Origin of the sequence: Cellulosimicrobium composti, assembly GCF_010287905.1 — a bacterium.
Lineage (GTDB): Bacteria > Actinomycetota > Actinomycetes > Actinomycetales > Cellulomonadaceae > Cellulosimicrobium > Cellulosimicrobium composti.
Genome location: NZ_JAAFAN010000007.1, coordinates 57,075 through 105,572 on the forward strand (window position 1 = coordinate 57,075; position 48,498 = coordinate 105,572).

Consider the following 48,498-nt stretch of genomic DNA (forward strand, 5'->3'; position numbering starts at 1 on the left):
CCGGCCGTGCGAGCGCTGTTCGCCGACCGGCTCGCGGCCCTCAGCGAGGCGGAGCGCCACGCGCTGCTCGTCGCCGCCGTCGCGGTCGTGGACCGCACCGAGCTGCTGCTGTCCGCGACGGGGCTCGCGATGGAGGAGGTCCTCGACGGGCCGCTCGCCGAGCACCTCGCGCTCGTGGGCGGGCGCTTCGCGTTCGTGGACCCGCGCATGCGCTCGCTCGTGCACGCCGACGCGCGGCTCGCGGAGCGGACCGCGGCGCACGTGGCCCTCGCCGCGGCGCACCGGCGCGCGGGGGAGGACGACGTCGCGGTGTGGCACTCCGCGCTCGCGACGCTCGCGGGCGACCCCGAGCTCGTCCCCGGCCTGCTGCGCATCGCGCGCCGGCACCTCGACCGCGGCGACGTCGTGTGGGCGCACGAGGTCGCGCGCGAGGCCGCGAGCCAGGCCGCGACCGAGCACCGGGCCGAGGCGTTCGCGATCGCGGGCGTCGCGGCCCTGCGCTCCGGCCACGTCCAGGACGCGGCGGACTGGCTGCGCAAGGCGTCGCGCAGCGGGGACGACGCGCTGCGCGCACGGACGCTCGGGCCGCTCGTCGCGGCGCTCACCCTCGCCGAGGGCCAGGTGCCCGACGACGTCCTGTCCCCGTACCTGCGCGGCGGACAGCCGGACGACCTCGAGCCGGATGCCGTCCGCGGCGTCGTCACGGGCGTGCTCTACGCCGCGCGCCTGCACGCGGAGCGGGGCGACGGCGTGAGCACGTCCCAGCTCCTCGACACCGCGGCGTTCCTCGCGTCGTGGTGCGACGACGACGAGACCGCCGCAGGCCTCGCGCTCGCGCGGTCGTGGGCCGCGGTGTTCGGGGTGGGGGACCGGGGCGTCGGCCCGGACGTCGACCTCGGGCCCGACCACGAGGCGTCGGTGCAGGTGACGCGCGCGCTGGCGCTCGCGGCGGACGACCGCCTGGAGGACGCGGCCCAGACGCTCGCGAGCGTGGTCGCGTCGCTCGCGCCCGTGCGCGACGGCGGCCGCTGGTTCGACGGCCCCGAGGAGACGCTCACCCCGCTCGCCGAGGCGCACGTGCGGCTCGCGCAGGTGCTCGTGCACCTCTGGCGCGGCACGCTGACGCGCGCCGCCGACGAGCTCGCCGAGGCCGCGTTCCGGCTCCCGCTCGGGCTGCCGTTCGCCGGGCTGGGCGTCGCGGCGGCGCGCCGGCTCGACATGATGACCCGCGGCGCCGTCGGACCTGTCGCGACAGCCCTGGAGGAGACGTGCGCGAGCCCCACGTCGCGACCCGTCCGCCTCGGGCTGCTCGTCGACCGGGCGATGGGCGCGGCGTTCGCGCACCACGTGACGCAAGCGGCGACCCTGCTCGAGCTCGCGGCGGAGCGGGAGCGCCCGGACAGCGCGCGCATGCTCCCGCTGCCGGGCCTCGACGACGTCGAGGCGTGGGTGGTCGCGGGCCGGCACGACGCGGCGCAGCGCGCCCTGTCGCGGCGGAGGGTCGACGCGAAGGAGCTCCCGCCGTCGCTGCGGTCCGCGACGCTCGTCCGGGCCGAGGTGTCGCTCGCCGCGCCCGAGGACCTGGCCACGCCGCTCGAGCGCGCGACGCGCGTCAACCGCACGACGGCGTCCCCGTACGAGCACGCGCGTACCGACCTGTGCGCCGCGCGGGCGCTCGTGCGCGCGGGCGAGCTGCAGCGCGCGCACGGGCTGTTCCTCTCCGCGATCGAGCTGTTCGACGACGCCGGGGCCGACGCGTGGACGACGATCGCGCGCGAGGAGCACGCGGAGGTCGTGCGCGGCCTCGGCGGGTCGGTGACCGACGTCGTCGCCGACCCTCTCGCGACGCCGGCCGGGCCGCTCGGCGCTGGGGCGGTGCCCTCGACGTGGGCCGCGCGGTCCGCGGCCCAGCACCCGGGTCTGCCGGGCGCGCTCGGGGGTGGCCGGCACGGCGTCGAGCCCGCCGTCGCGCCCCGGCCCGCGGCGCCGGACGCGTGCCGGCTCGCGGTGCGCGAGAGCGACGTCTCCGACGAGGCGCTCGCCGAGCTCCGCGGGCGCTGGGCCGACGAGCTCACCGAGCGCGAGCTCGACGTCGCGCTCCTCGTCGTCCAGGGCGCGTCGAACCGGGAGGCGGCGGACCAGCTCTACCTGTCGGTCCGCACGGTCGAGGTCCACCTCGGGCGCGTGTTCCGCAAGCTGGGCGTGCGGTCGCGGGTCGAGCTCACGGTGCTCGCCCACCGCGTCGGCCGGTGAGGGAGGACCGCACCGCCGCTCGGGTCGCCACGTAGCGACCGGGGTCAGCGCTCGCGGCTTCGACCGCTTTGTCATTCTTCGGGAGTGTTTGTCCTACGGGAGAACCCGTACGTCGCCGGTAAGTTCATACCGTGAACAATGTGGGAAGCGCGGATCACGCGGGCCCCTGCGGATCACTACCTTCGGGATGACCCGAGGGCGACGGCGACTCCGGACGGCGGCGTCGTGGCCCACAGCACGAGCAACGAGGCAGGACCCATGGACGTGTCCCTGTTCACCCGACGACCCCGCACGGGGCGCCGACGCACCCCGCGCGTCGCGGCCCTCGCGACCGCGACGGCTCTCGTCGCGACCCTCCTCGCGGGCGTCGCGCCGGCCCAGGCCGACGAGACCGCCCCGACGACCGTCTCCCACCCGGGGGACAGCGACGTCAACGGCTACCGCAACGTCGGCTACTTCACGCAGTGGGGCGTGTACGGCCGCGGGTTCCAGCTGAAGAAGCTGCAGGACTCCGGCGCCGCGCAGGACCTCACCCACATCAACTACTCGTTCGGCAACATCCACTACCAGGACCTCACCTGCTTCATCGCGAACAAGGCGCAGGGGACCGGGCCGAACGGCTCCGACGGCGCCGGCGACGCCTGGGCCGACTTCGGCATGGGCTACACCGCCGCGAACTCCGTCGCGGGCGTCGCGGACGCGTGGGACCAGCCCCTCGCCGGGTCGTTCAACCAGCTCAAGCAGCTCAAGGCGAAGAACCCGCACCTGCGGGCGCTGATCTCGATCGGCGGCTGGACCTGGTCCAAGAACTTCTCCCGGGCCGCCGCGACGGAGGCCTCGCGCGAGAAGTTCGTGCGGTCGTGCATCGACATCTACATCAAGGGCAACCTGCCCGTGATCGACGGCCGCGGCGGCCCCGGTGCGGCGGCCGGCGTGTTCGACGGCATCGACATCGACTGGGAGTGGCCCGGCACGAACAGCGGTGAGGTCGGCAACCACGTCGACGTCGAGAACGACGCGCGCAACTTCAAGCTGCTCCTCGAGGAGTTCCGCGAGCAGCTCGACGCGTACGGCGCGCAGACCGGCAAGCACTACCTCCTGTCCGCGTTCCTGCCCGCGAACCCCGAGGACATCGCCGCCGGCGGCTGGAACGACCCGGAGATCTTCGAGTACCTCGACTACGGCAACGTCCAGGGCTACGACCTCCACGGCGCGTGGGACCCGGCGCTCGCCGGCCACCAGGGCAACCTGTACGACGACCCGGCGGACCCGCGCGCGGCGCACCGGCAGTTCAGCGTGGACAAGGCCGTCCAGGAGTACCTCGGCGCCGGGATCGACCCGTCGCAGCTCGGCGTCGGCCTCGCGATGTACGGCCGCGGCTGGAAGGGCGTCGGCTCGTCCCAGCCCTGGTCCGCGGCGAACGGCGCCGCCCCCGGCACCTGGGAGGCGGGCAACGAGGACTACGACAAGCTCCGCACGCGCGGCCAGGACTACTACGACCCGGCGACGGTCTCGGCGTGGCGGTACGACGGCGACCAGTGGTGGAGCTACGACAACGCGCAGTCGGTGACGGCCAAGGCGCACTACGTCGACGAGCTCGGCCTCGGCGGCGGCATGTGGTGGGACCTCTCGGGCAACCACGACGGCTCGCTGCTCGGCACGTTCACCGACACCCTCCGCTCGCTCCCGACCGGCCCGGTCGACGGCACCGACGGCCCGTCCGACCCGACGGACCCGACGGACCCGACGGACCCGACCGACCCGACCGACCCCACGGACCCCACGGACCCGACCGACCCGGGTGAGTGCACCGCGGCCGCGTGGTCCGCGTCCGCCGTCTACACCGGCGGGGCGACCGTGTCCCACCAGGGCAAGGAGTACCGCGCCAAGTGGTGGACCCAGGGCGACGTCCCCACGGCCGGCGGCCCGTGGGAGCTCACCGGGGCGTGCAGCGGCGACCCGACGGACCCGACGGACCCGACCGACCCGACGGACCCGACCGACCCGACGGACCCGGGTGAGTGCACCGCGGCCGCGTGGTCCCCGACGGCCGTCTACACCGGCGGCGCGACGGTCTCCTACCAGGGCCAGACGTACCGCGCGAAGTGGTGGACGCAGAACAACGTCCCGGGCGCGGAGCAGTACGGCCCCTGGGAGTCGCTGGGCGCCTGCTGACGCCCACCCCCGACGGGGCCCCGGGGCCCCCCCCCCCCCCCCCCCCCCGGGGGGGGGGGCCCCCCCCCCGCCCCCCCCCGCCGAGCGGGGCTCGCCCCCGACGAGACGACGCGGTCCGCGTGCACCCGCCCCGTGCCCGCTCCTCCTGCGTCGCGGCGCACCGCCCGCGCCCGTCGCCGCGGCGGGCCCCGCTCCGCCGTGCTCGCCCGTGGTCGCACCGGGCGGGCACCCTCCGACGCGACGCCGACCGGCGTCGTCCGCAGCACCATCCCCAGCAGAACGAGGTACCCCATGCGGTTGTCCCTGACACCCCGGACGCGATCCCCGCGCGTCTCCGGAGCCCGACCCCAGGTCGTCGCGGCCGTGACGACGCTCGCCCTGCTCGCGACCGGCCTCGCCGGCGCGGCCGCCGCGCAGGCGGCGCCGCCCGTCGCCGCCGCAGCGACGACGGCGTGCGCGGACCCCTGGTCCCCGACGCCCGCGTACACGGGCGGCGCGACCGTCTCCTACGACGGGCAGAACTACCGGGCCAAGTGGTGGACGCAGAACAACGTCCCGGGCACGGAGCAGTACGGGCCCTGGGAGTCGCTCGGCGCGTGCGGCGACGGGCCGACCGACCCGACCGACCCCACGGACCCGACCGACCCGACGGACCCGACGGACCCGACGGACCCGACCGACCCGACCGACCCCACGGACCCCACGGACCCGACGGACCCCACGGACCCGACCGACCCGACCGACCCGACCGACCCGACGGCGAACCCGGACGAGAAGTGCCGGCCTGACGGCATGGTCCCGACCCCGGGCGTGCACACGCCGTACTGCGACGTCTACGACGAGAACGGTCGCGAGAAGCTCCCGAACGGCCTCGACCGCCGCGTGATCGGCTACTTCACGAGCTGGCGGACCGGGGCGAACGACCAGCCCCGCTACCTCGCGAGCGACATCCCGTGGGACAAGATCTCGCACATCAACTACGCGTTCGCGCACGTCGACGGGAACGACCGCGTCTCCGTCAACGCGAGCGCGCCGGGCAACGCCGCGACGGACATGACGTGGCCGGGCGTGCCGGGCGCGGAGATGGACCCGACGCTCGACTACACGGGCCACTTCAACCTGCTCGCGAAGTACAAGCAGGCCAACCCCGGGGTGAAGGTCCTCCCGGCGGTGGGCGGCTGGGCCGAGACGGGCGGCTACTTCGACGCGAACGGCGACCGCGTCGCCTCGGGCGGCTTCTACACGATGACGGAGTCGCAGGCCCGGATCGACACCTTCGCCGACTCCGTCGTGGACTTCGTGCGCGAGTACGGGTTCGACGGCATCGACATCGACTACGAGTACCCGACGTCGAACAACCAGGCCGGCAACCCCGACGACTTCCACATCTCCGACGCGCGCCGCGGCCAGCTCTTCGAGGGCTACGTGAACCTCATGCGGACGCTGCGCGAGAAGCTCGACGTCGCGGGCGCCGAGGACGGCGAGTACTACATGCTCACCACGGCGACGCCGTCGTCCGGGTGGCTGCTGCGCGGCATGGAGGTCTACCAGGTCACGCAGTACACCGACTACGTCAACATGATGACGTACGACCTGCACGGCGCCTGGAACGAGTACGTGGGCGGCAACGGCGCGCTGTTCGACGACGGCAAGGACCCCGAGCTCGCTGCGGGCGGCGTCTACGGCGCGTACAAGGGCATCGGGTACCTCAACGGCGACTGGGCGGCGCACTACTTCCGCGGCGCGATGCAGGCCGGCCGCATCAACCTGGGCGTGCCGTTCTACACGCGGGGCTTCCAGAACGTCCAGGGCGGCACGTACGGCATGGGCGGGACCGCGAAGGCGCCCGCCGGGTTCCCGTGCCCGCCCGGGACGAACAACAAGTGCGGGTACGGCGCCGACGGGATCGACAACCTCTGGTACGACTCCGACCCCCAGGGCAACGCGATCCCTGCGGGCGTGAACCCGATCTGGCACGTGCTCAACCTCGAGCAGGGCGTGACGGGCGACTACGTCTCGTCCTACGGCGTGACGGACACGCTGCAGGGCTCGTACGAGCGGCACTTCGACCCGGTGACGAAGAACGAGTGGTGGTGGAACGCGCAGACGCGGACGCTGCTCTCGGGCGACTCGACCGAGGCGATCGCCGCCAAGGCCGACTACGTCGCGGACACGGGCCTCGGCGGCCTGATGATCTGGGAGCTCGCGGGCGACTTCGGCTACGACCCGGCGAAGGGCCAGTACGAGATCGGCAGCACGCTCGTCGACCTCATGCACGAGACGCTCTCGACGACGACGCCCTACGGCGCGACGAAGGCGAACGCCGACCGCCCGATGCCGACGCAGGCGCTCGACCTCGACATCAAGTACACCGAGTTCGCGCTGGGTGACAACAACTACCCGATCGCCCCCAAGGTGGTCTTCACCAACAACGGCGCGCGGGACATCCCGGCCGGCGCGACGATCTCGTTCCAGTACGGCACGACCGACCCGGGCGAGATGAGCGACTGGAGCGGCTTCGGCACCACGGTGATCGCGAAGGGCCACACGGGCGACAACGTGGGGGGCCTCGACGGCGACTTCCACACCGTGCGGTTCACGGTCCCGACCGGCGGCATCCCCGCGGGCGGCTCGATCACGAACCAGCTCAAGTGGTCGATGCCCGTCGCGCAGTTCTCCAACGTGATCGTCACCGTCGACGGCGTGGACTACGCCACGACGTACGACCACCCGCGCGGGGCGACCGTCGTCGACCTGCCCGGCACGGGCGCCACCGGCGGCACCGGCGGCTCGGGCGGCACCGGAGGCACCGGAGGCACCGGTGGCGGCGAGTGCACGGCTCCCGCGTGGGCCGCGGGCGCGGTCTACACGGGCGGCGCCGTCGTGAGCCACGGCGGCCACGTGTGGACGGCCCGGTACTGGACGCAGGGCGACACCCCTGGTGCGTCCGCGTGGGGCCCGTGGGCCGACGGCGGCGCGTGCTGACGCGCGGCCGGCGCCCCTGACCCCTCGGTCACCGAGGCGGCCCGTGGGTACGGGGAACCCCGTACCCACGGGCCGTCATCGTGTGGTTCTCCCGCATCTCGACCAGCCCTCGCGCTCGCTAGCGTGAAGGGGCCGACGAGGACCTCCGCAGCCCTCCCCAGTGGGTTGCGGGGGACCTTCGACCGTGAAAGGCGGTCTCGTGCACGCACGACTCCGAACCCCCTCCTCCCGCACCCCCCGGCCCGCCGCCGCGCTCGTCGCGGCCGCGCTGTGCGCCGGCCTCCTCGCCGGGTGCACGAGCACCCCCGAGGGCGGCTCCGGCCCGGCCACCGCCGACGACCACGGCGCGCACGCCGGGCACGCCGACGACGGCAAGGTCCCCGTGGGGCCGCTCCAGCTCCCCGCGGCCGAGTACTGGTCCGTGCTCCAGCCCGCCGACGGCGTCACGCAGGTGCGAGCCGGCGGGTGCCCCGAGGACGTGGCGTGCCCCAGCTTCGAGATCCTCGCCGGGGCCGCGCTCGACGGCGTCGACCCGGCCGCGGCGCACCTCCCCGACGGTGCCACGTGCCCGGGCGCGGACGCGCTCGCGGCCCGCGCGGTGGGGGAGCCCGTCGAGTCGGACGTCGAGGTCGCGGGCGTCCCGGCGACGCTCGCGCGCTGGACGCTCTCGTGCGTCGACCCGGACGGCGCCGAGGTGCGCACCGTCGAGCAGCTCCAGTGGCACGTGCCGGACGCCCCGGGCGGCGCCGTCCTCGTCGTGGACCGCTGGGCCTTCGAGGGCCTCGGGTCGCGCCTCGCCGCGGGCGCCTGGGCGTCGGCCTGACCGATCTCCCGCACGCAGCACGAAGGCCTCGCACCCTCCGGGGTGCGAGGCCTTCGTCGTGCGCCCGGTGCCACCGGGCGGGTTGTCAGCTCTTGCGCGTGCGCCGCGTCAGCAGCACGATCGCCGCGCCGACGACCGCGAGGCCGGCGGCGATCGCCGCGTACAGCCCGACCGTCGCGCCCGTCGACGCGAGCGACGGGTTCTGGCCCCCCGCGACCGGGTTGTCGACCGGCGTCGTGCCGGGGAAGCAGTTGCTCGTGTCCTGCGGGTACGTCACCGGCACGGTGACCTCCGGGTTCACGGCGAACGTGACGTCCACCGTCCCCGTGGCCCAGCCGTGGGTCGCGGTGTTGATCCACATGTTGTTGACGAGCTCCCAGCCCTCGTCGGCCGGCAGGTCGACGAACCGCTCGGGGTAGGCCCCCGGCCACAGCACGCGCCCGGACAGCGGGAGGTCGGTCATGACCTCGTCCTCGCCGTCAGGGTTGTGCCACGTGAGCGTGGCGGTCGTGTTGGGCGTGCCGGTCACGGAGACGCCGTAGTCGAGGTAGGACACGCCCTCGACGCAGACGGGCGTGAGCACGTCGACCGTGATGGTCGGCTCGCCGCCCGGCGGGTTCGTCGCGCAGTCCGGGGACGACGGCGGGTAGGCCACGACGGTCTCGGCCGACGGGTTCACCTCGAACACCACGGTCACGCCCTCGCGGACCCAGTCGAACTCGTCGCCGACGACCCACTCGCCGTCCACGAGGCTCCAACCGGGCCAGTCGACCGGGTTGCCCTGGTCGTCGACCTCGGCGCCGGGCCACAGGACGCGGCCCGCGAGCGGGAGGCCGGACTGGACGACGTCGTCGCCGTCGGGGTTGACCCACGTGATCGAGAGGGGGTTCTCCTCGTCGTTCTCGTAGCCCTCCGGGAGCTCGAAGACGTAGTCCAGGTAGGGGACGTCGCCGTCGCACACCGGCGAGGCGACGGTGATCTCCGGGACGTAGGTCTCGGTCTCGTCGTCGGCGCTGGCGGAGGTGGCGACGACGGGGACGGTCAGGAGCGCGGCCGCGGCCGTGAGCGCTCCGACGAGCACCGCCCGTCCCGTGGTGCGATGACCCTTCGACGTACGCATGGCTTGTTCACCCGTCTCGGTTCTGGAGTGTGGAGTTCCGATCAGGAGGGAGACCGGAGTGCGGTCCGTGATGCACCGGGCGCAGGACGGGCCGGTGGCACGGGCCGAGCGACTGCCGCCAGAGTAGCGAGGATCACGGCCGAGTTGGACGGTCGTCCGGGTGAATTGCGCGCCACCGCGCCATCGTTATCGGGATGTGATATCGCGGTGCTCGAATACCGATGCCCCGGTCATCCGCACGCGGCCACCGGGACCACCTCGAGACCCGGCGCGGAGACCGTCGGGGTGGTCCACAGGTCGATCGTCCCGGCCGCCCCCGGCACCGCGGGCGCGGGCGACGTGGACGTCACGGTGAAGGCGACCTCGGTGGTCTGCCCGGGCCCGAGCGTGACGGGGAGCGACGCGGCGCGACGGCCGAAGACGTCCGCGACGAGCGCCCCCGTCGGCGCACCGCCGACGCGGACCGTGCCGACCTCGCCGCCGCGCGGCGGGTACAGCACCACGATCGTCCGCACGTCGCCCGGCTCGACGCCGGAGATCCCGCCGCCCGTGACGTACCACGGCAGGCTCGACGCGGCGTCGGCGGGCGCGGTCGAGGTGAGCGTCGCGCGGAACGAGTCGACGCGGCCGCCGTCGGTGCACACCGAGCCCGTGAGGCGGACGTCGGTGTCGAGGTAGTAGCTCATCTTGCCGCCGGTCGCGTCGTTGAGGAACACGCCGACCGACGACGCCGCGCGCTCGCCCGTGTCGAGGTCGCCCGCGAGCACGGTGCCCGCCAGGCGCTCCTGCTCCTGCTCGTGCGCGGACCACACGAGCACCCGGTGCTCCGAGGCGGCGCGCACGAGCGCGTCGCGCGCGACCGTCGGGTCGGCGCCGCCCGCGAGGAAGGTGCCGAGGACGCGCGCGGCGACCGCGGCGAAGAACGCGTCGGTCTCCGGGCCGGCCTCGAGCTGCGCGTAGGAGTCCGACAGCAGGACCTGGACCACGTTGCCCGCGTCGAGCGTCACGCTCCCGGAGCCGGCGGGGACGTCGAGCGGTCCGGTGGCCTCGAGGAGGTACGAGAGCGCGACGGGGTCGGTCGCGACCACGCCGTCGAGCGCCTCACCCTGCACGTCCTCCCACATCGCCGCGGTGAGACGCGCCGTCGTCGGGAAGTCCGGGGTGAGCGGGGTGTCCTGCACGTACCGGGCGACGCGGTCGCTGAAGAGCGCCTCGACCCCGGGATCGAGGGGGAGCACGTCCTCGGCGAACGGCGGCACGTCCCCCGTCGAGGCCTGCCGCTCCAGCGTGACGCGGCCGCCGTCCGTCGTGACCACGGCGAGCGCGCCGGGGATGCCGCCGCCCGCGCGGAGCTCGGCGCTGTTGAGGGCGACCACGAGGTACCGGCGCGGGCCCTCGGCACCGAGCATGGCGGGGCCGAGCGCCGTGATGCGGTCCGCCGTGCGGACCACGGGCCGCAGGTCGTCCGCGCGTGCGACGAGCGTCGCGTACGGCTCGGCGATCTCCGCGTGCAGGGCGTCCGGGTCGACGGCGGCCAGGCGGTCGTCGATGTCGTCGAACGCGTCCGCGGCGCGCGCCATCGCGGGCGCCGCCTCGACGAGCGGGCCGAGGTCCACGCCCTCGGACGTCACCGTGAGGCTGTCGCCCTCCACCGCGCCGAGCGCCTGCGTGAGCGACGGCAGGACGACGGCCGCGAGGTCGTCCACGGTCGCGGCCGCCGCGGAGAACGCCCGCACGTCCTGCCCGTAGACGGGCAGGTGCGCGGCGAGCGACCACAGCGGGCCGTCCGTGCTCGCCCGTGCCTGCGCGGTGAGGGGCTGGACCCGGGCGAGGGCGGCGTCCGCCGCCTCGGTGTCCCCCGCGCGCAGCGCGTCCTCCGCCGCGGGCACCTCGTCGAGCGCGCGCGTGAGGGCGTCGCGGGCGGCGAGCGCGTCCCGCGCGAGCAGCGCGACGCCGACGACGACGAGCACCGCGAGCCCGATCATCCCCCAGCCCAGCCACGACGCCCAGTGCCGACGCCGACGACGGCCCGTGTGGCGCGGCGGCAGGTCCGTCCTCTCCGTCGTCATGCCCACAGCGTAGGTGTCCGCAGGTGGCAGGATCAGTGCCGCCGCGGGTGACTTTCGGCCGCCGGACCCACCGTGCAAGGAATCCGGCCCCCGCGACACAGAGCGGTTGACAGCCCGCCCCGCCGACGAGGAGCCGCCGTGACGACCGACGAGGGCACCGACGCCGCCGTCCACGACGAGGCCTGGTTCGCCGCGCTCTTCGCCGCGCACGCGACGCCAGTGCACCGCTACTTCCGCCGCCGCCTGCCGAGCGCGGCCGGCGCCGTCGGCCCCGACGCCGAGGACCTCACCGCCGAGGTTCTCGCGACCGCGTGGCGCCGCCGCGACGACGTGCCCGACGGCGCCGAGCTCCCGTGGCTCTACCGCACCGCCGGGTTCGTGCTCGCCAACCACCGGCGCAAGGCCCGCGCCGTGCCCGTCGCCGAGCTGCCCGAGCAGCCGGACGACGGCGCCGACGTCGAGCACGTCGTCGTGCAGGACGACGAGGTGCGGCGCGCGCTCGCCGGGCTGTCGGACCGCGACCGGCGGATCCTGCTCCTGCACGCGTGGGAGGGACTCGGGGGAGACGACCTCGCCGCCGTGCTCGGCACGTCGCGCGGCGGCGCGGACGCCGCGCTGTCCCGCGCGCGGTCGCGCCTGCGCGCCGCATGGGCCGAGCAGGCCGCCGTCGCGCAAGAGCAGGGCGCCTGAGCACACAACAGGGGTAGACCGACCGGCCGCGCCCGCGGCGCGGCCCCTGCGGTACCTGGAGGGCGAGATGACCACCCACACCCCCGAGCAGCCCGACGACGCGGCCCTCGAGCGGCTGCGCGCCGCCGACCCCGCGGCGGGCCTCGACCCGGACACCGAGGCCCTGGAGGCCGCCGTCCGCACGCGCGTCCCCGAGGCGTTCGCCGGCGCGGACGGCACGACGGTGACCCCCGGCGCACCGGCGTCCCCGCCCGCCGGCCCCGGCGCACCCTCTGGCGCACCGGTCGACGAGCTCGCCGAGCGCCGCGCGCGCCGCCGTCGCCGCGCGCCGCTCCAGGTCGCCGCCGCCGTCGCGGGCGTGCTCGTCGTCGGTGCCGGTGGGTACGCGCTCGGCGCCGGCGCCGTCGGAGCCTCGCCCGCGGGGGACACGGCGGAGCTCACGGCGCTCGCACCCATCCAGCTCGGCACCGCGGACGCGCCCGCCGCGGCGGACGGCGCCGGGGCGGAGAGCTTCGCGGGGGACGCGCGGTCGGCGGCCGACGTCGCCTACCCCGGGTACTGGGGCGGCCGCACCGTGTTCCACCAGGACGGGCTCCCCACCGAGGGTGCGAGCGCGTCGGCCTGGGCCTACGACGCGGCCGGCGTGTTCTCGCCCGAGACGCTGCTCCGCGTCGCGGACGCCCTCGGCGTCGACGGCGAGGTGCGCGAGGACTACGGGTCGCTCTCCGCCGGGTCGGCCGACTGGACCGGGCCCACGGTCTCGCTCCAGCCCGACGGCCTCGCGAGCGTCAGCTTCAACGACCCGACCAAGGACCCGTGGGGCTGCGTCGTCGTGTCGCCCGCGCCGACGGACGGCGACGGCGGGGGCGAGAGCGTCGAGCCCGGCGTGTGCGAGGAGGCCGACCACGGCGCCCCGCCGAGCGGCGCGGACGCCGTCGAGCAGCTCCGCGACGTGCTCGCCACGCTCGGCCTCGACCCCGCCGGGTACGAGGTCGTCGCCGACGAGCAGGCCCCCGACGTCGAGGCTCCGCGCGCTACCACCGTCACCGCGCACGAGGTCGTCGACGGGCAGCGCACCGGCACGCAGTGGAGCGCGACCTTCTCCGGAGCCGGCCTCGCCTCGCTCTACGGGGCCCTCGCCCCGCGCGTCGAGATCGGCACCTACGACGTCGTGAGCCCCGCCGAGGCCGTCGAGCGGCTCGGCGACCCGCGGTTCGGCGGCGGGGGCATGATCGCGTGGGCGCGCGAGAGCACGCTCGAGCAGATGACCGTCGAGCCCGAGGAGCCCACCGTGCCGCCCACGGTCGGCGAGGGCGCGCGCTTCGCGTGGCCCGTCACGGACGTGACGATCACCGACGCGCGGCTCGGCCTCGCCGTCCAGTACCAGCCCGACGGCGCGGCGGTGCTGCTGCCCGCGTACGAGCTGTCGGACGCCGCGGGCAACGCGTGGTCCGTCGTCGCGGTCGTCGACGAGCAGCTCGACTTCGCGCCCGCGGGCTGAGCAGGCCGCTGCTCGGCGGGGTCCGCGGTCGGTCGCCTGCCGGCGGCGGTCCGGGACGACGACGCCGGGTCTTCCATCCGCCCGCTCGTCCCTCGCGGGCTCCCGCCAGACCCACCACGACCCGGCGTCGTCGTCCCTCCCCGCCGCCTCGTCGTCGCGTCGCCTGTGTCGGGGCGTGGGTGTCGGCGTCCTCGTGGTCGTCGTGCCTCCCCGCCGCCTCGTCGTCGCGTCGCCTGTGTCGGGGCGTGGGTGTCGGCGTCCTCGTGGTCGTCGTGCCTCCCCGCCGCCTCGTCGTCGCGTCGCCTGTGTCGGGGCGTGGGTGTCGGCGTCCTCGTGGTCGTCGTGCCTCCCCGCCGCCTCGTCGTCGCGTCGCCTGTGTCGGGGCGTGGGTGTCGGCGTCCCCCTGGTCGTCCGTGCCTACCCGCTGCCTGTCGTGGGGCCGCCTCGGCAGCGGCGCGAGCCACGTGCGGGTGCGGACGTAGGCTGATCCGGGCGTGTGCTGGTCTTTTGCAGTCTGCAAGCGTCCTGGGCCGCGAAAGTGGGCGTGCTTTTGATTGACCCTCGACAAAAGTGTGACTAGGGTCGCAGCAGACCGGGCGCCACCGGGTCGGAGAGCGTTCACATGCCCTCTCCCGGGTGCGCGGTCCGGCGGTGGCAGGGAGGCCATCGTCGTCGTATCGGCGGCGCCCCGGCGTCCGCCGTCGGAACGGGAGCAACGATGCACCACTTCGCCTCTGACGGCTCGTCAGACCGTCCGGCCCCCGACGCGCGCACGGGGCTCTGGCTCGTCGGCGCCCGCGGCTCGGTCGCGACCACCGCGACGCTCGGGCTCGCCGCCATCGCCGACGGGCGTGCGGCGCCGACGGGGTGCGTCACGGTGTCCGAGCCGTTCGCGTCCGCACCGCTCCCGGCGTTCGGCGACCTCGTCGTGGGGGGACACGACATCTCCGACGTCTCGATGGTCAAGCGCGCCGAGCTGCTCGTCGAGGCCGGGATGATCGCGCCGCGACTGCTCACCACCGCGCACGCCGCGCTCGAGCGCGCGGACGCCGAGGTGCGCCCGGGCTACACCGCGCACCCGGCCGAGGGGTCGCCGCGCGAGTCGCAGCAGGCGGCCGCGGAGCGGCTCGCGCAGGACATCGTGGACTTCCGCGAGCGTCACGGCCTCGCGCGCGTCGTCGTCGTGGACCTCGTCTCGACGGAGCCGCTGCCCGAGCCCGCGCCGGAGCTCTCCGACCTCGGCCTCCTGCGGGCGGCGCTCGCGGACCCGGACCGCGCCGTGCTCCCGCCGAGCTCCGTGACGGCGTACGCCGCGCTCCTCGCGGGCGCCCCGTTCGCCGAGTTCACGCCGTCCGCGAGCATGCACGTGCCGGCGCTCCTCGAGCTCGCCGCGGAGCGCGGCGTGCCCGTCGCGGGCCAGGACGGCAAGACGGGCCAGACGTGGCTGCGCACGATCCTGGCTCCCGCGTTCGCGGCCCGCGGCCTGCGCGTGCTGTCGTGGGCGGGCGCGAACCTGCTCGGCGGCGGCGACGGCGCGACCCTCGCCGACCCGGAGGCCGTGCAGAGCAAGCTCGCGTCGAAGTCGCGCGGGCTGCAGGACCTCACGGGCAGCGACGTCACGCCCCTGCACATCGACAACGTGCCGGACCTCGGCGACATCAAGGTCGCGTGGGACCACGTGCACGTCGAGGGCTTCCTCGGCTCGCGCCTCACGCTCCAGACGACGTGGTCGGCCTACGACTCGATGCTCGCCGCCCCGCTCGTGCTCGACCTGGCCCGTCTCCTCGCGCTCGCCGACGCCGCGGGCTGCGCGGGTCCCGTCGCGGAGCTCGGGTTCTTCTTCAAGGACCCGTGGGGGAGCGACGTGCACGACTTCGCCGCGCAGACCGTCGCCCTCGCCGACTGGGTCCGCGAGGCGAGCGCCCGCGTCGCGTCCGCCGCGACCGAGCGGCCATGACGGGCACGCTCCGCGACCACCTGGACCTCGTCCGCGCTCCCGCGGTCCTCTCGGTGGTCGGTGACACCCTTGCGGGCGCCGCCGCCGCCGGTCACCGGGTCACGCCGCGCCGTGCGCTGCTGCCGTTGGCGTCGGCGTGCCTCTACGCGGGCGGCATGGCGCTCAACGACTACGCGGACCGGGACCTCGACGCGGTGGAGCGGCCCGAGCGGCCGATCCCGTCGGGGCGCGTCACCGAGCAGCGCGCGCTCCAGGTCGCGGTCGGGCTCACGGCCGCCGGGGTGGGGCTCGCCGCGGCGGGCGGGGGCGCGCGCGCCCTCGCGGTGGCCGTGCCGCTCGCCGCGAGCGTGTGGACGTACGACACGGTCGCCAAGGAGCACGCGGCCGGCCCCGTCGTCATGGCGGCGTGCCGCGGGCTCGACGTGCTCATGGGAGCCGGCGTCGGCCGGCTGCGGGCCGCGCTGCCCGCGGCGGCGGGGCTCGCGGTGCACACCGCGGGCGTGACGCTCGTGTCGCGCGGCGAGGTGCACGGTACGACGTCGTCGCTCGCCACGGGCGTCGCCGCCGCGACCGCGGTGGGTGGCGCCGTCGTCGGCGCAGGAGCGCTGCGCCGCGGGCGCGCGAGCGCCGGAGGCGGCCCGGGCGTCGCGACGGCGGTCGCGGGCCTCGCCGCCGCGGCGGCGTACGTCGCGACGGCCCTGCCCCGGCAGGTCGACGCCGCGATCACGCCGTCCGCGGGCAACGCGTTCGCGGCCACGAAGGCCGGGATCCGGGCGATGGTCCCGCTGCAGGCGGCGTGGGCCGCGCGCGGCGGCAGCCTGGTGTCGGTCGCGGCGCTCGCGGGTGTCGAGGTCGCGGGGCGGCTGCTGCGCCGTGCCGGCCGCCGTCCGGGGCGGGCCGAGATGAGCGAGACGTGAGCGCGGGGGCCGGCGGCGCGATGCCGTTCACGCTCGGGTACGGCACCAACGGCTTCACGGACCACCCGCTCGACGTCGCGCTCGACGTGCTCGACCACGAGGGCTACGGCGCGGTCGCGCTCACGCTCGGCTTCCCCCACCTCGACCCGTTCGTCGAGGGGTGGGGCGAGCACGTGGACGCGCTGCGCGCACGCCTCGGGACGCTGCACGGCGGCGCCGGGATGCGGGTCGTCGTCGAGACGGGCACCCGGTTCCTCCTCGACCCGTACCGCAAGCACCGTCCGACCCTCGTGGACGCGGAGGCGGACGCGCGGATGCGGTTCCTGCGGCGCGCGATCGAGATCGCCGCGGCGCTCGACGCGGAGTGCGTCTCGTTCTTCTCGGGCGTGCTGCCCGAGGGCACGTCGCCCGAAGAGGGCTGGGCGCTCCTGCGCGACCGCCTGCCCGAGCTCGTCGAGGAGGCCCGCGCGCTCGGCGTCCGGATCTCGCTGGAGCCCGAGCCGGGGATGCTCGTCGAGACGGTCGGCGACGCGCTGCGCCTGCGCGACGAGCTCGGCGGTCCTGCCGAGCTCGGGATCACGGTCGACGTGGGGCACTGCCTCGTCGTCGAGCCGGACGGCGTGGTCGGCGCGCTGCGCGCCGCGGCGCCGTACCTCGCGAACGTGCAGCTCGACGACATGCCGCGCACGCACCACGAGCACCGCCCGTTCGGCGAGGGCGAGATCGACCTGCCGCTCGTGCTCGCGACGCTCGCCGACGTCGGGTACACGGGCGTCGCGGCCGTCGAGCTGCCCCGCCACTCCTACGACGCCCCGGGGCTCGCGCACCGCAGCATGACAGCGCTGCAGCGCGCCTGGGACGACCGCCCCCACCACCCCCAGGAGGTGCCATGACCGAGACCACCCGCCCCGACGCCCGCCCGGCGGACGGGGCCACGAGCGACGGCGAGCGCTGGCTCGCCGAGGCGCGTGCCGCCGTCGGGCAGGACCCGGCGTCCGTGTCGCGCGCGTTCGCGCTCGCCGGCCGCAAGGTCGGGCGCGCGCCGCTGCGCCCGGACGTCGACCCTGCCGGGATCGTCCACGGGACGGTCGACGACGCGGCGCGGGCCGCGCTCGTCGTCGCGCTCGCCGACGCCCTGGGTGCCGACGGCGACGCGGCGCTCGGCGCGCGTCTCGCGGACCTCTACCAGCACGGCGACACCGCCGAGCGGCGCGGCGTGCTGCGCGGCCTCGACGCGCTCGCCGAGCGCGGCGCGCTCGCGGGCGAGGGGGCGACGTCCGTCGTGGCGGTCGGGCGCGACCTTGCGGCCGACGCGCTGCGGACCAACGACCAGAGCCTCGTCGCGGCGGCCGTCGGGCCGTTCGCGGCCGCGCACCTCGACCAGCACGCGTGGCGTCACGCGGTGCTCAAGCTCGTGTTCATGGGCGTGAGCCTCGACGCCGTCGCCGGGCTCGACGACCGCGCGGACGACGAGCTCGCGCGCATGGCGCGCGACTTCGCCGCCGAGCGCCGCGCCGCGGGCCGCGTCGTGCCCGACGACGTCGCCCGCCTCGCCCCTGACGTCACCACCGGGAGGACCGCCTGATGCGCATCTTCGACCCCCACATCCACATGACCAGCCGGACCACGGACGACTACGAGGCGCTGTACGCCGCGGGCGTGCGCGCGCTCGTGGAGCCGGCGTTCTGGCTCGGCCAGCCGCGCACGAACGTGGGGTCGTTCCTCGACTACTTCGACGCCCTGCTGGGCTGGGAGCGGTTCCGGGCGGCGCAGTTCGGCATCCGGCACCACGCGACGATCGCGCTCAACCCCAAGGAGGCGAACGACGCGCGCTGCCGCGAGGTGCTCGACGAGATCCCGCGCTACCTGCTCAAGGACGGCGTCGTCGCGGTCGGCGAGGTCGGGTACGACTCCATGACGCCCGAGGAGGACGAGGTGTTCGCGCGCCAGCTCCAGATGGCGCGCGACGTGGACCTCCCGGTGCTCGTGCACACCCCGCACCGCGACAAGCTCGCCGGGACGCGCCGCACGCTCGACGTCGTGCGCGAGTCCGGGGTGCCGTCCGAGCACGTGCTCGTCGACCACCTCAACGAGACGAACGTGGCGCTCGTTCTCGACGCCGGGGCGTGGGCCGGGTTCTCCATCTACCCGGACACGAAGATGGACGAGGACCGCATGGTCGCGATCCTCCAGGAGCACGGCACGGACCGGATGATCGTCAACTCCGCGGCGGACTGGGGCCGCTCCGACCCGCTCAAGACCCTCAAGACGGGGCGCGCGATGCTCGCGGCCGGGTTCACCGACGACGACGTGGACAAGGTGCTGTGGCGCAACCCCGTCGAGTTCTACGGCCAGTCCGGCAACCTCGTGCTCGACCCGGTGCCGGGGTTCGTCGAGGGCGACCTGCCGACGCCGGGGGTCGAGTTCGAGGGCTCCTCCGTGCTGCGCGGCGTGCGCGCGTAGGCGGGCGGGCTCCCCATCGTGCTGCTCTCGTACTGCACCAACGTCCACCCGGCCGAGGACCTCGACGGGGTCGTCGACCAGCTCGTCACGTACGCGGGCCCCGTCCGCGAGGCGGCGGGACTCGACGTCCTCGGCGTGGGGCTGTGGATGCCCGCGACGCTCGCGCACCGGCTCGCCGGGTCGCCCGCGGACCGGGCGTGGCTGCGCGCCGTGCTCGACGAGCGGGGCCTGCAGGTCCACACGCTCAACGCGTTCCCCTACGGCGGGTTCCACGCGGACGTCGTCAAGCTCGACGTGTACACGCCCACGTGGGCGCAGCCCGAGCGGCTCGCGTACACGCTCGAGTGCGCCGAGGTCCTGGCCGACCTCCTGCCCGACGGCGTCGCGGGCTCGATCTCGACCCTCCCGCTCGCGTGGCGCGAGCCGTGGTCGCCCGCGGAGGACGAGGCAGCGACGCGCGCGTTCGCCGCGCTCGGCGCGGGGCTGCGGGACCTGCGCGAGCGCACGGGGAAGGTCGTGCGGGTCGCGGTCGAGCCGGAGCCCGGCTGCGTGCTCGACACGGTCGACGACGTCGTGGGCTGGCTCGCGGCGCGCACCGGGCCGGACGTGCCGGACGAGCGGCGGATCGACCCCGAGCACGTGGGCGTGTGCCTCGACACGTGCCACCTCGCCGTGTCCTTCGCGGACCGCCGCGCGGGGACGGCCGCGACGGTGCGCCGCATCACCGACGCGGGCCTGCGCGTCGTCAAGGTCCAGGCGTCGGCGGCGCTGCACGTCGAGGACCCGCTCGACCTGGCCGCGCGCGCCGCCGTCGGCGCGTTCGCCGAGAAGCGCTACATCCACCAGGTGCGCGAGCTCTCGGCGTCGGGCGACCCGCTGGCCGCGGACGACCTGCCGGACGCGCTCGGCGGCGCGCTGCCCGCGGCGGGGCCGTGGCGCGTGCACTTCCACGTGCCGCTGCACCACGAGCCCGCCGCGCCGCTCGCGGCGCCGGTCGAGCTGCTGGGCCTCGAGGGCGTAGCCCTACTCGCGGCACCGCACCGCGGCGCGGCGCCCCACGACCGCGGGACGTTAACCTGGGCCGTGCTGGCCGCGGGCGCCCCGACCGACACGCTCGTCGCCGGCATCGCGGCCGAGCTGCGCTGGGCGACGACCCACCTGCCCACCGGGCACGAGAGCCAGACCACCAGGAGGACCGCATGAAGCCCGTGCTGCTGCTCGACGTCGTCGGGCTCACGTCGACCGCGCTCGCGCACATGCCGCGCCTGCGCCAGCTCGCCGCGAGCGGCTGGCAGGCCGAGCTCGCGACGGTGCTGCCCGCCGTGACGTGCAGCGTCCAGTCGACGATGCTCACGGGGCTCAGCCCCGCCGAGCACGGGATCGTCGGCAACGGGTGGTACTTCCGCGAGCTCGGCGACGTCTACCTGTGGCGTCAGCACAACCGGCTCGTCGAGGGCGAGAAGCTGTGGGAGACCGCGCGCCGCGCGCGGCGCGAGTACTCGTCGGCGAACGTCTGCTGGTGGTACGCGATGGGCATGACGACGGACGTCACGGTCACGCCGCGCCCGATCTACCACGCGGACGGGCGCAAGTCGCCGGACGCGTACGTGCGCCCGCCGGCGCTCCACGACGATCTCGTCGGCCGGTTCGGCGAGTTCCCGCTGTTCACGTACTGGGGCCCGACGGCGGACATCAGCTCGTCGCGCTGGATCGTCGACGCGACGCGCCACGTGCTGCGCACGCACGCACCCGACCTGACGATGGCGTACGTCCCGCACCTCGACTACGACCTGCAGCGCTTCGGCCCGAACGCGCCGCAGGCGGACGCGGCCGCGGCCGAGCTCGACGCGACCCTCGCGCCGCTGCTCGACGACGCGGCGAACCAGGGCGTGACCGTCCTCGTGGTCTCGGAGTACGGCATCGCGGACGTCGACCGGCCCGTGCACCTCAACCGCATCCTGCGCCGCGAGGGCCTGCTCGAGGTCTACGTGCAGGACGGCAAGGAGCAGCTCGACCCGTGGACGTCGCGCGCGTTCGCCGTGGCGGACCACCAGGTCGCGCACGTCTACCTGGGTGACCGGCAGGACCCGGCGCTGCAGCGGCGCGTCGCGGACCTCCTGCGCGGCGTCCCCGGCGTGGACGAGGTGCTCGACCGCGAGGCGCAGGCCCGCTACGGGCTCGACCACGAGCGGTCGGGCGACCTCGTCGTCGTGGCGGAGCCGGGGGCGTGGTTCACGTACTACTTCTGGCTCGACGACGACCGCGCGCCCGAGTACGCGCGCGGCGTCGACATCCACCGCAAGCCGGGCTACGACCCCGCCGAGCTGTTCTTCGACCCGGCGGACCGGCTCGCCAAGGCGAAGGCCGGGCTCAACCTCGTGAAGAAGAAGGTGGGCCTGCGGTACGCGATGAGCACGGTGCCGCTCGACGCGTCGTACGTGAAGGGGTCGCACGGGCGGCTGCCCGACTCCGCGGCCGACACCCCGCTCGTGCTGTGCTCCGACACGGAGGTGCCCGCGTCGGTCGCGGGCGTCGTGGAGAGCGGCGCGGGTCAGGTCCCGGCGGCGGCGGTCAAGGGCCTCGTGCTGGAGCTGCAGGGGCTCGGCGCCCGGGTCTGACGGCGGGCGCGCGGGCCGGTCGCGGCCCGCGCGCTATCGCGCGAGGCGCTCGTCGAGCCAGTCGAACATCCGCTGCTCGACGAGGGCCCGCGCGAGCGGCTCGCAGTGCCCGCTCGCGCCCTCGGCGTCGCTGAACGTCACGAGCGTCGCGCCCGGCACGAGCCCGGCGAGGCGCTCGGACTGGCCGGGCCAGAACTGCTCGTCCTCGGGGCTCGTGACGAGCAGCGGGGTCGTGACCCGGCCCGCGACGTCCGCGACGTCGTAGCGGCGCACCTCGCGCAGCGTCGCGGCGTACCCGCCGACGTCGCCGTAGGGGCGCGCGCGGAACCGCCACGTGCGCGCCGCGTCCTTCGACAGGCGCAGGCCGAGCTTCATGTCGCGGTCGAACGCGTGGTCGTCGCCCGCGTCGAGGTGCGCGAGCAGGCTCTTCGGCAGCTCGCGCTCCCACGAGGCGGCGACGTCGACGACGCCCGGGTCGACGACGGCCGCCGCGGGCCGGTGCTCGAACGCGAGCGCGCGCGTGACCCAGTACCCGGCCTGGCTGATCCCGTACACCGCGACGCGGTCGGGGTCGACGTCGGGGCGCGCCACGACGGCGTCGAGCACCGGTGTGAGGACGGTCTCGAAGTCCGGGCGGAACGGGACCCCCTGCTCGAAGAGCATCGACTGCTGACCGGGCCCGTCGAACACGAGCGCGTGGTAGCCGCGTCGCAGCGCGCCCGCGACGCACGCCGGCCACAGCGACGTGAGCGACCCGTCCGACCCGTTGACGGCGACGACCACGGGCCGCCGTGCCCCGCCGTCGCCCGGGGCGCGGAAGAAGTACCCCGGGAGCGTGGTGCCCTCGTAGGGGAGCGCGACGCGCTCGACGTCGAGGTCCACGAGGTCGACCCAGCGGTCCCAGGCCGCGCGGTGCTTGCGGAACGTCGGCACGAGCACGGCGTCGTCGTCGAGCCCGGCGACGGCGTTCACGGCGACCGCGAGGTACGCCGACGCGCGCAGGTACGCCGACGCGGCGCTCACGCGGTGCCCGCGCGCCGCGCACGCCTCCCCGGTGGCGGCGACACGGTCGCCGAGGGCGTCCCACGCGCGGAACCACGTGCGGTGGTCGGTGCCGACGTCGGCCACGGCCGCCAGGACCTCGCCGACATCCGCCGCGCCGCTCGCGGCGCCGCCGAGGACGGTGCGGATCTCGAAGTCGTGGTCGGCGTCCTTCGAGAAGCGCCCGGTGAGGACGCTCCGGTGCCTGCGGTGTCCGGGCATGCGGGCCCCCTGCCTTCGCGCGCGGGTCGGGACGAGACCAGCCCAGGCTAGGAGCCTCTCGCGCGGAGCGCGCGGCGAGCGCCGGTGCCGGGACGCACGACGGCGCCCGGTCCGTGCGGACCGGGCGCCGTCGTGGCCGTTGCTCAGACGGCCGTCACGAGCAGCTCAGCGCCTCGTAGTCGGCGTCGTAGGTCGTGGTGACCTCCTCGCCGTCGATCTCGGCGGTGAGGGTGGCGGTCACCGAGCCCGCGTCGAACGACGCGGCGCGCGACGAGAAGGACTGGTAGGCGTTCTTGCCGTCCTTGACGTTCGGGAACGTCTTCTCGCCGTACGGCGTGGTGACCACGACGTCGGCCTTGGCGCCGGACTCGTTGAGCACGCGCACCGCGACGTGGGCCTTGTTGCCGAGGCAGCGCGCCTCGGCGGTGACCGTCGCGGTGACGACGGCGCCGGACGACGTGACGTCCACGGTCTGCCAGCGCTTCGTCGGCGTCGCGTTGTGCAGGTGCAGCAGCAGGAGCTTCCCGCTGCCCGCCTCCGCCGCGGCCTCGGACCGGTGGACGGTCAGCGGGGCGTCGTCCGCGCCGACGTACAGCAGCTGGCCGCCGCCCTCGAACCAGTAGGCCGGGTCGTACGGGTCGGCCGTGAAGGTCTCGCTCGCGTCCACGAGCTGGTCGGCCGACTGCGAGTACGGCGAGTACGTGAGGACCTGGAACGTCGGGACGTCGCCCTCCTCGATGCCGAGCGAGCCGATGCCCACCGGGATGACGACGACGTTGTTGTCGAACACCGAGGTGTCCACGTCGCCCCACACGGAGTTGATCGGCTGGAGGTCGACGTTGTCGCCCGCCTCGTACTCGGTGCCGTCGGGCGCCGTCCAGTCCTTGAGGGTGAACGTCGCCGCGAGGGTCAGGTCCGTCTCGCTGCTGTACTTGAGGGCCGCGACCTCGAAGTCGGCCGAGCCGTCGGAGTCGACGTCGACCTCGACCGCGGGGATCGAGACCGAGCCGAGGCTCGCCCACTCCCCGTCCATCGCGACGCCGATGCCGATGACGCCGTCGGCGGGGTCGCCCCCGGCCGCGGCCTCCTGCGGCGCGGTGGACGCGAACCCGACCGCGCGCACGTCGGCCGCCGCGATCGCCGTGGGCGACGCGCCGACCGCGGCGTCCGCCTCGAGGCGCGGGCTCGTCGTCTTGAGCTCGAACGGCGCGACGATCGACGTCCACCCGCCCGAGTCCACGCCGCGGCCCTCGAGGTCGAGCTCGGCCGTGGCCGACGCCCCGGCGAACTCGACGGGAGCGGCCGTCAGGTCGCTCACGAGCTTCGGCGACGCCTGGACGGGCACGCGCAGCGCGGTGCCGCCGTCGGTCGGGGTGAGCACGACGCGCCCGCTGACGGAGGACACGAAGTCGCGCGGGACGCCGAGGCCCGAGTCGTCCGAGGACGTCGGGTCGAGGTCCTTGGCGAGCGTCGCGGGGTCCGCCGTGAGCGTCACCGTGACGACCTGCCGCTGGCCCGCCGGGACGGTCACCGTGGCCGGCGTGACGGTGACGGTCGCGCCGCCCGCCGTGCTGGACTGCGCGAAGCTCGTCGCGAACGTGCGCGACGTGTCGCCCGTGTTCTGCACCGTGACGGTCTTGCGCACCGTCACCGTGTCCGCACCGACCGGCACGACGCCGAACGCGACGGACACCTGGTCGGAGTCCTGCGACGCGTACGCGAGGGTCGTGTTCGCGACCGCGTCGACGGCGTCCACGCGGCCGGAGCCGACGCGCTCGGGGCCGTAGGCGGTCCCGGTGCCCGACGGCCCCGTGAACACGTCGTGCGTCGCGGTGTTCATGACGGACGCCTTGACCTCGGCCGGCGCCCAGCCCGGGTGGGCCTCCTTGACGAGCGCCGCGATGCCCGCGACGTGCGGCGTCGCCATCGACGTGCCCGACTTGATGCTCGCGCCGTCGAGGTGACCGGACGCGACGGACGCGATGCCCGTGCCGGGGGCCGCGACGTCGGGCTTGGCGACGCCGAGCGAGCCGTGCACGCCGCGCGACGACCCGCTGTTGAGCGTGTCGCCGATCTCCGGGATCGACACGAACGACAACAGCGCGAGCGACGGCCCGATGGTCATCGTGACCTCGCCCGCCTCGATCGCCGGGAAGAGCGCGTCGTGGCTCGCGCCCGTGAGCTGCGCACCGGGGATCCCGGCGTTGCCCGCGATGCCCGCGACGAACGACGGCAGCTCGGAGGACAGCAGCACGCCGACCGCGCCCGCGGCCTGCGCGTTGTTGAACCGCGCGGCGCTGCCGCACGCGCGCGTCGCGTCGTTGTCGTCCCAGTACAGGTAGGCGATCTTGCCCTGGACGGCCGCCGCCTGCGCCGCCGTGAACGCCTGGCAGCCGGAGAAGTCGTCCGCGACGAACGCGACCGGGGCGGTCACGTCCGAGCCGCCCGCGTAGTCGACCGAGTTCTGCGCCGGGTAGGTGCCCGCGAGCTCCTCGGGCGCCTCGACGCGCACGGCGTCGAACGTCTGCGTGTCGCCGACCGAGTTCGCGACCGTCAGCGCGGAGCGCGCGTTGCCGGGCGAGCCGCCGACGTCGGTCACGTCGCCCGCGTTGCCCGACGCGATGACGGACAGCGTGCCGAGGCGCGAGAGCTGGTCGATGAAGAGGTTCTCCGGGTCGTCGGCGGGGGAGCCGTCCGAGCCGAGGGAGAGGTTGACGATGTCGAGACGGTCGGACAGGTCGCCGTCGCCGTTCGGGTCCGCCGCCCACTCGAGCGCGTCCACGACGACGCCGGTCGAGCCGCCGAGGTCGCCGAACACCTTGAGCGCGTACAGGCCCGCCTCGGGCGCGGAGCCCGGGCCGACCTGCCAGTCGGAGATGTCCGTCAGCGTCGAGTAGTCGCCGTCGAACGTCTCGCCGTCCGCGGTGACGCCGTACGCCGCCGTCGTCCCGGCGACGTGCGAGCCGTGGCCCGAGCCGACGGAGTCCAGCGAGTCGATCGGGTTCTCGTCCGGCGTGGGCACGAGCGTCGTGCCGGGGACGGTGCCGCTCGCGTCGTAGTCGTACCCGGCGAAGTCGTACCCGCCGAGGAACTTCAGCTCGTCGTACGTGCCCTCGGGCACCGGGCCGGTGCCGCGCTCGCCGTACGCCTCGTCGAACGCCTCCTGCGTGCCGGGGCCGCCGAACGCCTTGTGCGTGTAGTCGATGCCGGTGTCGATGATCCCGATGCGCACGCCCTCGCCGGTGAGGCCCGTGCTCTGCCACGTCTCGAGCGCCCGCGTGAAGACGTCGGTGCCCTTGTTCGCGGGCTTCTTGGGGATGATCCGGTAGACCGTGCGGACCGCGTCGTCGCGCGCGAGGTCGCGCACGCGGTCGGCGTCGCCCGTGACGACGACGCCCGCGACGAGCGTGCTCGTCACGGACACCTGCTGGGGGTCGCGCGCGCCCGCGCTCCGGGCGGTCGCCTGCTGCGGGACGACGTCGTCCGCGAGCTCCGCGACCTCCTGGGCGTTGGCCTCGACCGCGTCGGGGCTCGCGCCCTCGGCCGCCAGGTCGACGGCGGACGGCGCGTCGAGCTCGACGAACGCCGTGACGGTGCCTCGCGCCGTCGCGAGGGAGGGGGCGACCTTGTCGGTGGGCGAGAGGGTGGAGCCGGACCGCGCGCCGAGGGCGTTGCCGGGGTCGGGCGGCGGGTCCGCGGCGGCGGGAGCCGCGGCGGCCGCGACGACCGCGAGGCTCGCGGCGGCGGCGGTCAGTGACACGGGTAGAGAACGGTGCTTCATCGACACTCATCTCCCCGGCGGAGCCGGTTCGGCGAAGGGTTCGTGGATGGGTCCTTCCGAGCGGCCCGGCCCTGGTGGGTCCGGGACCACCCGAGCACGGTAACCAACGACCGGCCGCCGTGCCCAGCCGCGGGCCGATCGTGCGGGGACAACCCGCGGCCCGCGCTCTAGGATGCGGGCGGGGTCGCAGGACGCGGCCGTCCTGCGGGAGTCCCCTTCCCGCGTCAGGCCACGGGGACTCCCCGGGGCGTGGCCACGCCGAAGGAGAGCCATGACCAGAACCTCGCTCCGCGTCCTGTCCGCCGCGCTCGTGAGCGGCCTCCTCCTCACCGCGGTCGGCTCCGGCTCCGCCCTCGCGTCCGTGCTGGACCTGCGGGCCGTCACGGGGGTGCGGGACGTCGTCGCCCCCGCGGGCGACGTGAGCGTCTCGACCGGCGAGAGCTGCGCCGTCGAGGCCCAGCCGCTCCTGCCCGGGCAGGACCCGGACACCCTGCCTCCCGCGCCCGAGACGTGCTTCGCCTCGCTCGCCGAGGCGCTCGAGTTCGTCTCGGGCTCCGACGTCGCGGCGTCGCGCCTCGCCGGGGCCACCCGGGGCGACGTCGAAGGGCTCGTCACCGAGCTCAACGCGGCCGCGGCGGCGCCGCGCACCGCGGGTGCCGAGCGGGTCGCGGCGGCCGCGGCGAGCTCGCTCGTGCTCGGGGTGCTGTGGCGCGACGCGAGCTACAAGGGCGCGTCCAAGGTGCTCTACGGCTCGGGCACCAACGGGTGCTACACGGGCTCGACGTACGGGTTCCCCAACCTGGCGAACCTCCTCATGAACAACGTCGTGTCGTCGGCCACGACGTACGCGGGGTGCTGGGTGACGCTCTACGACTCCTACAGCTACGGCGGGACGAAGAAGAACTGCACGCCGCACTGCGCGACGCTCGGCTCGTTCGACAACAAGGCGTCCTCCGTCGTCTACCGCCCGGCGGGCACGCTCGGCTGACGGCGGCGCGTGACGCAGGCCTCACGGGTCCTGCCCCGGCGGGCCGTGGTGCGGCGGGATACGGTCGACCCACCGGGCTGCCGCCCGGTACCCACGACGTCGAAGGAGATCTCGCATGGCCACCCGCATCGCACGCACCGCCTGGAACGGTGGGCTCCAGGACGGCCAGGGGCAGGTCGAGCTCACGAGCTCGAAGGCCGGCACGTTCGACGTGTCCTTCCCGCGCCGCGTCGCGGACGACGCCGGGGGCGTCACCAGCCCGGAGGAGCTCGTCGCGGCCGCGCACTCGTCGTGCTACGCGATGCAGTTCTCGGCGCTGCTCGCCGAGGCCGGCGGCACGCCCGTCGCGCTCGAGGTCACCGCGGAGGTCACGGTCGAGCCCGACCCGGCCGGCGGGCTGAAGATCTCGACGATCGCGCTGACGGTGCGCGGCGAGGTCGAGGGCATCGACGAGGCGGGCTTCCGGGAGACGGCGGAGAAGGCCAAGGCCACGTGCCCCGTCTCGAAGGCGCTCGCGAGCGTCCCGACGATCACGCTGGACGCGACGCTCGAGAGCTGACCGTCCCGCGCGAGCATGTGGTCCTGGAGCGTCCCGGTGATGGGACGAGCCAGGACCACATGCTCGACGGGTCAGCGGGGCACCAGTGGCGGCGACGACGTCCCCGCGCCCGCGCGGATGCCGTCGACGAGCTCGGCGAGCGTGTCCTTCGCCCCGTGGACGGGGTGCCACCGCAGCAGCTCTGCGGCGAACGTCGTGTCGAGCACGGGCACCCGCATCGCCATGTCGAGCCAGCCCTCGCCCACGGGGGCGAGGCGGGCCCGCCACGCCGCGGCGACGGCGGTGCGCGCGGTCCCGTAGGGGACGGTGCGCAGCGAGCCGTCCGCGACGACGTCCGCGACGTCCTGCGGCGTGAGCACCGTGGGGTGGGCCACGTTGAACGGCCCCGGGTGCCGGCCCACGACGATCCGCGCGTACGCCTCCGCGACGTCCTCCGCGTGCACGACCTGCAGGCGCAGGCCCTCGGGGAGCGGGACGGCGGGCAGCGGCGAGCGCCGCAGCACGCGGCCACCGAGCGGGCCGAGGAAGTAGCGCGTGATCTCGGACGCGGCGTCGCGCTGGAACACGAGCGCGGAGCGCACGCGCGAGACGACGATCCCACCCGTGCGCTCGACCCCGTCGAGGAGCGCCTCGACGGCCGCCTTGTCCTCGGAGTACGACGAGCCCGGGATGCCCTCCGTGGGCCAGGTCTCGACCACCGGGGTGTCCCGCGCCTCGCCCGCGTACGGGGCGGGGGAGTAGGCCCCGACGGAGGACGCGACCACGAGGTGCGCGACGCCCGCGCGCCGGGCGGCCTCGACCACCTGCCGCGTGCCCTCGACGTTGACGCGGCGCAGGCGCTTGCGGTCGTGGCTCGGCTGGATCGCCCACGCGAGGTGCACGACGGCGTCCGCTCCGGCGAACGCGGCGTCGAGCCGGGCGCCCGCGTCGGAGGCGGCGACGTCCGCGTACCGCCACGTCACCGCGTCGTGGGGGAAGCGCACGGTGCTCGACCCGTCGGCGCGCGGCACTCGGCGCGCGACCGCCACGAGGGATGTCACGACGGGTTCCGTCGCGAGCCGGCGCAGCACCGCCGTGCCCACGTTCCCGCTCGCTCCGACGACCACCACGCGCATGCGCTGCCTCCCGATCTCGTCCGCGGCCCGTCCTGCTGACGCTAGCCCGACGTGCCCGAGTTCGCCCGGGCGGTGGCGAGGACGGCGGAGCGCGCCGGCTCGGGGAGCTCGGGCACGAGCACGACGGCGCTCGCGAGGACGAGCCGCTCGACCTCCGCGCGCGACAGCTCGCTCCCGGCGAGCCACGCGGCGGTGACGTTCTCGACGAGCGCGACCCACCCCGCCGCGATGAGGCGCAGGCGCGGAGCGGCGGGCAGGGCGTCGTCGTCGGTCGCGCTCACCGTCGAGGTCAGCCGCAGGACGAGGTGGTCGCGGGCGCGCGCGAGGGCGGCCTGGGTGGCCTCGTCGTCGGCGAGCGCGCCGCGCCACAGGTCCTGCCACACGAGCCGCCGCGCCTCGACGGCGTCGAGGAACGCGGTGACGGCGAGCGCCGGGCGCTCGGGCCGGGGCCGGTCGTCGGGAGCGACGGCGGCCGCCTCGAGCTGGGCGACGGCCTCGAGCGCGACGGCGCGACGCAGCCCGGCGGTGGAGCCGAAGTAGTGGAAGACGAGCGCCTTGGACGCCCCGGCGCGCGCGGCGACCCCCGCGGGCGTGAGGGCGTCGAGGCCGTGCTCGTCGGCGTGCTGGGCGGCGGCGTCGAGGAGCTCGCGGCGGCGGTCGGCGGGCTCGCGCCGGCGCCGGGAGCCCGTGCGCGGGGCGGCGTCGGCGGTGCCGTCGTGGTGCGGCGCGCGGGCGGGGGAGGGCGTGCGGGGCATGGCACCGTTCTACGCCGTTGTTGACCGCGAGTCAACAAGAGGCGTAGCGTTGTTGACCGTGAGTCAACGGCGTCCTCGGGAGGCCGGGGCGCGGATGGAGAGAGCCGGATGCAGATCACGCTGAGCGACGTGCGCGTCGACGGGCGGCGCGAGCCCATGCTCGAGCCCATCGACCTCGCCTGGTCCACGGGCGAGTGCGTGCTCGTGACCGGGGAGCCCGGGCACGGGCACACCGCGCTGGCCCTCGTCGCGACCGGCCGGCTCGACCCGTCGGCCGGGGAGGTCCGGATCGTGCCCGCCCACGCGCCGTCGCGTCGCGGCGGGCAGCCCGCGCGGGGGACCGCCGCGTCCCTGCGCGCCGTGACCGCCGTCGTCGACGTCCCCGGCGTGAGCGAGCCCGACGACGCGCTCACCGTCGCGGACGTCGTCGCCGAGGGCCTCGCGCTCGCGGGCCGCCGCTCGCTGCGCCGCGACGTGACGCGCTGGCTCGCCGAGCACTCGCTCACCGCGGACCGGGGCCGACGGCTCGACCAGGTGCCCGGCGTCGTGCGGACCGCGCTCCTCGCGGCGCTCGCGGCCGAGGACCCGGACGTCCGGTTCCTCGTGCTCACGCTGCCCGACCGGCACGGCGGGGAGCCGTCGGGCTGGTGGGAGGTCGCGCAGAGCCTCGCGGGCGCCGGGTACGGCGTCCTCGTGCAGTGCACGCGCGCGTCGGCGCGCGACCTCGGCGCCGACCTGCCCCCGGCGCGCGGCGGGTCGCTGCACGAGCCGCCCGTCGTCGCGCTGCGGGCGCGACCCGCCCCGCCGCCCGCGCCCGCCCCGCCCGTCCCGGCTGAACCCGCGCGCACCGACGACGACCCTCAGGAGGACCGATGACCGCGATCCGCCTCGGGCTGTCCGAGCTGCGCCGCCTCGCGGCCGGCACGCTGCCGCGCCTCGCGATCCTCGCGATGGCGCTCATCCCCACGCTCTACGCGGGCCTGTACCTGTTCGCGAACCACGACCCGTACGACAAGCTCGACCAGGTCCCCGCCGCGCTCGTCGTGCTCGACGAGGGCACGTCGACCACCGACGCCCGGACGGGCGCGACGACGCGGCGCGACTTCGGGCGGGACGTGGCCGACCAGCTCCTCGACGACGGCGGCTTCGGCTGGGTCGAGACGAGCCAGGTCGACGCCGAGTACGGCGTGCGGTCGGGGCGGTACGACGCCGCCCTCGTCATCGGCCCGACGTTCTCCGCGGACCTCGCGTCGGCGGGCGAGTTCGAGCCGCAGCAGGCGAGCCTCACGCTCGTCACCAACGACGCGAACAACTACCTCGCGCGCACCATCGCCGACCAGATCGTCGGGAAGGTGCGCGACTCGATCGCCGAGCAGGTGGGCACCGAGGCCGCGGACACGTTCCTGCGGGGCTTCGCGTCCATCCACACCAACCTCGCCGACGCCGTGGACGGCGCGGGCCGGCTCCTCGACGGGTCGACGCAGCTGCGCGACGGCCTCGTCACCGCCGACGACGGCGCCCGCACCCTCGCCGACGGCGCGGGGCGGGCCGCCGACGGCGCCGCGCAGCTCGACGCGAGCACCGGCACGCTCGCGGACGCCGTCGGGCGGCTCGACGACGGCGCCACGTCCCTGGCGTCGGGGCTCGGCACGCTCCGCGGCGCGACGTCGTCGCTGCCCGCGCAGACGCAGCAGCTCGCCGACGGCGCGGCCCAGGTCGCGGACGGGAACGCTCAGGTCGCGCGGTACGGGGACCAGGCCGCCGCCGCCGCGGCCGACGTGCTGCCCGCGCTCGACGGGGCCCGCGACGACGTCGACGCGCGCCTCGACCGGCTCGTCGCCGACGGCGTCCTCGACCAGGCCACCGCCGACGAGGTGCGCGCCCAGGTCGCCCCCGTTCTCGACGAGCGGCGCGCGCAGGTCGAGGGCGCCGTCGACCAGGTGACCGCGGCGTCGGGGGAGCTCGACCGGCTCGCCGACGGCGCGCGCCAGGTGTCCGACGGCGCGGCGCGTCTCGCCGCCGCGACACCGCAGCTCGCCGCCGGGATCGCGACGGCGGCCGACGGCGCGGACCGTCTCGCGGACGGCACCGGTCAGCTCGCCGCGGCGACCCCGCAGCTCGTGGACGGCGTCTCCCGGCTCGCCGACGGCACGCGCCAGGTGTCCGACGGCGCGACCTCGCTCGCGGACGGCACGGCGCAGCTCCGTGACGGGTCGGGCGAGCTCGCCGACGGCGCCGCGCAGCTCCACGACGGGCTCGCCGAGGGCCTCGGCCAGGTGCCGGACCTCGACGAGCAGACCCGGCAGGACACGGCCGAGACGATCGGCAACCCGGTGTCCGTGACGAACGAGGCGCTGTCCTCCGCCGGCACGTACGGCGGCGGGCTCGCGCCGTTCTTCCTCTCGCTCGCGACGTGGATCGGGGCGTACGTGCTGTTCCTCCTCGTGCGGCCGCTGTCGACGCGTGCCCTGGCCGCGGGCCGGTCGGGCCTCGCGACCGCCCTGGGCGGGTGGCTCACCCCGGCCGCGATCGGCGTGCTCCAGGTCGCCGCGATGTTCACGGTGACGAAGTTCGCGCTCGACATCGACCCCGTGCACGGCGTCGGCACGGCGCTGTTCCTCGTGCTCGTGTCCGCGACGTTCGTCGCGATCCTCCAGGCGCTCAACGTGTGGCTCGGCGCCGCGGGGCAGTTCCTCGGCCTCGTGCTCATGCTCGTGCAGCTCGTCACCGCGGGCGGCACGTTCCCCTGGCAGACGATCCCGCAGCCGCTGCGCTCGATGCACCAGTTCCTGCCCATGACGTACGCCGTGGAGGGCCTGCGCCAGCTCCTGTACGGCGGGAACATGGCGACGGTCGCGCGCGACGCGACGGTCCTCGTCGTCGTGCTCGCCGGTGCGCTGGGCCTCACGGCGCTCGCGGCCCGCCGCCGGCGCGTCTGGACGATCACGACGCTCCAACCGGAGCTCGTCCTGTGACCTGACCCCCCGACGTGACCCGCCGACCATGCGGTCGTGCCTCGTCCTGGGCATCTGACAGGCCACGACCGCATGGTCGGCGGGCGGCAACGGCGGACGGACCCGAGGGTCCGGGCGCGAGGGTGCGACAATCGCGACGTGTCCGCTGAGATCGACGCCACCACGACCCCCGCCCCGCACCGCGACGGGAACGGCTCGCGGCGGTCCGGCTCCCGCGCGACGACGTCGCCGGAGGCGGAGCGCGAGGCCGCCCTCCGCGAGGCCGAGCGTGCCGCCGACGTCGCGCGCACGGCCCTCGCCGAGGCGCTGCGGACGGTCGTGCGCGGCACGGTCGACACCGCGACCCGGCGCCGGGCCGAGTACTCGACGGACGCGTCGAACTACCGCGTCGTCCCGGAGGCCGTGGTGTACCCGCGGGACGCGGACGACGTCGTCGCCGCGCTCGACGTGCTGCGCGAGCTCGAGGTGCCGGTCACCGCGCGCGGCGCGGGCACGTCGGTCGCCGGGAACTCGATCGGCCCGGGCGCCGTGCTCGACTTCACGCAGCACCTGAACCGCGTGCTCGACGTCGACCCCGAGGCGCGCACGGCGCGCATCGAGCCGGGCGTCGTCATGTCCGCGCTGCAGCAGGAGGCGGCGCCGCACGGGCTGCGGTTCGGCCCGGACCCGTCGACGCAGAACCGCGCGACGCTCGGCGGCATGATCGGCAACAACGCGTGCGGCCCGCACGCCGTCGCCTACGGGCGCACGGTCGACAACGTGATCGAGCTCGACGTCGTCGACGGGCGCGGGCGCCGTTTCACCGCCGGCAAGGGCGACCCGACGTTCGCGACCGTCCCCGGGCTCGCCGACCTCGTCCGCGACAACCTCGCGCTCATCCGCACGGAGTTCGGGCGGTTCGGGCGCCAGGTGTCGGGGTACTCGCTGGAGCACCTGCTGCCCGAGAACGGGTCGGACCTCGCGAAGGCGCTCGTCGGCACCGAGGGCACGCTCGTGACGATCCTCGGGGCCACGGTCCGCCTCGTCCCCGTCCCGTCCAAGCCGACGCTCGTCGTGCTCGGCTACCCGGACATGCCGTCCGCGGCCGACGACGTCCCGACCTTCCTGGACCTCGACCCCCTCGCGGTCGAGGGCCTCGACGCGCGGCTCGTCGACGTCGTGCGCCGCGCCAAGGGCGACGCGTCCGTCCCGCCGCTGCCACCGGGCGCGGGCTGGCTCATGGTCGAGGTCGGGGGCGCGACCCCCGAGGAGGCGATGGCGAACGCGGAGGCGATCGTCGCGGCGTCGGGCAGCGAGGCCACGATGATCCTGCCCGCGGGGCCGGAGGCCACCAAGATGTGGCAGATCCGGGCCGACGGCGCGGGGCTCGCCGGGCGCACGCCCGCCGGGGAGCAGGCGTGGCCGGGCTGGGAGGACTCCGCCGTCCCGCCGGAGCGGCTCGGCGACTACCTGCGCGACCTCGACGCGCTCATGGCGCGCTACGGCGTCGACGGCCTGCCGTACGGGCACTTCGGCGACGGGTGCGTGCACCTGCGCATCGACATCCCGCTGGAGGCGTCGGGCTCGGTGCTGCGCACGTTCATGCTCGAGGCGGCGGAGCTCGTCGCGAAGCACGGCGGGTCGCTGTCCGGCGAGCACGGCGACGGACGCGCGCGCTCGGAGCTGCTCCCGGTCATGTACAGCCCCGAGGCGATCGCGCTCATGGAGCGGTTCAAGGCGCTGTTCGACCCGCAGGACGTCATGAACCCCGGCGTCGTGGTGCGGCCCCGCGCGATCGACGACGACCTGCGCCGCCCGCACGCGCACCCGCTGCTGTCCGCGGTCGGGGCGCCCGGCACGCCCGGCACGAGCACCGCCGCGCCCGCGAAGGTCACGAAGATCTCGCGCCGCGCGGGCTACCAGGGCTTCTCGTTCGCGCACGACCACGGCGACATGACCCAGGCGGTGCACCGCTGCGTCGGGGTCGGCAAGTGCCGCGCGGACACGAGCGCCGCGGGCGGGTTCATGTGCCCGTCGTACCGGGCGACGAAGGACGAGAAGGACGTCACGCGCGCCCGTGCCCGCGTGCTCCAGGAGGCCGTGAACGGCACGCTCGTCGGCGGGCTCGCGGCGCCCGAGGTGCACGAGTCGCTCGACCTGTGCCTGTCCTGCAAGGCGTGCTCGAGCGACTGCCCCGCGGGCGTCGACATGGCGCAGTACAAGTCCGAGGTGCTGTACCGGACCTACCGCGGCAGGCTGCGCCCGGTCGACCACTACTCGCTCGGGTGGCTCCCGATCTGGGCCCGCCTCGCGACGGGCATGCCGCGCCTGGCGAACAAGCTCCTCGGGTTCCGGCCGGTCGCGAAGGCCGTCCTGTGGGCGGGCGGCATGGACACGCGCCGCTCGATGACGACGTTCGCCGAGGTGCCGTTCCGCACCTGGTGGAGGCGCGGCGGCGCGACCCAGGGCGTGCCGGGCCTGCGCATCGGGCAGCAGCCCGGCCGTCCGGTGCGCGACGAGCGGCCGAAGGTCGTCCTGTGGACCGACTCGTTCAGCGACAACATGTCGCCCGGGGTGCCCCAGGCGGCCGTGAAGGTGCTCACCGCGGCCGGGTACGACGTCGTCGTGCCCGAGCAGGAGGCGTGCTGCGGTCTCACGTGGATCAGCACGGGCCAGCTCGACGGCGCGCGCAAGCGCCTGGAGAACCTGCTGTCCGTCCTCGGCCCGTACGCCGTGAACGGCATCCCGATCCTCGGGCTCGAGCCGTCGTGCACGGCCGTGCTGCGCTCCGACCTCGTGGACCTGTTCCCCGACGACCCGCGCGCCCGCGCCGTCTCCGCCGCGACGCGCACGCTCGCCGAGCTCCTCACGTCCGTGGACACCGCGCCCGGCCGCGAGTCCGGGTGGCGCGTGCCCGACCTCTCGGACGTGACCGCCGTCGTGCAGCCGCACTGCCACCAGCACTCGGTCATGGGCTTCGCCGCCGACGAGCGGCTGCTGCGCGACGCGGGCGCGACGATCAAGGTCCTCGCCGGCTGCTGCGGCCTCGCGGGCAACTTCGGCATGCAGAAGGGCCACTACGAGACGTCGGTCGCCGTCGCGGAGAACGCGCTGCTGCCCGCGCTGCGCGACGCCGCCCCCGGCGACGTGTACCTCGCGGACGGGTTCTCGTGCCGCACCCAGGCCGACGACCTCGCCGGCGTGCAGGGCAAGGCGCTCGCGGAGCTGCTCGCCGAGCGGCTCTGACGCCGACGACCTACCCGCGGGCGGCGCGCACCGCGTCGGCCAGGCGCGCGACGGCCTCGTCGACGCGGGCGTCGGCGAGGTTGCCGTAGCCGAGCACGAGGGTCGTCGAGCGTGCGGCGGGCCGCACCTGGTAGCGGCGCAGGTCCGCGACCGTGACGTCGCGCCGCGCGGCCTCCCGCACCACGTGCGCGGCGTCGGGCGCCGGGTCGTCCGGTGTGCCGGGCAGGGCGAGCAGCGCGTGCATCCCCGCCGCGATGCCGGTGACGGCGGCGCCGGGCAGCTCGCGCGCGAGGGCCGCGAGGACGGCGTCGCGACGGCGGCGGTAGCGCCCGCGCGCGGCGCGCAGGTGCCGGTCGTACCCGCCCGAGGAGACGAGCCGCGCGAAGGCGAGCTGGTCGACCGTGGACGGGCCCGCCGTCGTGCCGCCCGCGCGCGCGACGGCCTCTCGCCAGCGCGCGGGCACGACCGTCCACCCCACGCCGAACGCCGGGCTCATGGTCTTGCTCACCGACCCGAGCAGCAGCACGCGGTCCGGGTCGAGCTGTTGCAGCGCGGCGACGGGGCGGCGGTCGTACCGGAACTCGGCGTCGTAGTCGTCCTCGACGACGAGGCCGTCGACGGCGCGCGCCCACGCGACGACCGCCTCGCGCCGCTCGGGCGCAAGGGCTGCGCCGGTGGGGAACTGGTGCGCCGGGGTGAGCAGCGCGGCCCGCGCCCCGGTCCGTGCGGAGGCGGCGACGAGCGCGTCGACGTCGGCGCCGGCGTCGTCGACCGGCACGGGCACGGGCGTGAGCCCGGCGCGCGCCGCGACGTCGCGCAGCACGGACCAGCCGGGGTCCTCGACGAGCAGGTGCGTGTGGCCGGCCGCGACGAGCGCCGCGGCGACGTGCGCCATGCCGTCGGTCGCGCCGCGCGTCAGCACGACGGCGTCGTCCCGCCCGGCGACGACGCGCGCCCGGCGCAGGTGGCCCGCCACGACGGACCGCGCGTGCGGGTGCCCGGCGGCGGGCTGCGGCCCGAGGTCGTCGTTCGTCGCCGTCCCGGTCGCGGTGCTCAGCACGTCGCGGGCCGCGCGGAGCCACGCGTCGCGCGGGACGTGGCGCAGGTCGGGCACGCCCGGGGCGAGGTCGAACCGGGCGCGCGCGGCGTGGGTCCTGCCGGTGTCGGTCCGCCCGGCGTCCACGACGGCGCGCGCGGGTCTACCATCCGCCGCTCGTTCCTCGCGGCTCCCGCCAGGCCCGCCACGACCCGCGCGCACCGTCGTTCCCGCCGGGCTCGTGGGCCGCTCGCCCAGCGCGCTCGTTCCCCTCGGGCTCGTCGATCGGGCGCCGGCTGCGGCGGAGACGCGGGTCGCGGAGCCGGTGCGCGCCTCGAGGAAGCCCTCGGCGACGAGCTGGCCGTACGCCTCGGTGACGACCCACCTCGACACCCCGAGCGACTCGGCGAGCTGTCGGCTCGGGGGGAGCGCCGCGCCGACGGGGACGCGGCCGGCGTGCACGGCGTCGCGGACCGCGCGCTCGAGCCGCTCGACGCGCGACCCCGGCCCCGCCCCCAGGTCGAGCAGGGCCTCCCAGGCGAGCGCCGCCGTCGTCCCCGGAGGCGCCGTCCGGGAGGAATTGGTCTGGTCCGCGGCCATGGCATCGGACCGTACACCCGTGCCGATGCGTCCCTAGCGTGGAGCACGTCACCGAGACCACGGGTCCACCACGGACCGCTCGGACCACCGACAGACCCAGGGAGACCACCATGCGGTACCGCACCATCGGCGACGGGCGCACCTCGTTCGACGTGTCGACCCTCTGCCTCGGCACCATGAACATGGGCACGCTCGTCGACGAGGAGACGTCGTTCGCGATCCTCGACCGCTACCGCGAGGCGGGCGGCACGTTCCTCGACACGGCGAACAACTACAGCGCCTGGGCCGGGGGCCACGGCCGCGACAGCGAGGACCTGCTCGGCCGCTGGCTCGCGAGCCGGGGCGCGCGCGACGACGTCCGCCTCGCGACCAAGCTCGGCGCCGCCAAGAAGGACCCGGCGCTCCCGCTGTCGAACACGCCGCCGACGAACTTCCAGGGCCTCGGGGCGGACGTCGTCGGGTACGAGGCGCACGAGAGCCTGCGCCACCTCGGCGTCGACCACCTCGACGTGCTCTACGGGCACGTGGACGACCTCGAGACGCCGATCGCCGAGACCGTCGGCGCGTTCGGCAAGCTCCAGGCGGAGGGCGTCGTCGGGATCACCGGCATCTCGAACGTCGCGCTGTGGCGCGTCGTCGAGGCGCGCGAGAAGGCCCAGCGCCAGGGCGTCGCGCCCTACGGGCTCGTCCAGCAGAACTACACCTACGCGTACCCGACGCCCGAGCCGGGCCGGCACAACTGGGCGTCGTACGAGCTGCTCGACTACGCGGCGTCCACGGGCGTCGACGGGCGGCCCCCGCTCGCCGTCACCGCGTACTCGCCGATCCTCCAGGGCGCGTACGTGCGCCGCGACAAGCCGCTGTGGGACGGGTTCGACCACCCCACCACGCGCGAGCGCGTCCGGCTCCTGCACGACGTCGCGGGCGAGCTCGGCGCGACGCCCAACCAGGTCGTGCTCGCGTGGCTCCTCGGCGGTGAGCACCCGGTGATCCCGATCATCGGGCCGAGCACGGTCGAGCAGCTCGACGAGCTCCTCGGCGCGGCCGACCTCGACCTCGACCCGGAGCTGCGCGCACGCCTCGACGCGGCCTGAGCCCGCGACCGGGCCGTGACGCGTCCCGCCCGGCCCGGCGCCACGGCGTCGAGCCGGGCCGACCGCGTCGCCGGGTAGGGTGCGGGGACCTGCTGCCCGACGTGCCGAGGGGGCCCCGTGGAGTTCCAGGACGTCGTCCGACGCCGGCGCATGGTGCGCCGGTTCACCGACGAGCCCGTCGCGCCGGAGGCGGTCGACCGGCTCGTGCGCAACGCGGTCCGCGCGCCGAGCGCGGGGTTCGCGCAGGGGTGGTCGTTCCTCGTGCTCACCGAGCCCGACGACGTCGCGCGCTTCTGGGCCGCGACCTCGCCCGAGCAGCCCGAGCGCAGCATGAGCGCGTGGCTCGCCGGGATGCGCACCGCGCCCGTGCTCGTCGTGGTCCTCACGTCGAAGGACGTCTACCTCGACCGGTACGCGGAGGACGACAAAGGATGGGCGGACCGCGACGAGAGCCGCTGGGCCGTGCCGTACTGGCACGTCGACGCGGGGATGGCCGCCCTCCTCATGCTCCAGACCGCCGTCGACCACGGGCTCGGCGCGTGCTTCTTCGGCGTCGCGCCGGGCGAGGTCGCGCGGCTGCGCGCGGCGTTCGGCGTCCCCGACGCGTACGCGCCGACCGGGGTCGTCGCCGTCGGGCACCCCGCCGACGGGGCGACCACGGGCTCGCCGCGCCGTCGTGCGCGCAAGCCGCTCGACGACGTCGTGCACCGCGGCCGCTGGGCCGACCGCTCGTGAGCGCCCGCGCCGCGCTGCCGACGGCCGTCCTTCTCGTCGTGCTCGCGACCGCCGCCTGCACCGCAGGCCCGGCGCCCGAGCCGACCGGCGACGCGACGACGGCGACGAGCACGGCGGACGCCGCTCCTCCCGCGCGAGGAACGGACGGCACGCCCGACGCGTCCGGTGACGAGACCTCGCCGGGCGCGACGCCGGGTGAGTCGGACCGCACGACGCCCGCTGCGCCGGACGGCCCTCCCCCTCCCGAGGTCCGCAGCCTCGCCGACCTTCCGACCGCCGCCCCGCTCGTCCCGCGCCCGGGGTGGCAGGTGGTCGCCGGGACGGGAGCGTGCGTGCAGTCGTGGCGCGGCGCCGTCGGCACCGACGCGCCGACGACGACCCCACGAGAGGCGTCCGTCGGCCTGCTCGAGCAGGTCGCGGCCGAGGACGGCGCCGACCCGGTCGGCGTGCCGGGCGACGTCCTGCTCCCGCTCGGAGGGGACGGCGTCCGCCTCCACGGGGTGAACGGCGTCGTGCAGAGCTGGACAGTGACCACCGCGCGCGGTGACGTCCACGTCCGTGGTGCGGCCCGGGTCGTGAGCGTGCCGACCTTCGGCGGCGAGAGGTCGACACAGTCGGTCGTGATCGTCCTCGACTGCGTGGGATCGCTCGACGAGGCCGCGTGGAAGGGCCTCCTGGAGGACGTGCGCGTCGGACTCGTCGCGCCCGTCGAGGAGCCCGGCGTCTGGCTTTCGTAGCCGGCGCGCGCCGGCGAGGCGCGTCCGTCAGGCGTCGTGGTCGCGCAGGGCCGGGACGTGCAGCCCGACGGCGGCGCGCACGTCCGCGGGCAGCTCGCCCCAGTCGTCCACGGTGTCGAGGTCGACCGCCGTGCCCGGGCGCTGCACGACGACGGCCCGCAGGCCGAGCCGCTCGGCCTCCGCGACGTGGGCCGCCCGGCTGTGCGGCCCGAACCGGAACCGGAACCCCGCCTCCCGTCGAGCACGGAGTTCCTGTCGTTCTGAGCCGCTCTCCGACAGCAACCCCGTGCTCGACGGCGCGGAAGCCGGGGGGTCGAGAGCGAGCAGGTTCGTGCCGGAGCCCAGGCGGTCCGTCGCGACGACGACGGGGGCGTCCTCGGCGAGGAGCGCCCCGACGTCGGCGGTCGTCAGCGCGGGCAGGTCGGCGTGCGCCACGAGCAGCCGCGCCGAGCCGTCCTGCGTCGCGATCTCCCGCCCGACGTCCACCGCCGCGTCCAGCCCGGGGCGGTCCGCGGGCTGCAGCACGATCCGCAGCCGGTCCGCGTCCTCGGTGAGCAGGGGGAGCCCGTCGTCACCCGCCCCGGCGCCGGCGTCCACCACGACGTCGCGCAGCGCGCGCCAGGTGAACCGCGGGTCCGACGTCACGACGACCACACGCTCCACGCCCGGGCTCGCGAGCAGCGTCCCCACCACGTGCCGAGCGAGCACCGCGACGAGGCGGCTGCGGGACGCGGGGTCGAGCGCGTGCGCGAGCCGCGACTTGCCCGACGACCCGTCGCGCAGCGGCACGACGGCGACCACGCGCCCCGGGCGCGCCGACCCGCCCGGGCGAGGGGCGTCGTCGGGCACGGGGCCGGTCTGCGGTGCGGGTCCGGCGTCAGCCACGTGACGCCCCGCCCGCCCGCAGCACCTCGCGCGCGAGGCGCTCGCGGCCCGGCGCGCCGCCCATGACGGTGTCCGTCACGACGACGTCCATCCCCAGCGCCCGCACGGCGTCGGCGAGGTGCGCGTCGTGGTCGTCGATCACCATGACGTCGACGAGCCCGACGTACAGGCGCGCGACCCCGAGCGCCGAGACCTCGTGGCCGAGCGTCGTGAGGATCTGCGCCGCCGGACCCTTGATCGCGCGGCCGCCGACGATGGGGCTCACCGCGACGCGCCGCGCGGTCGTCCCGGCGAGAGCCTCGCGCACGCCCGCGACGCCGAGCACGGGCTCGACGGAGAGGAACGGGTTCGACGGCGCGACCACCACGACGTCGGCGTCCGTCACCGCGTCGAGCACGCCGGGCGCGGGCCGCGCGGCGTCGATGCCGTCGTAGACGAGGCCCAGCACGTCGTCCGCGTGCCGCCGCCCCACGAAGTACTCCTGGAACCCGAGGCGCCCCGCGGGCGTGTCGACGAGCGTCGCGACGCGGTCGTCCGTCACGGGCAGCACGCGCGCCCGGACGCCGAGCGCGGCCGTGAGCTGCGCCGTCACGTCGCTGAGCGACGCCCCCGCGCGCAGCCGGGCCGTGCGCACGACGTGCGTCGCGAGGTCGCGGTCGCCGAGCGTGAACCACGTGTCCTCGCCGAGCCGGCCCATCGCGTCGAGTGCCGCGTACGTCTCGCCGACGACGCCCCAGCCGCGCTCCTCGTCCGCGAGCCCGGCGAGCGTGTACGTCACGGTGTCGAGGTCGGGCGAGATCCACAGCCCGTGCAGCTCGACGTCGTCCGCCACGTTGACGACGACCGTGAGGTCGGCCCCCGCGAGGTCCAGGCCGTGCGCGAGGCGGGCCCCGCCGACGCCTCCCGCGAGCACGGTCACGCGGTCGCTGCGGTGTTCTGCTGTCACGGCCACGAGCCTACGTCGGGGCCGCCCGGTCCCCGCGAGGACCGGGTGGCGCTCGCGGCCCGGTCCGGGCCGCGGTCGTGCCACGATGGCCTCATGGCCGTCTTCGCCTTCTCCGTCGCTCCGCTCGGTGCCGGCGAGTCCGTCGCGGACTCCGTCGCCGAGGCCGTCCGCATCGTCCGCGAGTCGGGTCTGCCCAACCGCACGACGGCGATGTTCACCGAGATCGAGGGCGACTGGGACGCCGTCATGCCCGTCATCCAGCGCGCCACCGAGGCCGTGGGGGCGGGCGGGCACCGCGTGTCGCTCGTCATCAAGGCGGACATCCGTCCGGGCCGCTCGGGCGAGCTCACGGGCAAGGTCGAGCGCGTCGAGGAGCGGCTCGCGGCCGAGTCCGAGGAGACCGGGCACGCCTGACCTGCGGCGTCGCCGGGGCCGTCGGGCACTGCCCGTCGCGTCCTCTCCCGCGGGGCGCGAGAGGACGGTTCGACCGGGTTCGAGGGACTTGACCGGCGACGTAGGCTATGGCGCATACGCCCCCGCCCCGGTCGCGTTCCGCTGCTGCAGGAGATCCCCCGATGCCCCTCTTCGAGGTGGACGCCGAGCGTCCCGTACTGGTCCAGCCGCCCCAGCCGGCAGGAGCCTTCGGGACCGACGCGCAGCGCGTCGTGGACGGCAACCTCGAGGGGCTGCTGGGCGAGCAGATCTTCCCCGTCGCGCAGGGCACGTCCGACGACGAGCCGCACCTCCTCGCGCTGGACGCCGCGGGTCTCCCCGTGGTCATCGAGGTCACGGCCGAGCTCACCGAGGAGGCCCTGACCGCGGCGCTCAACCACGCGGGCCGCGCCGGGCGCCTCACGCGCGCCGAGCTCGCCGCGCGCTACACGGGCGGCGCCTCGCGCTTCCAGCAGGACGTCGCCGCGTTCTACGACAACGTGCCCCTCACGCGCTCGCAGGCCACGGCCCGCGCGACGGGCGCCCGCCTCATCGTCATCTGCTCGAGCGCCGCGCCCGGCATCCAGGACGCGCTCGACTTCCTGCGCCAGCCCGGCTCGCCGGTCGCGGTCCTGCGCCTCGGCGTCGTGCACGGCGCCGACGGCCGCCGCTTCGTCGACGTGTCGCCGCTCGCGATGACGCGGGACAACCCGGCGCCGCCCGCGGCGCCCGAGCCCCCGCGCGGCCGTGCCGTCGCCCCCGGCTCCGACTTCGCGGACGGCGTCGCCGTGGGCCGTGCCCTGACCGGCAAGTTTCCCGTGGTGACGCGGCAGGCCGCGAGGTCCCGGGCGGAGCGCCGCCGGGCCGCCGCCGAGCTCGAGCCGCGCACCACGTACGGCATCGCCCCGACGTCCGCCGACGAGACCGGCCCGCTCGCCGCGCTCGGCGAGCCCGCAGCGCCGGTCGAGACGCCGCGGGCGGAGCCCCCGGTGCTCGACTTCGTGCCGCTCGACGACCCGCTGACGTCCCGGTCCGTGCCCGAGCCGGCCGCGACGGGCTGGGCGGACCGCCGCCCCGTCGAGGCGGGCGACGAGCCGCCCGCGCCGCGCACGTCGATCCTCACGCGCGAGTCGATCCGCACTCGGGAGTCGATCAGGACGCGCGAGTCGTACCTCACGCACGAGTACGGCGAGCAGCGCAGCCCGTCGCGCGAGCGCCCGTACGACCCGCTGTCGTACCACCCGCCGGCGGACCTCGCGCCCGAGCCCGCGCCCGCGGGTCGCGACGTCGTCCCCGTGCCGCCTCCGCCGCCCGCGGACGTGGCGCTCGGCCCCGACGACGACCCGGACCTGGTGGCGCTCGCGCGGACCCTCGGCACGCCCCGCCAGCTCGTGTGGTCGCGCCCGCGCCGCGGCCAGCGCTTCGAGGCGGTCCTCCAGCCCGACGGCTTCATCGAGCTGTCCGACGGCGCCCGCTACCGCCATCCCGACCTCGCGGCCGTGGCGGTGTCCGGGACGCACACCGCCGACGGCTGGAGCGTGTGGCGCCTCGGCGCCGACGACGGCCCGACCCTCACCGACGCGTTCCGCGAGCACCACGCCTGACCCGGCGACGGAGCCCGGCGAAGCCGCCCGTCCGACGGCGCACGACGACGCCCGGGGGCGAGGCATGATCGGGTTCCTGCACACGGCGGACGTCCACGTCGCGTCGTTCGGTGCGCTCGTCGACGAGGTCGCGCCGGGGGAGGGGCACGTGCACCGGGTGGACGCGCCGCTCCTCGACGACGCCCGCGCGGGCGCGCCGGTCGCGGGTCGGGTGCGCGCTCACGTGGAGGCGCTCGCCGCGGCGGCCGCGTCGGTCGTGGTGTGCACGTGCTCCACGCTCGGACCGGTCTCGGAGCAGGTCGGTGGGCTCGGGGTGCCGGTGGTCCGCGTGGACAGGCCGCTCGCCGAGGCGGCGGTGCGCGACGGCGGCCGGGTCACCGTCGTCGTGGCGCTCGCCTCGACGCTCGGCCCGACGACGGAGCTCCTCCGCGAGGTCGCCCGGCGCGAGCGCGCGACCGTCGAGCTCGACCCCGTGGTCTGCGCGGACGCGTGGTCCGCGTTCGAGGCCGGCGACCTGGGCGCGTACCACCGGGGCGTCGCGGACGCGGTGCGGGACGCCGTCTCGCGCCGGGGCGCGGACGTCGTCGTGCTCGCCCAGGCCAGCATGGCGCCGGCGGCAGACCTCCTCGCCGACCTCCCGATCCCCGTCCTGACGAGCCCGGGCAGCGCCGTGGCCCGGGCCGTCGAGCTGGCCCGGGCCTGACGCGCGTCGTCGGTCAGTCCGTCGAGCGCACCATGGTGCGGATCCCGACGGCGAGCCCGACGACGGCCGTCGCGACGGCCGCCACCCAGCCCCACCCGACGGTCGCGGCGCCGAGGTCGCCCGCGAACAGCGCGCGCTCGGCGTCCACGACGTAGCGCAGCGGGTTGACGTCCGACGCGACCTGCATCCACCGCGGGCCGGTCTCCAGGGGCAGGAGCATGCCGGACAGGATCATGAGCGGGAAGATCAGCGTCTGCTGCACGACCCAGAACATCCAGTCCTGCTTGCGCACGGCGAGCGCGAGCGCGTAGCTGAGCGACCCGATGCCGACGCCGAAGACGGCGAGCAGCGCGAGCCCGACGACGGCGCCCGCGGGGTGCAGCGCGAACCCGAACGGCAGCATGACGAGGACGACGACGACCGACTGCGCGACGATCGGCACCATCTCCTTGAGCGCGCGGCCCACGAGGAGCGACGACCGCGACAGCGGCGCGACGAGCATGCGCTCGTGCGCGCCCGTCTGGAGCTCGAACAGGAGGTTCGCGCCCGTCGTGGACGTCCCGAAGAGCGTCGTCATGACGAGGATCGACGGGACGAACCACTGCCAGACGTTCCCGCCGAGCACGTCCTGGCCGGTCGTCGTGCCGCCGAGCGACCCGACGAGCAGGGGCCCGAACAGGGCGAGGAACACGACGGGCTGCACGAGCCCGAACAGCACGGAGAACGGGTCCCGCACGACGGGCCGCAGCTCGCGCACGAGGACGATGCCCGTGTCGCGCGCCAGGGCGCCGGGGCCGCGCCGGGGCGCGACGGCCGGGGACGTGCGGGGACGGGCGGGGGTGGTGGTGTCGACGGCGCTCATGCTGCGGTCCTCTCGGCGGTCGGGGCGGGGGCGGTGCTGTCGGCGGCGTCCGCGTCGGGGGCGCCGGCCTCGCGCAGGCTGCGGCCGGTGAGCGCGAGGAACACGTCGTCGAGGGTCGGCCGGTGCACCTGCGCGGCCTCGACGAGGACGCCGGCGGTGTCCGCGGCGCGCAGGAGGCGGGGGAGGTAGGCGTCGCCGCGCTCTGCCCGTACGTCGAGCGTGACCGCGCCCGCGCCGTGCCCGACGCCGCCGCCCGCCACGGGAGTCCGGGTCACCTCGCGGAACCCCTCGACGCGGCGGGCGACGTCCGCGAGGTGGGACGCGGCGTCGTGCTCGGCGCCCGGGGCGACGGTCACCACGACGCGGTCGCCCGCGAGGTCGGCCTTGAGGCTCTCCGCGGTGTCGTCCGCGATGACCTGCCCGTGGTCGACGACGACGACGCGCTCGGCCATCGTGTCCGCCTCGTCGAGGTAGTGGGTCGTGAGGACGATCGTCATGGGCTCGCCCGTCGCGGCGACCGCGTCCTCGCGCATGCGCAGGACGTGGTCCCACAGGTTCGCGCGGTTGTGCGGGTCCAGGCCCGTCGACGGCTCGTCGAGGAACAGGAGCGACGGCGCGTGGACGAGCCCCATCGCGACGTCGAGCCGCCGGCGCTGCCCGCCCGAGAGGTCGGACACCTTGCGCGTGCGCTGCGCGTCGAGCTGGAGCGACTCGAGCAGCTCGTCCGCCCGGCGCCGTGCGGTGCGACGGTCGAGCCCGTAGATGCGGCCCTGGCTCGTGAGCTCGTCGACGACGTGCTGGGCGTGGCCCGCGCCGTTGCCCTGCCCGACGTAGCCGATGCGGTGCCGGACGGCGTCGGGCTCCGCGACGACGTCGTGCCCGGCGACGGTCGCCGTGCCGGACGTGGGGCGGATCAGCGTGGTGAGCATCCGGAGCGTGGTCGTCTTGCCGGCGCCGTTGGGGCCGAGGACGGCGACGAGCTCGCCCGGCGCCACGTCGAGGTCGATGCCGCGCACGGCGTGCACCGTGCGGCTCTCGTCGCGCCCGACGGCGAAGTCCTTGGTCAGTGCTCTGGTCCGGATCACGGGTCCTCCTCGGTGTGGTTCGTGCCTCGAGGACGACGCTGCCAGCAGTAGAGGTCAGGTCCTGTCCTCTACCGCGTGCGACCCTGAGGACATGCTCGAGACCTCCGGACGGCTGCTCCGGCTCCTCTCCCTCCTCCAGGCGCGCCGCGACTGGCCCGGCACGGCGCTCGCCGAGCGCCTCGACGTGAGCCCGCGCACCGTGCGGCGCGACGTGGACCGTCTGCGCGAGCTCGGCTACCCGGTCCGCGCGACGAAGGGCCCCGACGGCGGCTACCGCCTCGACGCGGGCGCGGACGTCCCGCCCCTGCTCTTCGACGACGAGCAGGCGGTCGCCGTCACGATCGCGCTGCGCACCGCGACGCTGCCCGGTGTCGAGGAGGCGGCGGCGCGGGCTCTCGCGACGATCCGGCAGGTCATGCCGGCGCGGCTGCGCACGCGCGTCGACGCGCTGGAGGTGACGGCCGTCCCCGGGCGGCGGGAGCAGTCCCTGCCCGCGGTGCGACCCGACGTGCTCGTGGAGGTCGGGACGGCCGTGCGCGAGCGTCGCGTGCTCCGGTTCGACTACGAGGGTGGCTCCGGCGAGGTCCTGCGCGCCCCCGCGGGGCAGGAGTTCCGTGCGCCGCGGCGCGTCGAGCCGCACCACCTCGTCACCTGGGGAGGCCGGTGGTACCTCGTCGCGTGGGACCTCGACCGGGAGGACTGGCGCACGTTCCGCGCGGACCGCATGGCGCCGCGGACGGGGGTCGGCGCGCGGTTCGAGCGGCGCGACCTGCCGGCTCCCGACGTCGCGACCTTCGTCGCCGAGCGCTTCGCGCGGCCCGAGCTCCCCGCGCGGGGGACCGTCGAGCTCGAGCGCGACGCGTCCGAGGTCGCAGGGTGGGTCGGTGCGGGCGCGCTCGTCGAGGCCGTGGGGGAGGGGCGCAGCCGCCTCACGGCGAGCTCGTGGTCATGGGGCGGGCTCGCGGCCTGGTTCGGCATCTTCGACGCGCCGTTCACCGTCGTCGGGCCGGACGAGCTCCGCGCGGCGGTCGCGCAGCTCGCGGCGCGCGCCGGCGCGGCGGCGGCAGGGCGCACCGCGAGGACCACGTGAGACGCACGGCAGCCACGTCGGGGCGCGTGCTTCCCCCGGGAGCCGGACCGGAGCCGCGGGGAGTGGCCCGGGTCACGGCGCAGCGGGTTGACCTCTCGGCGCCGGACCCCGTAATGTTCTCGAGGTCGCCCGGCAGGGAGGAACAGACACCACGGCGCAGCTCTTCGGAGCAGACGCGAAGTGGCTGGTCCCCCGGGCGGAACTCCCACCAGTTTCTCGGAGCACAGTGCTGCGCCGTGAAGAGAGTGGGGGCTTCTGGATCAGGTACATTTCTGAACGGATCTCCGGTATTGGCCGGTCCGTGAAGAACGGCCGGGTCTGGTAGGATTCAGAACGAAGGAAACGCCCCGCGCAAGGGCCTCGGGAACGAGGTCGGAGGCGGTGTGTGTCGGTTGTTTGAGAACTCAACAGTGTGCTTGTTAGTCAATGCCAAATTTTTTGTCCCTGTGGCATGGCT

Annotated in this window: 36 protein-coding genes (1 of these 36 cut by a window edge); 25 read left to right on the forward strand and 11 right to left on the reverse strand. The window is 75.7% G+C overall.

Translation table 11 applies throughout. The features are described 5' to 3' along the window. From GYH36_RS03430 to GYH36_RS03450, 4 genes are all read left to right on the forward strand, one after another. Positions 1–2,253: the 3' portion of a helix-turn-helix transcriptional regulator gene (locus GYH36_RS03430; RefSeq protein WP_162289109.1), read on the forward strand. It extends 798 nt beyond the left edge of the window; the window shows 2,253 of its 3,051 coding nt (coding positions 799–3,051); its start codon lies beyond the left edge, outside the window; it ends in the stop codon at positions 2,251–2,253. A gap of 225 nt (positions 2,254–2,478) precedes the next feature. After that, positions 2,479–4,428 (forward strand): glycosyl hydrolase family 18 protein, encoded by a 1,950-nt coding sequence (locus GYH36_RS03435; protein ID WP_312028485.1) that lies wholly within the window; start codon positions 2,479–2,481, stop codon positions 4,426–4,428. 363 nt (positions 4,429–4,791) lie between these two features. After that, complete coding sequence (locus GYH36_RS03445) at positions 4,792–7,413, forward strand: glycosyl hydrolase family 18 protein (RefSeq protein WP_216859230.1); 2,622 nt, start codon at positions 4,792–4,794, stop codon at positions 7,411–7,413. Between the two features lie 199 nt (positions 7,414–7,612). Further along, positions 7,613–8,236 carry a hypothetical protein gene (locus GYH36_RS03450; protein ID WP_162289111.1) on the forward strand — a complete coding sequence of 208 codons (624 nt, stop codon included), beginning with the start codon at positions 7,613–7,615 and terminating at the stop codon, positions 8,234–8,236. Positions 8,237–8,321: 85 nt separating this feature from the next. Here the strand turns inward: GYH36_RS03450 and GYH36_RS03455 are convergent, their stop codons facing one another. Together GYH36_RS03455 and GYH36_RS03460 are read right to left on the reverse strand one after the other, a co-directional pair. Beyond that, positions 8,322–9,356 (reverse strand): hypothetical protein, encoded by a 1,035-nt coding sequence (locus GYH36_RS03455; RefSeq protein WP_151192105.1) that lies wholly within the window; start codon positions 9,354–9,356, stop codon positions 8,322–8,324. 230 nt (positions 9,357–9,586) lie between these two features. Continuing rightward, positions 9,587–11,425, reverse strand: coding sequence for a DUF4012 domain-containing protein (locus GYH36_RS03460; RefSeq protein WP_162289112.1), 1,839 nt, complete (start codon positions 11,423–11,425; stop codon positions 9,587–9,589). A gap of 138 nt (positions 11,426–11,563) precedes the next feature. On the opposite strand from GYH36_RS03460, the gene GYH36_RS03465 reads away from it, so the two are divergent. From GYH36_RS03465 to GYH36_RS03500, 9 genes are all read left to right on the forward strand, one after another. Then, positions 11,564–12,115 carry an RNA polymerase sigma factor gene (locus GYH36_RS03465; RefSeq protein ID WP_024842043.1) on the forward strand — a complete coding sequence of 184 codons (552 nt, stop codon included), beginning with the start codon at positions 11,564–11,566 and terminating at the stop codon, positions 12,113–12,115. A gap of 67 nt (positions 12,116–12,182) precedes the next feature. After that, positions 12,183–13,616, forward strand: coding sequence for a hypothetical protein (locus tag GYH36_RS03470; protein ID WP_162289113.1), 1,434 nt, complete (start codon positions 12,183–12,185; stop codon positions 13,614–13,616). 718 nt (positions 13,617–14,334) lie between these two features. Further along, a complete protein-coding gene (locus GYH36_RS03475) occupies positions 14,335–15,573 on the forward strand; it encodes an inositol-3-phosphate synthase (RefSeq protein ID WP_024842045.1) in 1,239 nt (412 codons plus the stop codon). Then, a complete protein-coding gene (locus GYH36_RS03480; RefSeq protein WP_024842046.1) occupies positions 15,570–16,490 on the forward strand; it encodes an SCO3242 family prenyltransferase in 921 nt (306 codons plus the stop codon). The genes GYH36_RS03475 and GYH36_RS03480 overlap by 4 nt, the downstream gene beginning before the upstream one ends. Next, positions 16,487–17,383 (forward strand): sugar phosphate isomerase/epimerase family protein, encoded by an 897-nt coding sequence (locus GYH36_RS19215; protein ID WP_231492919.1) that lies wholly within the window; start codon positions 16,487–16,489, stop codon positions 17,381–17,383. The genes GYH36_RS03480 and GYH36_RS19215 overlap by 4 nt, the downstream gene beginning before the upstream one ends. Next, the gene (locus tag GYH36_RS19220) at positions 17,380–18,075 is read left to right on the forward strand and encodes an EboA domain-containing protein (protein WP_034605429.1); all 696 of its coding nucleotides are present in this window, start codon (positions 17,380–17,382) and stop codon (positions 18,073–18,075) included. The genes GYH36_RS19215 and GYH36_RS19220 overlap by 4 nt, the downstream gene beginning before the upstream one ends. Continuing rightward, a complete protein-coding gene (locus tag GYH36_RS03490; protein ID WP_024842047.1) occupies positions 18,075–18,953 on the forward strand; it encodes a TatD family hydrolase in 879 nt (292 codons plus the stop codon). Before GYH36_RS19220 ends, GYH36_RS03490 begins: the two co-directional genes overlap by 1 nt. 18 nt (positions 18,954–18,971) lie before the next feature. Beyond that, positions 18,972–20,156, forward strand: coding sequence for a metabolite traffic protein EboE (gene eboE, locus GYH36_RS03495; protein ID WP_312028486.1), 1,185 nt, complete (start codon positions 18,972–18,974; stop codon positions 20,154–20,156). After that, positions 20,153–21,571, forward strand: a complete 1,419-nt coding sequence (locus GYH36_RS03500) for an alkaline phosphatase family protein (protein ID WP_162289114.1) — start codon at positions 20,153–20,155, stop codon at positions 21,569–21,571. Before eboE ends, GYH36_RS03500 begins: the two co-directional genes overlap by 4 nt. A 33-nt stretch (positions 21,572–21,604) precedes the next feature. Here the strand turns inward: GYH36_RS03500 and GYH36_RS03505 are convergent, their stop codons facing one another. Then, positions 21,605–22,834, reverse strand: a complete 1,230-nt coding sequence (locus tag GYH36_RS03505) for an alpha/beta hydrolase family protein (RefSeq protein WP_162289115.1) — start codon at positions 22,832–22,834, stop codon at positions 21,605–21,607. Between the two features lie 154 nt (positions 22,835–22,988). Continuing rightward, a complete protein-coding gene (locus GYH36_RS03510; RefSeq protein ID WP_162289116.1) occupies positions 22,989–26,594 on the reverse strand; it encodes a S8 family serine peptidase in 3,606 nt (1,201 codons plus the stop codon). A 292-nt stretch (positions 26,595–26,886) separates the two neighbouring features. Here GYH36_RS03510 and GYH36_RS03515 point away from each other — a divergent pair, with 292 nt between their 5' ends. Together GYH36_RS03515 and GYH36_RS03520 are read left to right on the forward strand one after the other, a co-directional pair. Beyond that, positions 26,887–27,603, forward strand: a complete 717-nt coding sequence (locus GYH36_RS03515) for a hypothetical protein (RefSeq protein WP_162289117.1) — start codon at positions 26,887–26,889, stop codon at positions 27,601–27,603. Between the two features lie 115 nt (positions 27,604–27,718). Further along, positions 27,719–28,162 carry an OsmC family peroxiredoxin gene (locus tag GYH36_RS03520; RefSeq protein ID WP_162289118.1) on the forward strand — a complete coding sequence of 148 codons (444 nt, stop codon included), beginning with the start codon at positions 27,719–27,721 and terminating at the stop codon, positions 28,160–28,162. Between the two features lie 71 nt (positions 28,163–28,233). Here the strand turns inward: GYH36_RS03520 and GYH36_RS03525 are convergent, their stop codons facing one another. Continuing rightward, entirely contained in the window at positions 28,234–29,277 is a 1,044-nt protein-coding gene (locus GYH36_RS03525; RefSeq protein ID WP_162289119.1) for an NAD-dependent epimerase/dehydratase family protein, read from the reverse strand. 41 nt (positions 29,278–29,318) lie between these two features. Beyond that, positions 29,319–30,032: a TetR/AcrR family transcriptional regulator gene (locus tag GYH36_RS03530; protein ID WP_162289120.1), complete on the reverse strand. Its 714-nt coding sequence runs from the start codon at positions 30,030–30,032 to the stop codon at positions 29,319–29,321. 108 nt (positions 30,033–30,140) lie between these two features. On the opposite strand from GYH36_RS03530, the gene GYH36_RS03535 reads away from it, so the two are divergent. The 3 genes from GYH36_RS03535 to GYH36_RS03545 all read left to right on the forward strand — a co-directional run bounded on the left by GYH36_RS03535 (position 30,141) and on the right by GYH36_RS03545 (position 36,232). Next, positions 30,141–30,908, forward strand: a complete 768-nt coding sequence (locus GYH36_RS03535) for a P-loop NTPase family protein (protein ID WP_203231532.1) — start codon at positions 30,141–30,143, stop codon at positions 30,906–30,908. Continuing rightward, positions 30,905–33,007, forward strand: coding sequence for a YhgE/Pip domain-containing protein (locus GYH36_RS03540; RefSeq protein ID WP_162289121.1), 2,103 nt, complete (start codon positions 30,905–30,907; stop codon positions 33,005–33,007). The genes GYH36_RS03535 and GYH36_RS03540 overlap by 4 nt, the downstream gene beginning before the upstream one ends. Positions 33,008–33,313: 306 nt before the next feature. Beyond that, positions 33,314–36,232 carry an FAD-binding and (Fe-S)-binding domain-containing protein gene (locus GYH36_RS03545; RefSeq protein ID WP_162289134.1) on the forward strand — a complete coding sequence of 973 codons (2,919 nt, stop codon included), beginning with the start codon at positions 33,314–33,316 and terminating at the stop codon, positions 36,230–36,232. A 10-nt stretch (positions 36,233–36,242) separates the two neighbouring features. On the opposite strand, the gene pdxR is transcribed toward GYH36_RS03545, so the two are convergent. Beyond that, entirely contained in the window at positions 36,243–37,868 is a 1,626-nt protein-coding gene (gene pdxR / locus GYH36_RS03550) for a MocR-like pyridoxine biosynthesis transcription factor PdxR (protein ID WP_162289122.1), read from the reverse strand. A gap of 110 nt (positions 37,869–37,978) precedes the next feature. Here pdxR and GYH36_RS03555 point away from each other — a divergent pair, with 110 nt between their 5' ends. The 3 genes from GYH36_RS03555 (at position 37,979) to GYH36_RS03565 (ending at position 40,434) form a co-directional block, all read left to right on the forward strand. Continuing rightward, entirely contained in the window at positions 37,979–38,962 is a 984-nt protein-coding gene (locus GYH36_RS03555; protein WP_162289123.1) for an aldo/keto reductase, read from the forward strand. 117 nt (positions 38,963–39,079) lie between these two features. Further along, complete coding sequence (locus GYH36_RS03560; RefSeq protein WP_162289124.1) at positions 39,080–39,697, forward strand: nitroreductase family protein; 618 nt, start codon at positions 39,080–39,082, stop codon at positions 39,695–39,697. After that, a complete protein-coding gene (locus GYH36_RS03565; protein ID WP_024842061.1) occupies positions 39,694–40,434 on the forward strand; it encodes a hypothetical protein in 741 nt (246 codons plus the stop codon). Before GYH36_RS03560 ends, GYH36_RS03565 begins: the two co-directional genes overlap by 4 nt. 27 nt (positions 40,435–40,461) lie before the next feature. Here the strand turns inward: GYH36_RS03565 and GYH36_RS03570 are convergent, their stop codons facing one another. Then, complete coding sequence (locus GYH36_RS03570) at positions 40,462–41,319, reverse strand: CofC family guanylyltransferase (protein WP_312028487.1); 858 nt, start codon at positions 41,317–41,319, stop codon at positions 40,462–40,464. Continuing rightward, positions 41,312–42,265: a 2-phospho-L-lactate transferase gene (gene cofD, locus GYH36_RS03575; protein ID WP_115943785.1), complete on the reverse strand. Its 954-nt coding sequence runs from the start codon at positions 42,263–42,265 to the stop codon at positions 41,312–41,314. Before cofD ends, GYH36_RS03570 begins: the two co-directional genes overlap by 8 nt. Before the next feature lie 93 nt (positions 42,266–42,358). Here cofD and GYH36_RS03580 point away from each other — a divergent pair, with 93 nt between their 5' ends. The 3 genes from GYH36_RS03580 (at position 42,359) to GYH36_RS03590 (ending at position 45,004) form a co-directional block, all read left to right on the forward strand. Then, positions 42,359–42,679 carry an MTH1187 family thiamine-binding protein gene (locus GYH36_RS03580; protein WP_024842064.1) on the forward strand — a complete coding sequence of 107 codons (321 nt, stop codon included), beginning with the start codon at positions 42,359–42,361 and terminating at the stop codon, positions 42,677–42,679. Positions 42,680–42,840: 161 nt separating this feature from the next. Next, positions 42,841–44,301 carry a restriction system modified-DNA reader domain-containing protein gene (locus GYH36_RS03585; protein WP_162289125.1) on the forward strand — a complete coding sequence of 487 codons (1,461 nt, stop codon included), beginning with the start codon at positions 42,841–42,843 and terminating at the stop codon, positions 44,299–44,301. A gap of 64 nt (positions 44,302–44,365) precedes the next feature. After that, positions 44,366–45,004, forward strand: coding sequence for an aspartate/glutamate racemase family protein (locus tag GYH36_RS03590; RefSeq protein WP_162289126.1), 639 nt, complete (start codon positions 44,366–44,368; stop codon positions 45,002–45,004). A 13-nt stretch (positions 45,005–45,017) separates the two neighbouring features. Here GYH36_RS03590 and GYH36_RS03595 read toward each other — a convergent pair whose 3' ends face one another. Both GYH36_RS03595 and GYH36_RS03600 read right to left on the reverse strand, forming a co-directional pair. After that, the gene (locus GYH36_RS03595; RefSeq protein WP_024842067.1) at positions 45,018–45,866 is read right to left on the reverse strand and encodes an ABC transporter permease; all 849 of its coding nucleotides are present in this window, start codon (positions 45,864–45,866) and stop codon (positions 45,018–45,020) included. After that, entirely contained in the window at positions 45,863–46,951 is a 1,089-nt protein-coding gene (locus GYH36_RS03600; RefSeq protein ID WP_162289127.1) for an ATP-binding cassette domain-containing protein, read from the reverse strand. The genes GYH36_RS03595 and GYH36_RS03600 overlap by 4 nt, the downstream gene beginning before the upstream one ends. 91 nt (positions 46,952–47,042) lie before the next feature. Between GYH36_RS03600 and GYH36_RS03605 the strand changes: the two genes are divergently transcribed. After that, complete coding sequence (locus GYH36_RS03605; protein ID WP_162289128.1) at positions 47,043–48,041, forward strand: helix-turn-helix transcriptional regulator; 999 nt, start codon at positions 47,043–47,045, stop codon at positions 48,039–48,041. Positions 48,042–48,498: the final 457 nt, after the last annotated feature.

What these genes read in the sequence shown, in the direction of transcription:
- GYH36_RS03505 (WP_162289115.1), bottom strand. Translation starts at nt 22,834, where the DNA reads ATGCCCGGACACCGCAGGCACCGGAGCGTCCTCACCGGGCGCTTCTCG.
- GYH36_RS03605 (WP_162289128.1), top strand. Translation starts at nt 47,043, where the DNA reads ATGCTCGAGACCTCCGGACGGCTGCTCCGGCTCCTCTCCCTCCTCCAG.
- GYH36_RS03540 (WP_162289121.1), top strand. Translation starts at nt 30,905, where the DNA reads ATGACCGCGATCCGCCTCGGGCTGTCCGAGCTGCGCCGCCTCGCGGCC.
- GYH36_RS03480 (WP_024842046.1), top strand. Translation starts at nt 15,570, where the DNA reads ATGACGGGCACGCTCCGCGACCACCTGGACCTCGTCCGCGCTCCCGCG.
- GYH36_RS03475 (WP_024842045.1), top strand. Translation starts at nt 14,335, where the DNA reads ATGCACCACTTCGCCTCTGACGGCTCGTCAGACCGTCCGGCCCCCGAC.
- GYH36_RS03515 (WP_162289117.1), top strand. Translation starts at nt 26,887, where the DNA reads ATGACCAGAACCTCGCTCCGCGTCCTGTCCGCCGCGCTCGTGAGCGGC.
- GYH36_RS03555 (WP_162289123.1), top strand. Translation starts at nt 37,979, where the DNA reads ATGCGGTACCGCACCATCGGCGACGGGCGCACCTCGTTCGACGTGTCG.
- GYH36_RS03580 (WP_024842064.1), top strand. Translation starts at nt 42,359, where the DNA reads ATGGCCGTCTTCGCCTTCTCCGTCGCTCCGCTCGGTGCCGGCGAGTCC.
- GYH36_RS03525 (WP_162289119.1), bottom strand. Translation starts at nt 29,277, where the DNA reads ATGCGCGTGGTGGTCGTCGGAGCGAGCGGGAACGTGGGCACGGCGGTG.
- GYH36_RS03585 (WP_162289125.1), top strand. Translation starts at nt 42,841, where the DNA reads ATGCCCCTCTTCGAGGTGGACGCCGAGCGTCCCGTACTGGTCCAGCCG.
- GYH36_RS03520 (WP_162289118.1), top strand. Translation starts at nt 27,719, where the DNA reads ATGGCCACCCGCATCGCACGCACCGCCTGGAACGGTGGGCTCCAGGAC.
- GYH36_RS03460 (WP_162289112.1), bottom strand. Translation starts at nt 11,425, where the DNA reads ATGACGACGGAGAGGACGGACCTGCCGCCGCGCCACACGGGCCGTCGT.
- GYH36_RS03595 (WP_024842067.1), bottom strand. Translation starts at nt 45,866, where the DNA reads ATGAGCGCCGTCGACACCACCACCCCCGCCCGTCCCCGCACGTCCCCG.
- GYH36_RS03455 (WP_151192105.1), bottom strand. Translation starts at nt 9,356, where the DNA reads ATGCGTACGTCGAAGGGTCATCGCACCACGGGACGGGCGGTGCTCGTC.
- GYH36_RS03535 (WP_203231532.1), top strand. Translation starts at nt 30,141, where the DNA reads ATGCAGATCACGCTGAGCGACGTGCGCGTCGACGGGCGGCGCGAGCCC.
- pdxR (WP_162289122.1), bottom strand. Translation starts at nt 37,868, where the DNA reads ATGGCCGCGGACCAGACCAATTCCTCCCGGACGGCGCCTCCGGGGACG.
- GYH36_RS03470 (WP_162289113.1), top strand. Translation starts at nt 12,183, where the DNA reads ATGACCACCCACACCCCCGAGCAGCCCGACGACGCGGCCCTCGAGCGG.
- GYH36_RS19220 (WP_034605429.1), top strand. Translation starts at nt 17,380, where the DNA reads ATGACCGAGACCACCCGCCCCGACGCCCGCCCGGCGGACGGGGCCACG.
- GYH36_RS03490 (WP_024842047.1), top strand. Translation starts at nt 18,075, where the DNA reads ATGCGCATCTTCGACCCCCACATCCACATGACCAGCCGGACCACGGAC.
- GYH36_RS03590 (WP_162289126.1), top strand. Translation starts at nt 44,366, where the DNA reads ATGATCGGGTTCCTGCACACGGCGGACGTCCACGTCGCGTCGTTCGGT.
- GYH36_RS03530 (WP_162289120.1), bottom strand. Translation starts at nt 30,032, where the DNA reads ATGCCCCGCACGCCCTCCCCCGCCCGCGCGCCGCACCACGACGGCACC.
- GYH36_RS03500 (WP_162289114.1), top strand. Translation starts at nt 20,153, where the DNA reads ATGAAGCCCGTGCTGCTGCTCGACGTCGTCGGGCTCACGTCGACCGCG.